The 56,912-nt window shown below is 52.3% G+C and carries 61 protein-coding genes and 1 tRNA gene (2 of these 62 cut by a window edge); 18 read left to right on the forward strand and 44 right to left on the reverse strand.

Annotation, left to right across the window (positions count from 1 at the left end; all coding sequences use genetic code 11):
• A protein-coding gene (locus INP77_RS06085) for a peptide chain release factor 3 (protein WP_194748120.1) crosses the window boundary here: on the forward strand, positions 1-725 show its final stretch. Its footprint begins 850 nt before the window's first position; 725 of the gene's 1,575 nt are visible here — the last part of the coding sequence; its start codon lies beyond the left edge, outside the window; the stop codon is at positions 723-725.
• 70 nt (positions 726-795) lie between these two features.
• Here the strand turns inward: INP77_RS06085 and INP77_RS06090 are convergent, their stop codons facing one another.
• From INP77_RS06090 to INP77_RS06100, 3 genes are read right to left on the reverse strand one after another with little or no spacing between them, the layout of a single operon-like run.
• A complete protein-coding gene (locus INP77_RS06090; protein ID WP_194748122.1) occupies positions 796-3,846 on the reverse strand; it encodes an efflux RND transporter permease subunit in 3,051 nt (1,016 codons plus the stop codon).
• Positions 3,847-5,049, reverse strand: a complete 1,203-nt coding sequence (locus tag INP77_RS06095; RefSeq protein ID WP_194748124.1) for an efflux RND transporter periplasmic adaptor subunit — start codon at positions 5,047-5,049, stop codon at positions 3,847-3,849. It lies immediately after the preceding gene.
• A 7-nt stretch (positions 5,050-5,056) separates the two neighbouring features.
• On the reverse strand, positions 5,057-6,616 hold the full coding sequence (locus tag INP77_RS06100; protein WP_194748126.1) for a TolC family protein: 1,560 nt from the start codon (positions 6,614-6,616) through the stop codon (positions 5,057-5,059).
• 366 nt (positions 6,617-6,982) lie between these two features.
• On the opposite strand from INP77_RS06100, the gene INP77_RS06105 reads away from it, so the two are divergent.
• Positions 6,983-7,363: a YchJ family protein gene (locus INP77_RS06105; protein ID WP_194748128.1), complete on the forward strand. Its 381-nt coding sequence runs from the start codon at positions 6,983-6,985 to the stop codon at positions 7,361-7,363.
• A gap of 31 nt (positions 7,364-7,394) precedes the next feature.
• On the opposite strand, the gene INP77_RS06110 is transcribed toward INP77_RS06105, so the two are convergent.
• The 5 genes from INP77_RS06110 to prfB all read right to left on the reverse strand — a co-directional run bounded on the left by INP77_RS06110 (position 7,395) and on the right by prfB (position 13,681).
• Positions 7,395-7,697: an EF-hand domain-containing protein gene (locus INP77_RS06110; RefSeq protein ID WP_194748130.1), complete on the reverse strand. Its 303-nt coding sequence runs from the start codon at positions 7,695-7,697 to the stop codon at positions 7,395-7,397.
• A gap of 133 nt (positions 7,698-7,830) precedes the next feature.
• On the reverse strand, positions 7,831-10,608 hold the full coding sequence (locus INP77_RS06115) for an ATP-binding protein (RefSeq protein ID WP_194748132.1): 2,778 nt from the start codon (positions 10,606-10,608) through the stop codon (positions 7,831-7,833).
• A gap of 32 nt (positions 10,609-10,640) precedes the next feature.
• Complete coding sequence (locus tag INP77_RS06120) at positions 10,641-11,300, reverse strand: hypothetical protein (protein WP_194748134.1); 660 nt, start codon at positions 11,298-11,300, stop codon at positions 10,641-10,643.
• 4 nt (positions 11,301-11,304) lie between these two features.
• The gene (locus tag INP77_RS06125) at positions 11,305-12,573 is read right to left on the reverse strand and encodes a hypothetical protein (RefSeq protein ID WP_194748136.1); all 1,269 of its coding nucleotides are present in this window, start codon (positions 12,571-12,573) and stop codon (positions 11,305-11,307) included.
• Between the two features lie 3 nt (positions 12,574-12,576).
• Positions 12,577-13,681 (reverse strand): peptide chain release factor 2 gene (prfB, locus tag INP77_RS06130; RefSeq protein ID WP_194748464.1). Its coding sequence is split into 2 segments (ribosomal slippage): positions 12,577-13,599 and positions 13,601-13,681, totalling 1,104 coding nucleotides; the frame shifts between segments, so codons are not numbered across the junction.
• 169 nt (positions 13,682-13,850) lie between these two features.
• On the opposite strand from prfB, the gene INP77_RS06135 reads away from it, so the two are divergent.
• The 6 genes from INP77_RS06135 to pstB all read left to right on the forward strand — a co-directional run bounded on the left by INP77_RS06135 (position 13,851) and on the right by pstB (position 19,518).
• Entirely contained in the window at positions 13,851-14,507 is a 657-nt protein-coding gene (locus INP77_RS06135) for a DUF47 domain-containing protein (RefSeq protein WP_194748138.1), read from the forward strand.
• 9 nt (positions 14,508-14,516) lie between these two features.
• Entirely contained in the window at positions 14,517-15,518 is a 1,002-nt protein-coding gene (locus tag INP77_RS06140; protein WP_194748140.1) for an inorganic phosphate transporter, read from the forward strand.
• Between the two features lie 124 nt (positions 15,519-15,642).
• Complete coding sequence (locus INP77_RS06145; protein ID WP_194748142.1) at positions 15,643-16,638, forward strand: PstS family phosphate ABC transporter substrate-binding protein; 996 nt, start codon at positions 15,643-15,645, stop codon at positions 16,636-16,638.
• Between the two features lie 108 nt (positions 16,639-16,746).
• Positions 16,747-17,673, forward strand: coding sequence for a phosphate ABC transporter permease subunit PstC (gene pstC / locus INP77_RS06150; RefSeq protein WP_194748465.1), 927 nt, complete (start codon positions 16,747-16,749; stop codon positions 17,671-17,673).
• 101 nt (positions 17,674-17,774) lie between these two features.
• The gene (gene pstA / locus INP77_RS06155; protein ID WP_194748144.1) at positions 17,775-18,713 is read left to right on the forward strand and encodes a phosphate ABC transporter permease PstA; all 939 of its coding nucleotides are present in this window, start codon (positions 17,775-17,777) and stop codon (positions 18,711-18,713) included.
• A 25-nt stretch (positions 18,714-18,738) separates the two neighbouring features.
• Complete coding sequence (gene pstB, locus INP77_RS06160) at positions 18,739-19,518, forward strand: phosphate ABC transporter ATP-binding protein PstB (RefSeq protein WP_194748145.1); 780 nt, start codon at positions 18,739-18,741, stop codon at positions 19,516-19,518.
• Between the two features lie 105 nt (positions 19,519-19,623).
• Here the strand turns inward: pstB and INP77_RS06165 are convergent, their stop codons facing one another.
• The 3 genes from INP77_RS06165 to INP77_RS06175 all read right to left on the reverse strand — a co-directional run bounded on the left by INP77_RS06165 (position 19,624) and on the right by INP77_RS06175 (position 22,173).
• Entirely contained in the window at positions 19,624-20,346 is a 723-nt protein-coding gene (locus INP77_RS06165; RefSeq protein ID WP_228518754.1) for an MgtC/SapB family protein, read from the reverse strand.
• Positions 20,347-20,477: 131 nt separating this feature from the next.
• Positions 20,478-20,846, reverse strand: coding sequence for a putative quinol monooxygenase (locus tag INP77_RS06170; protein ID WP_194748146.1), 369 nt, complete (start codon positions 20,844-20,846; stop codon positions 20,478-20,480).
• 127 nt (positions 20,847-20,973) lie between these two features.
• Positions 20,974-22,173, reverse strand: coding sequence for a glycosyltransferase (locus INP77_RS06175; protein WP_194748147.1), 1,200 nt, complete (start codon positions 22,171-22,173; stop codon positions 20,974-20,976).
• Between the two features lie 146 nt (positions 22,174-22,319).
• Between INP77_RS06175 and INP77_RS06180 the strand changes: the two genes are divergently transcribed.
• Complete coding sequence (locus INP77_RS06180) at positions 22,320-23,192, forward strand: zinc dependent phospholipase C family protein (protein WP_194748148.1); 873 nt, start codon at positions 22,320-22,322, stop codon at positions 23,190-23,192.
• 109 nt (positions 23,193-23,301) lie between these two features.
• Positions 23,302-24,459: a metallophosphoesterase gene (locus tag INP77_RS06185; protein WP_194748149.1), complete on the forward strand. Its 1,158-nt coding sequence runs from the start codon at positions 23,302-23,304 to the stop codon at positions 24,457-24,459.
• Here INP77_RS06185 and INP77_RS06190 read toward each other — a convergent pair.
• The 6 genes from INP77_RS06190 to INP77_RS06215 are packed head-to-tail and all read right to left on the reverse strand — an operon-like array spanning position 24,456 to position 29,783.
• Positions 24,456-25,415: a VWA domain-containing protein gene (locus INP77_RS06190; RefSeq protein ID WP_194748150.1), complete on the reverse strand. Its 960-nt coding sequence runs from the start codon at positions 25,413-25,415 to the stop codon at positions 24,456-24,458. The genes INP77_RS06185 and INP77_RS06190 overlap by 4 nt on opposite strands.
• Positions 25,415-25,951, reverse strand: a complete 537-nt coding sequence (locus tag INP77_RS06195) for a hypothetical protein (RefSeq protein WP_194748151.1) — start codon at positions 25,949-25,951, stop codon at positions 25,415-25,417. The genes INP77_RS06190 and INP77_RS06195 overlap by 1 nt, the downstream gene beginning before the upstream one ends.
• Positions 25,948-26,916, reverse strand: a complete 969-nt coding sequence (locus tag INP77_RS06200; RefSeq protein WP_194748152.1) for a VWA domain-containing protein — start codon at positions 26,914-26,916, stop codon at positions 25,948-25,950. Before INP77_RS06200 ends, INP77_RS06195 begins: the two co-directional genes overlap by 4 nt.
• Complete coding sequence (locus INP77_RS06205; protein ID WP_194748153.1) at positions 26,916-27,845, reverse strand: hypothetical protein; 930 nt, start codon at positions 27,843-27,845, stop codon at positions 26,916-26,918. The genes INP77_RS06200 and INP77_RS06205 overlap by 1 nt, the downstream gene beginning before the upstream one ends.
• A gap of 21 nt (positions 27,846-27,866) precedes the next feature.
• Positions 27,867-28,727 (reverse strand): DUF58 domain-containing protein, encoded by an 861-nt coding sequence (locus INP77_RS06210; RefSeq protein WP_194748154.1) that lies wholly within the window; start codon positions 28,725-28,727, stop codon positions 27,867-27,869.
• A gap of 9 nt (positions 28,728-28,736) precedes the next feature.
• Positions 28,737-29,783, reverse strand: a complete 1,047-nt coding sequence (locus INP77_RS06215; protein ID WP_194748155.1) for a MoxR family ATPase — start codon at positions 29,781-29,783, stop codon at positions 28,737-28,739.
• Positions 29,784-29,966: 183 nt separating this feature from the next.
• Here INP77_RS06215 and INP77_RS06220 point away from each other — a divergent pair, with 183 nt between their 5' ends.
• A complete protein-coding gene (locus INP77_RS06220) occupies positions 29,967-30,740 on the forward strand; it encodes a hypothetical protein (protein ID WP_275355770.1) in 774 nt (257 codons plus the stop codon).
• Positions 30,741-30,779: 39 nt separating this feature from the next.
• Positions 30,780-31,334: a TetR/AcrR family transcriptional regulator gene (locus INP77_RS06225; RefSeq protein WP_194748156.1), complete on the forward strand. Its 555-nt coding sequence runs from the start codon at positions 30,780-30,782 to the stop codon at positions 31,332-31,334.
• Between the two features lie 6 nt (positions 31,335-31,340).
• Here INP77_RS06225 and INP77_RS06230 read toward each other — a convergent pair whose 3' ends face one another.
• Positions 31,341-31,592, reverse strand: a complete 252-nt coding sequence (locus INP77_RS06230) for a hypothetical protein (RefSeq protein ID WP_194748157.1) — start codon at positions 31,590-31,592, stop codon at positions 31,341-31,343.
• Here INP77_RS06230 and INP77_RS06235 point away from each other — a divergent pair.
• The 5 genes from INP77_RS06235 (at position 31,591) to INP77_RS06255 (ending at position 34,532) form a co-directional block, all read left to right on the forward strand.
• Positions 31,591-31,866 carry a hypothetical protein gene (locus INP77_RS06235; protein WP_194748158.1) on the forward strand — a complete coding sequence of 92 codons (276 nt, stop codon included), beginning with the start codon at positions 31,591-31,593 and terminating at the stop codon, positions 31,864-31,866. The two genes, INP77_RS06230 and INP77_RS06235, sit on opposite strands and share 2 nt — an antisense overlap.
• Before the next feature lie 352 nt (positions 31,867-32,218).
• Positions 32,219-32,557, forward strand: coding sequence for a helix-turn-helix transcriptional regulator (locus INP77_RS06240; RefSeq protein WP_194748159.1), 339 nt, complete (start codon positions 32,219-32,221; stop codon positions 32,555-32,557).
• Positions 32,554-33,012, forward strand: a complete 459-nt coding sequence (locus tag INP77_RS06245) for an ArsI/CadI family heavy metal resistance metalloenzyme (protein WP_194748160.1) — start codon at positions 32,554-32,556, stop codon at positions 33,010-33,012. The genes INP77_RS06240 and INP77_RS06245 overlap by 4 nt, the downstream gene beginning before the upstream one ends.
• A 4-nt stretch (positions 33,013-33,016) precedes the next feature.
• On the forward strand, positions 33,017-34,057 hold the full coding sequence (gene arsB, locus INP77_RS06250) for an ACR3 family arsenite efflux transporter (RefSeq protein WP_228518755.1): 1,041 nt from the start codon (positions 33,017-33,019) through the stop codon (positions 34,055-34,057).
• Position 34,058: 1 nt separating this feature from the next.
• Positions 34,059-34,532, forward strand: coding sequence for an arsenate reductase ArsC (locus INP77_RS06255; protein WP_194748468.1), 474 nt, complete (start codon positions 34,059-34,061; stop codon positions 34,530-34,532).
• Positions 34,533-34,558: 26 nt separating this feature from the next.
• Here INP77_RS06255 and infA read toward each other — a convergent pair whose 3' ends face one another.
• From infA to INP77_RS06270, 3 genes are all read right to left on the reverse strand, one after another.
• The gene (gene infA, locus INP77_RS06260) at positions 34,559-34,795 is read right to left on the reverse strand and encodes a translation initiation factor IF-1 (RefSeq protein ID WP_018985695.1); all 237 of its coding nucleotides are present in this window, start codon (positions 34,793-34,795) and stop codon (positions 34,559-34,561) included.
• A gap of 101 nt (positions 34,796-34,896) precedes the next feature.
• Complete coding sequence (locus INP77_RS06265; RefSeq protein WP_018985697.1) at positions 34,897-35,103, reverse strand: cold-shock protein; 207 nt, start codon at positions 35,101-35,103, stop codon at positions 34,897-34,899.
• A gap of 259 nt (positions 35,104-35,362) precedes the next feature.
• Positions 35,363-36,289, reverse strand: a complete 927-nt coding sequence (locus INP77_RS06270) for a LysR family transcriptional regulator (RefSeq protein WP_194748162.1) — start codon at positions 36,287-36,289, stop codon at positions 35,363-35,365.
• Between the two features lie 118 nt (positions 36,290-36,407).
• Here INP77_RS06270 and INP77_RS06275 point away from each other — a divergent pair, with 118 nt between their 5' ends.
• The gene (locus INP77_RS06275) at positions 36,408-36,662 is read left to right on the forward strand and encodes a DUF2798 domain-containing protein (RefSeq protein WP_194748163.1); all 255 of its coding nucleotides are present in this window, start codon (positions 36,408-36,410) and stop codon (positions 36,660-36,662) included.
• A gap of 75 nt (positions 36,663-36,737) precedes the next feature.
• On the opposite strand, the gene INP77_RS06280 is transcribed toward INP77_RS06275, so the two are convergent.
• The 23 genes from INP77_RS06280 to INP77_RS06390 all read right to left on the reverse strand — a co-directional run.
• Positions 36,738-37,271, reverse strand: a complete 534-nt coding sequence (locus INP77_RS06280; protein WP_194748164.1) for a phosphatase PAP2 family protein — start codon at positions 37,269-37,271, stop codon at positions 36,738-36,740.
• Positions 37,272-37,431: 160 nt separating this feature from the next.
• The gene (locus INP77_RS06285) at positions 37,432-37,713 is read right to left on the reverse strand and encodes a DUF2818 family protein (RefSeq protein WP_194748165.1); all 282 of its coding nucleotides are present in this window, start codon (positions 37,711-37,713) and stop codon (positions 37,432-37,434) included.
• A 1-nt stretch (position 37,714) separates the two neighbouring features.
• Positions 37,715-39,160, reverse strand: coding sequence for an NADH-quinone oxidoreductase subunit NuoN (gene nuoN, locus INP77_RS06290; protein WP_194748166.1), 1,446 nt, complete (start codon positions 39,158-39,160; stop codon positions 37,715-37,717).
• Positions 39,161-39,177: 17 nt separating this feature from the next.
• Positions 39,178-40,686, reverse strand: a complete 1,509-nt coding sequence (locus INP77_RS06295; protein WP_194748167.1) for an NADH-quinone oxidoreductase subunit M — start codon at positions 40,684-40,686, stop codon at positions 39,178-39,180.
• On the reverse strand, positions 40,686-42,758 hold the full coding sequence (gene nuoL / locus INP77_RS06300) for an NADH-quinone oxidoreductase subunit L (RefSeq protein WP_194748168.1): 2,073 nt from the start codon (positions 42,756-42,758) through the stop codon (positions 40,686-40,688). Before nuoL ends, INP77_RS06295 begins: the two co-directional genes overlap by 1 nt.
• Positions 42,759-42,763: 5 nt before the next feature.
• Positions 42,764-43,069: an NADH-quinone oxidoreductase subunit NuoK gene (gene nuoK, locus INP77_RS06305; RefSeq protein ID WP_194748169.1), complete on the reverse strand. Its 306-nt coding sequence runs from the start codon at positions 43,067-43,069 to the stop codon at positions 42,764-42,766.
• Positions 43,070-43,071: 2 nt separating this feature from the next.
• Complete coding sequence (locus INP77_RS06310; RefSeq protein WP_194748170.1) at positions 43,072-43,695, reverse strand: NADH-quinone oxidoreductase subunit J; 624 nt, start codon at positions 43,693-43,695, stop codon at positions 43,072-43,074.
• A 19-nt stretch (positions 43,696-43,714) separates the two neighbouring features.
• Complete coding sequence (nuoI, locus tag INP77_RS06315; protein ID WP_228518756.1) at positions 43,715-44,206, reverse strand: NADH-quinone oxidoreductase subunit NuoI; 492 nt, start codon at positions 44,204-44,206, stop codon at positions 43,715-43,717.
• Between the two features lie 39 nt (positions 44,207-44,245).
• On the reverse strand, positions 44,246-45,274 hold the full coding sequence (gene nuoH, locus INP77_RS06320) for an NADH-quinone oxidoreductase subunit NuoH (RefSeq protein ID WP_194748171.1): 1,029 nt from the start codon (positions 45,272-45,274) through the stop codon (positions 44,246-44,248).
• A 1-nt stretch (position 45,275) separates the two neighbouring features.
• A complete protein-coding gene (gene nuoG, locus INP77_RS06325) occupies positions 45,276-47,708 on the reverse strand; it encodes an NADH-quinone oxidoreductase subunit NuoG (RefSeq protein WP_194748172.1) in 2,433 nt (810 codons plus the stop codon).
• A 26-nt stretch (positions 47,709-47,734) separates the two neighbouring features.
• Positions 47,735-49,069, reverse strand: a complete 1,335-nt coding sequence (gene nuoF, locus INP77_RS06330; RefSeq protein ID WP_194748173.1) for an NADH-quinone oxidoreductase subunit NuoF — start codon at positions 49,067-49,069, stop codon at positions 47,735-47,737.
• A 10-nt stretch (positions 49,070-49,079) separates the two neighbouring features.
• On the reverse strand, positions 49,080-49,559 hold the full coding sequence (gene nuoE / locus INP77_RS06335) for an NADH-quinone oxidoreductase subunit NuoE (RefSeq protein ID WP_194748174.1): 480 nt from the start codon (positions 49,557-49,559) through the stop codon (positions 49,080-49,082).
• Positions 49,560-49,606: 47 nt separating this feature from the next.
• Complete coding sequence (locus INP77_RS06340) at positions 49,607-50,860, reverse strand: NADH-quinone oxidoreductase subunit D (protein ID WP_194748175.1); 1,254 nt, start codon at positions 50,858-50,860, stop codon at positions 49,607-49,609.
• 116 nt (positions 50,861-50,976) lie between these two features.
• Positions 50,977-51,573, reverse strand: a complete 597-nt coding sequence (locus INP77_RS06345; protein ID WP_194748176.1) for an NADH-quinone oxidoreductase subunit C — start codon at positions 51,571-51,573, stop codon at positions 50,977-50,979.
• Positions 51,574-51,616: 43 nt separating this feature from the next.
• Complete coding sequence (locus tag INP77_RS06350) at positions 51,617-52,096, reverse strand: NADH-quinone oxidoreductase subunit B family protein (RefSeq protein ID WP_018985714.1); 480 nt, start codon at positions 52,094-52,096, stop codon at positions 51,617-51,619.
• Positions 52,097-52,102: 6 nt separating this feature from the next.
• Positions 52,103-52,480, reverse strand: a complete 378-nt coding sequence (locus INP77_RS06355) for an NADH-quinone oxidoreductase subunit A (protein WP_228518757.1) — start codon at positions 52,478-52,480, stop codon at positions 52,103-52,105.
• A gap of 92 nt (positions 52,481-52,572) precedes the next feature.
• Positions 52,573-52,657 (reverse strand) — tRNA-Leu (locus INP77_RS06360).
• Between the two features lie 6 nt (positions 52,658-52,663).
• On the reverse strand, positions 52,664-53,008 hold the full coding sequence (secG, locus tag INP77_RS06365) for a preprotein translocase subunit SecG (protein ID WP_194748177.1): 345 nt from the start codon (positions 53,006-53,008) through the stop codon (positions 52,664-52,666).
• Between the two features lie 52 nt (positions 53,009-53,060).
• The gene (tpiA, locus tag INP77_RS06370) at positions 53,061-53,870 is read right to left on the reverse strand and encodes a triose-phosphate isomerase (protein ID WP_194748178.1); all 810 of its coding nucleotides are present in this window, start codon (positions 53,868-53,870) and stop codon (positions 53,061-53,063) included.
• Positions 53,871-54,039: 169 nt separating this feature from the next.
• Entirely contained in the window at positions 54,040-55,119 is a 1,080-nt protein-coding gene (locus tag INP77_RS06375; RefSeq protein WP_194748179.1) for an alkene reductase, read from the reverse strand.
• A 67-nt stretch (positions 55,120-55,186) separates the two neighbouring features.
• Entirely contained in the window at positions 55,187-55,759 is a 573-nt protein-coding gene (locus tag INP77_RS06380) for a YceI family protein (protein ID WP_194748180.1), read from the reverse strand.
• Between the two features lie 53 nt (positions 55,760-55,812).
• Positions 55,813-56,385, reverse strand: coding sequence for a flavodoxin family protein (locus INP77_RS06385; protein ID WP_194748181.1), 573 nt, complete (start codon positions 56,383-56,385; stop codon positions 55,813-55,815).
• Between the two features lie 30 nt (positions 56,386-56,415).
• On the reverse strand, positions 56,416-56,912 hold the 3' portion of the coding sequence (locus INP77_RS06390) for a pirin family protein (RefSeq protein WP_194748182.1). 214 nt of this gene lie beyond the right edge of the window; only the last 497 of its 711 coding nucleotides appear in the window; the start codon falls outside the window, past its right edge — the gene reads right to left on this strand; it ends in the stop codon at positions 56,416-56,418.

Raw genomic sequence — 56,912 nt, forward strand, 5'->3', positions numbered from 1 at the left:
TCGCCGCCAACGAAGACAAGTTTGCCGGCTTTGTCTTCAAAATTCAGGCCAATATGGATCCCAAACACCGTGACCGCATTGCCTTCTTGCGCGTGTGCTCTGGCCGCTTTGAACGCGGCATGAAAATCAAGCAAGTCGCCACTGGCAAGATGCTCAACGTTAACAACGCCATCACCTTTATGGCGCAAGACCGCACCATCATGGATGAAGCCTATTCTGGTGACATTATTGGTATTCCCAACCACGGCACCATCAAACTGGGCGATACCTTTACCGAAAATGAGGCTCTCAAGTTCATTGGCATTCCGTCATTTGCGCCTGAATTTTTCCGGCGTGCACGGATTAAAAATCCGATGAAAATGAAGCAGTTACAAATCGGCCTCAAACAGTTATCCGAAGAAGGCGCGGCGCAATTATTCCGTCCGCTGCTGTCGAATGACCTGATTTTGGGCGCAGTGGGGATGCTGCAGTTTGACGTGGTGGCACACCGTCTGGAGCATGAATACGGCGTCGATATGGTATTTGAGCCCTATGACTGCTATACCGCGCGCTGGCTCAAAGGCTCGGATGCAGACTTGAAAGCCATTACAGATAAATATGGCTTTAACGTGGGCCTGGATAGCGCGGATGATTATGTCTACCTGGCACCCAACCGCGTCAACCTGCAAATGGCGCAGGAACGCTACCCGGATATCCAGTTTATGGAAACGCGCGAAATCGCCTAGCGAATCGCTTTATTATCCGTATAGCCTCTGTCCTCGCCCCGTTAAGCACCGCTTGCGGGGCGTTTTTCTTCTACTCGTGCGCAGTGTTTAGACGACTTTTGACGCGTTGCTCAAGGTCATCCATCAGCGTATAAATCAGCGGTACGACAATCAGGCTTAACAAGGTGGAGGTCACCAGCCCCCCTATCAGCGCATAAGCCATGGGCGTACGGAATCCAGTCCCCGCCCCGGCGCCTATGATCACTGGCAGCATGCCCGCAATCATGGCAATCGTGGTCATGATAATCGGTCGGCTACGCTGCTGGCAGGCGGCAATGATCGCCTCAACTCTGGACAAGCCTGCGGAGCGGCATTCAATGATGGCGTCGACAATGAGGATGCCATTTTTGCCGACGATGCCCATCAACATGAGGATGCCGATCACTGCAGGCAGAGAAAGCGCCTGATGGGTGAGTGCCAGCGCCAATAGCGCGCCACAGATGGATAAAGGCAAGGCCATCATGATGGTGAAGGGCTGCAAGAGCTTTCTGAACAGCAGTACCAACACCATCCACACCAGGAACAAGCCGCTCAGCATGGCCATGCTAAAGGTACTGAACATTTCACTCAGCATTTCGGAATCGCCAGTTTCACTGAGGCTGATGCCCGCAGGCAACTGCTGCAGGGTCGGCAATTGCCGCACCGTCTGCATCGCATCGCCCAAGGAAATACCATTCAGGTCGGCAGAAATGACGATTTGCGGCATACGGTCATAGCGCGTGATGCTGGCATAGTCATGCATCAATGACAAATTGGCCACAGCATCCAGCGCGACAATCTGCTGGGTATTGGTCGTCACCGGCAGCTGACGCAAGAATGCCAGCGCAGACTGTTCAGGCACTCTGACAGCACAGCGGACCGGGACGGACTGATTATCCAGCAACACATGTGCCAGTTGCTCTTCACTGCCGCCTTTCAAGGCGATCTGCAGCTCCTCGGCAATCGCACTGGTGGTGACGCCCAGGCGCGCTGCTTCATGCGGCTTGGGCGTCACCACCAGATTGCTTTTCATGGCCGGCACCGTGGACAACACGTTAGAAAACGCCGGCAGTTTGCGCATGTCATGTTCCAGTGCCAACGCAGTGCGGTACAAACGTTGCGAGTCATGCCCGGTTAATACCAGACCAAAAGCCTTGCTGCCATTTTCATTTAAGGCACTCAGTCTCATATTGGGTACGCGGCGCAACTCATATAACGCTTGCAGCTTGAACTGATCGACACTGATGTTGCGCTGTGACCGCGCCACCAGCTTGACTATCATGGTCGCGCGATTGACTTGTCCTGCAACCATGGTCTCGGCGTCACGTCCACCAATCCAGGAATAGACGCTGCTGACCTCAGGCTTGCTTAGCAAGGCTTCAGTCACCTGCTCAATCGCAGCATCGGTTTGTTTTAACTGTGCTTCCGCAGGCAGCTCCACCTGCAACATGAAAAAGGCTTTATCTTCTTGCGGCATAAAGTCTGCTGGCAAGATCAGTAACAGACTGGCCGAAAGCAGCAGTAACACCCCTACCAGCAACAGGCTAATCCGTCTATGCTTGAGCGACTGTTCCAACCATCCTTGATAAAAGTGATACCAGCGGCCTTGCTGTGCCACTGGCGGAGTCGACTTTAGAAAGTAGGCGGCCATCACCGGTGTGATGAAACGTGCGACCAATAAGGAGAAAAAAGTCGCCGTTGCAACCGTGATGCCAAATTGAATGAAATACTGGCCAACCAGCCCGCCCATAAAACTGACCGGGACAAACACGGCAATAATGGCAAAACTGGTGGCAATCACGGCCAGGCCAATTTCATCCGCCGCGCGCATGGCGGCTGGATAAGGCGCTTGGCCGTTTTCCATATGGCGGATAATGTTTTCAATCTCGACAATCGCATCATCGACCAAGACCCCCGACACTAGTGACAGGGCGAGCATGCTGACCAAGTTCAAGGAAAACCCCAGCCAGTGCATGACAATAAACGTTGGGATTACAGAGAGAGGAATGGCAATAGCGGCAATCAGGGTGGCACGGGTGGAGCGCAAAAAGGCGTACACCACCAAACCTGCCAACAACACGCCTTCCAAAAAGGACATCATGGCAGAAAAGTACGTTTTTTTGGTAAAGTCGATCTGCGTCTGCACCCGCTCGGCCTGGATATGCGGCTGCGTCTGTTGCCAGCGCTGTATGGCCTGCTCAATCGCCTCTGCGACTTTTAATTCATCTGCTTTCGCCGTTCTGTAAATGGCAATGCCGATGGCCGGCTGACGATTAAGCCGCGTTAATTGCTGGGCAGGTTTGAAGGTATCAAGTAAATTGCCGAGGCTGGACAAGGTGACATAGTGATGCTCTCCCACAGCTATTTCCAGATGCGCCAGGGCATCCACAGATTGCGGATCCCCTTGCACGCGTAGCGATGTCTGTTTGCTGCCCAGGCTAAACTGCCCAGCCGGAGCCTGCGCAATATAGGCCTGTATTTGCTTATTCACCGTGGCGGCACTGACTCCGAGTGCATATAGCTTCTCCGGTAACAGCTCAATGTGAATTTCGCGGTCATAGCCGCCCTGACGTTCAATTTTCTCCACGCCCTCCACCGCCATTAAAGCGCTGACCAGGCCTTTGTCTACCTGTTGCGTCAGCGAGGGCAGTGAAAGCGTGCCGGATTGAAAGGCATAGGTCATTAATGGCGTATTGTCATCTTCGGACTGCTGGATCAGGGGTTCTCCCACATCGCTGGACCATTGACGGCGTAGGCTGGCAACTTTCTCGCGCACCAGTGACAACACAGTACGGATATTGGTGCCATATCGAAACTCAATCTGCGTGACCGAGACGCCGTTTTCGATATAGGACGTGACATGCTTGATATTCGGGATATTGGCCACAGCATTTTCTACCGGGATGGTCACCTGTCGCTCAATGGTTGAGGAGGAGGCGCCCGGCAATGCAATGGATACCGAGACGACTGGAATTCTGACCGTGGGCATGCCGTTCACCGGCAAACGATGGAAACAATCCGCGCCCCAAACAAGCAGGATGAAGGTCGCCAAGGCAATCAGCAAAGGGTTGGCGATCGCCCAGGAAGAAAGCTTTAATTTCACTTAGTGTACTGCCGCAATGACGTTGACTGGTTCACCTTCGCGGATAAACCCGGCAAATTTATCAATGAGGCGCATGCCAGGGCTAACCCCGGACAGGATCTCCACTTCCCCATCCAAACGCTGCCCAATAGTAACGGCAATGCGCTTGGCATGTCCTTGCTCGACGCTGTAGACATAATACTGGTCGCCTTCTATGGCAATGGCGCTATCTGGCACACGGATGGCATTGCGTTGCGGCAGGGTGACCAGCACGGTAGCGGCTTGTCCTGGGCTCAGCCCCGGGGCCTTGGAAAAAGCAACCTTGAGATGCAACATCTGGTTTTCATCATGCACCATGATGCCTTTTTTACGGATATGGCCAGCATAGCTTCGTTCTGCATCCTTGATTTTCACCTGCACTGGCATGCCATGCGTTAAGGACGCAGCCACCTCAGCGCTGGTTTCGATGTCGACCTCGAGCGTGCCATCTTTGGCCAGTAAAAACTGGGATTGATTGGTTTGACTGAGCAATTGGCCAACGACCGCATTTCTTTGAATCACCAGCCCTGACACCGGCGCCACCAACTCTGCCTGTTTGATTTTGAGATCCGCTTCATCCACCTGCGCATTGGCTGACAACAGATCGGATAAGGCCATCCTTAAACGGTTGCGGGCCGTGTTAAGCTTGCTCTCTGCGGCCTGTTCGGTCTGGATACGTTGCTCCAGTAACTCTTTTGAAATCAGCCCATCCTCTGCGACTTTTTCACCGCGGACGCGTTCAGTCCGCGCCTGGTCAAGCGTTTTCTTGGCATCATCGAGCGCCGCTTCCGCTTCACTAAACGCCACAATCGCCCGCTGCTTGCTGGCAAGCGATTGTACCCGTTGCACTTTGGCCAATTGGGTATCCACCACCGCCAGTTGCTGACCGGCCTTGACGTGATCGCCCTCGTCAACTAACACTTTGGTAATCCGGCCTTGCATCATGTCCGCGTACACCGGCACCTGCTCCTGCGCAACCACTTTACCAAACAACTCCAATGTCGAATTGAGCGGTTTGTTTTCCACGGTGATGGCTGTCACCGTCAGTCCTGCATTGCTGGGTCTGGCAGATTCTGAGTGCGTGCTAAAGTGCCAGACCATCAAGATCGAGGTCAGCACCACAATGGCTAAAGCCATACGTGTGCGCAAAAACAGGGGCAATTGATCGATGAGCCGATTGTTCATTCGTACCTTATTGTGTATTTTCCGTAGCCTGTTGATCAGGATTCAGACTGACAGTCCCGGAGAGCGCTTTATTTGCAAAAGCATACCCCCTCATCCAGGCCTGTTTGGCGTCTATATATTGTAATAAGGTCTGCTGGTTTCGCATATCCTGCTTGAATACATCCATCTTGCTCAGATAGCCGACATCCACCGCACGTTGTAACTTGGCAGACTGTGCCTGCCACCGGCTCAAAGCTTGCTCTTCCGCCAGTAGCTGTGCTCGGCTTTCATTAAAATTCACCAGCGCATTTTCAGTTTCTTCAATTGCCAGTAATACAGCCTCCTTGTAAGCCAGCAATGCCTCCCGCAGTTGCGACTCACGCTGATTTACCACTTCCCGTCTTAACCCCCAATCCAGCAGGGGGATATTGATAGAAGGGGCAATATAGGTCAATGATCCAGTGTGCCTCAAGCTTTCACCCGTCACCCGCCCTGCAACCATCAGAGCGCCCTCAATAGATAATTTTGGATACAGGTCAGATTTGGCGATACCCAACGCCCCGGTTGCTTTCAATACCTGTGACTCTGCCATCTTGATATCTGGACGCTGGCGGATAATTTCTGCAGGGACGCGCATTGGTAACGAGATGGATTGCACATCCTCGGCAAGCTTGCCAGCCGGACGTGACTGTAATTCTGTCAACCAAGCCTCAGCTGGTTCCGCCTGGCCACAGAGCACAGCCAGTCTTTGCAAGGCCATTTCCTGGTTAAGGCGGTTTTGCCTGCGCATGCGCTGGGCACCCTGAACTTCCGTCATAAACGACTCAGCAGTTTCTGGAGAAGTAAACCCACCGCTCACGCCTTTATTCGACAGTGTCCGCAAGTTGGCATATCCCGCTTCGGCGAGTGCCAACTGCTTTTCACGCTGGACAGCGGCTTCCAGCTCAGCGTAAACGCGGACCAATTCAGCCGCTAATGACAATTGCCTGCTGGAGACGTCCGCCTCTGCAATTTTTAAATCAGCCTGCGTGATTTGCCGCTGACCGGCGCCCTGGCCAAAGATAGGCAACTCCCAAATCAGGTCAAAGCCAGCCAGAAATGCCCCAGAAGCGGCATGGCGCGATTGACCGGAGGAGCTATTGCCCACTGCAAGCATGCGCGAAAGGCTATTCGGACCAGCATATAAACTGAGCTGCGGTTTTTCGGTCGCCAGCTCATGTGCCTGCAAAGAACGGGCATAGCTGATCCGCTCACTGGCTTGCTGTAGCGTAAGATTTTGCTTGAGGGCGGTTTGCATGAGCTGGTTTAGCAGCGGATCCTTGAATGCAAGCCACCACGCTGTTTCGGCCGCTGACAGTTGCGTGGCCGATGTGGTGTGCGCCTGACGCCACTGAGCCGGTGCTGGCGTATCCAGCGCAGGCATCTCTGTATGAAGGCACGCACTCAAGCTGACCGCCACCAGCACACTCACCGTCGTTGTGCGCATGCCTGAGACTAGCGTTGAAACTCTAGCCGGCCTGGCCATCTGCCAGCGTGCCAGAAGTCGCACCAGTCGAGCTGACTGACGGATCAAACGCACGCTGTGCATCAGTGCATCCAGCCCCATTACACAACGACCCTCAAGGATAACCAGACAGAGCCAAGCCGCGTATACCTCACGTGCTTCATCCAATCAATCCGTTTTTTGTGCATAAATAACCAAAGGGATGTTCAAGGATGCTTAAGAACAGGGGCAACCAGCGGGGATAGATTGAAAGCGTGTCCATGCAGAGGATTGCAGCGACATAAACATGGTCGGCGGTTTGCGGGGAGAAAATTAAAAATATGCATAGGACACCTGAGTGGGCGATAGTTTAGAATCTTCTCTCAAACGAGTAAACAGATTTAAACATTTTAAAACAGCATTCAGTGCTGATCACGGCTGAATGTATTTTACTTACCGGGATACCCAAATTTGAAACATGCCTGCCCTTGTTACAGCGGAAATGCTTATGCAGCCTGCTGCCAGCCTTTACACCAAGGCTTACCCGCCCCCGATGCCGAGCGCCTGATGCGCTCTCGCTACAGCGCTTATGCCCTCAGATTGCCTGACTATATTTTACAAACCTGGCACACTGAGACACGGCCGAGTAGCCTGACACAAGCAGATTTGCAGGGAATTAAATGGTTAAAACTCGAGGTGCTTGCGCATCACCAACAGGATGCCACCCATGCTGAAGTCACTTTTGTGGCGACTTATCAAAGTGGTCAGCAAAAGAAGACGACCATGACTGAACACAGCCGTTTTGAATATCTAGACGGGCGCTGGCTGTATTGCGGCCAGGTAGAGGCTTAAAAACGGCTGCTATGCGCCTGATACAAACAGATTAGTGCGCAGGACCGTAATCACTGACCAATCGGGCAAACAGAGGACTGACCGGTGCCTGCCTGGACTGCAGTTGCGTCTGACTCAACCAGTCGATAATCGCCAGATTGAGTTCATAAGGGGAAATGCGGTCATCCCCATCCTGGTCCAACCTGTGGAGCAGACTGCGCACCTCTGCTTGACTGAGGTCTTTCAACGCGCGCTGCAAGGCACGCTGATCCAAAAAGCCGCAGTGTTCCAAATCGATGCGCGAAAAGATGTTTTGTGTGATTTGCGCACTCACAGTACAAAGAATACTCGCCATGTCGCCACCTCCTGCTTGATGTCATCATCACCAGGCCATTGTAAGCGCGGCATAACGGCAACGGTGTATCGTAATGTAGCGGTTTGTATCGAATGGCGATTGTCCGGCCCGGGCATGACCGGACAATCGGAGACTAATGCTCGCGCACCAGCACGCCAACCCGCGGCGCCCAGCCGGCATTCGCCTGCTTCTTGGCGGTGACCAGCGTCAACATCGAAGGGTCATACACATCGACGTTATGGGTCACCGGCGTCGTGAGCAGGTATTGTGCCTTGGTCGCCTGCAGGAACCTGGCCACGCGCTTGATGTTGAAAATATCCAGGTGTGCAAACGGCTCGTCAATAAAGACAAACCCACCTGGCCGGGTTTCTTCCATCATCAGCGCCACCAGCAAAATCAGTGACTTCATGACCTGCTGACCGCCAGAAGCATCCCCATCATTCATGCCAGACAAGCCTTTGTCGTCAAAGCCAAACCGCACTTCGAGCCCAGCTTGTGACAAGGTCAGATCATCTGCCTCCAGCGCGACCGGCGCACAATCGACGTCGACATCGGCCATTTTGGCCAGCTCTTTAAGGTTTTTGCTGTACTTGCTCACCGAGTAACGCAAGCGGCCAATATAGGCTTCACGGGCATGTTCGGTTTGCGTTTGTGCAGCGCGGTTGTCACGTTCGCGGCTTTCAACATCCTCTTTTTGCGTCAGGTAATCCGCCTGCATCTTGTCGCGCATGGCGATTACATAAGGGTCGGTCTCCCAACTTTGCGTTTCCAGTCGCTTGGCTATCTGTTCAATTTGAATATCCACCAAGCGTGGGCTCTCCCACTTTTCGAGCAACTGCTTGTTGGCCGCAGTTTCCTGCCAATCTGCGGGCAATTTCTGCTGGTCGTGACGGATACGCTCCAACCGACGCTCTTGTTCAGCCCAGCCTTCCCGGTTTTCTTTATCGACAATGTCTTTTTGCAACTGGGCAATCTTGTTGCGTATGCTTTCCTGAGCACGGATAGACTCGCGGATACGTTCCTCCAGCTGTGTATTCAGTTGCGACACTTCATACAACTTCTCGCCGACCGCCTGCCGTTGTGCCTTGACGTCCGCATACTGCCGCTCAACGCTGGCAAACTGCTCGGCACGTGCCGCCAGTTGTGCGGCTGCATCGACCCCGGCCAGCGCATTTTTGAGGGTTTGAATCTGCTGCCGCAACGGATGCAGTTCATCCTGCAAGGCATTGATCTCGGTTTCGATCTGTTGCAGGTTATGGCGCAAGCTGTCCAGCCTGGCTTTACCAAACCTGGGTTCATTCGGGGCCGCATGCCGGCCACCACGACGCTCACGCAAGTAGCCCTGACGTGTCACCCAGTCCTCACCGCGTGGCAAGGCAACGCCGGCGGCAGTATCCTCCACCCGTTGCGTGCGTTCCAGCATCGCCAGCATCCAGGGCGCCACCGGTTGTTTGAGTTTAATCACTTCCAGCAAGGAGCCTTTGGGCGGCAAACCGGCCAACTGTCTTTCCGGCACAATCAGGTGACGATACTTCAGACTTTCACCCAGCGCAAAGGCCGTCTCGGCCTGTTTTTCACTGTGCAGCATGATGACATGCGCAAACGGTGCCAATACCGCCTCAACGGCTGTTTGCCAACCGGCATCCGTCACTTCCAGAATATCGGCCAGTGTGTCATGCGCAATATTGGCCTTACTCAGCGCCTGCCTGAACTCCGTCACTTCGTGTGGATCTGCCCGGCGCCCGCTGCTCAGGTTTTCCAGGGTATGTTGCCATTGCTGCTGCTGTTGCTGCTTGGCCCATAACCGGTTTTGCAAGGCACTACGCTGCTGCTCAAGCTGCCCCAGCTCGGTCGTTGCTTGCACCACGTCGGCACTCAATGCCGCTTGTGCTTCAAGCTGCTTCTTCTGCTCGAGGACCGCTTCCAGCTTGCCCTCTTCCTTGTTGAGCTGGTTAACCTGCTGGCTCAAGTCGGCTTCATGCAGACGCGTGGCTTGCTGCTGGCTCTGCAAATGCTCGGCCTGGGTTTTGTGATAGTCCAGTTCACTGGTCTTGGCCGACAGGTCTGCCTGCAGACCTTCACGCTCTTTACGGTTGGCATCCAGACTTCGGGCTGCACGCTCCGCTTCTTCCTGCAACTGGTAAAACTCCAGCCGGGGTTTCACCTCTTCCACCAGCAAGGCCTGCTCCTGGGTCAGCTGCTGCCATTCCAGATAGCGGTTCACACGCTGCTCCTGGGTTTGCAGGCTGTGTTCCAGCGCCTTCAGGTTATTTTGTGTGTATTGCAACTCCTGTTCGGTGGCCCGCTGATGCTGCCTGGCCTCCTGATAGCGGGTCAGAATCTCTTTGTCACCAAACACATCAAACACCAAATCGAGCAACTCGCGTGGCTTGTATTCGCATAACTTGTCGGTCTGGCCTTGCTCGAGTGACAGCACACGGGCAATGGCGGGCGACAATCCGGCCTCATGCAGCAGACGCTGATAATCGCGCACCCCAAATTCCTGGCCCTGTTGCGCCATGTCCTTGAGTGCCACTTCACCATCGGCCACCCAGTAATGCCGTACCCAGTCACCGCCTTTTTTCTCGATATGGCAAGCCAGTGTGATTTTGTCCTGCATGAACGGAATGCCGAATGGGCGCTTGCTGCTCCCGACAGGGCGACTGTTGTCTACCACGCCCAGCAACCAGCAAAAATCTTCGCCGTTGCGACGCACATAGCGCTTGTAATCCCGTTTCCCTGAACCAGAGCCTGAGCATTCCAGCGCCAGCAAGGTACGCATGGCATCCAGCAGCGTGGTTTTGCCCGAGCCATTGGGCCCGACAATGGTAATAATGGAAGCATCCAGCGGCACCACAAAACGTTGCCAGTAATCCCAATGTACGACTTCCAGTCGATTTAGCCTGAACATCTTATTGATCGTCTTTCTGTGTGTTCATTGATTTAAGAAGTTGCCTGACCCGCGCCAGCGCTCTGCGCCTGCTCGCGGATCAGATCACCCAGGGCGCCCTGGATGATGCGCGGGGCCATTTCGGCATAGTCAAACACCAGGTCGAGTAAAGGACCTTCATAAATAATCTTGTTACGGCGTTCGATGAGTCCCAGGCGCGATAACTGTGGCAAGGCAAAATTACTGATACGGCCTTTGCCGCCTAGCAACTTGCCAAAATCCTCAAGCAACACGTTTTCGGGAATGCCCCGTGACAACTCCTCTGATGGCTCGGCTTTAACCAGCGTGCCAAACAACTCGCCTTGTGACTCCAGTGCGGCTTCCCGCCCCAACTGACGTTCGCGCTTGGGCAGGATAATCAAGGCCCACAGCACCACGGTCAAGGCTAATGTATCTTTGGGCAACCCAATATTGTTACTCAGCCATTGCTGACCATCATCCATCACGGCACGCTCTGCGTCCTGGTGCAGCCCCACCGCCACGTGGCTGGCGTAAGGGTTGTCCAGCAAGCGCAAACCGCAGGCCTTGAGGTTGTTTTCGAGCGAGACCCGAAAATCCAGGTCGAACAGCACGCGTCTGATGACTTCATCAGAACGTGGTAAATAACGATGAGCAATCAGTCTGGCGGCCAGTTGTTCGCTTGTTTGTTGCATGCGGTTAACCCTCCTTGGCTGGCGTATGTTTAATTAATTGACCGGCGGTCATGGCGGCCACCTCGTTTCGATGTACGGCTTGCAGTGGCGCATCCAGTGCGTGCGTTAGGCGGAACGGTTGTTCTGCCAGCGCATTCAAGTCGGCATCCTCATGTTTTTCACCTAAAAAGGTCAGCAGGGAATAGCGGTAAGACGCCTGGGCAAAGCCACCACCAACGACCACGTCTGGCAATGCGCTATCGTCCTCGAGTTGTGCCAGCACACGCGTAAGGTCGGTGAGTTGTGGCGGGTAAGAAAAGGCTTCGGTTTGCGCAGGGGTGACTTCCACATCCGGGGGCATGACAGAGACTTTAGGCACTGCCACTTCACGTTCGAGCACGTCATCGGCAATATCCAGCATCACGTCGGGCAGCACAAACAGCGGTTCTGGTGTCACCGCCATCCGCGCGCCCATTTGCGCCAGCGACTCAACGCTGCGTTGCTGCAACCAGGCGGATAACTCGGTGGAGCTCAGGCCGCCTTGCGACAGCATGACCCGCTGCCTGGCCACTTTGGCCAGTTCACGCTGAAAGACCGAGGCCATATTGAGTAAACGCGACTGCTGGCTGGCAATTTTATGCACAATTTGCCAACCGGCATCATCCATGCCGTTTTCTGAAATGGTATTGATCAGTGCCGTGGCTTTTTCAATCCAGGGTTGCGCCTTGCTCAATCTGGCCTGCGCCGACTTCAGCCTGAACTCGGAACCTGAGGCAATCGCTTCCTGGAAAAAATGTTCGTATTCGGTGAGTTTGGCCAGCACGTGACTCAGGTGCTCGGCACTGAGTTCACCGACAGCACTGCCGCCCGCCGCCTGCGACATCAGGTAGCCCAACTCGTCATCGGCCTCGCCAAACCGCAACAAGCCACTGATGGCTGACAACACCATGCGGCCCGCGGCAGAAATCTGGTACACGCGGCGGTCTGCGTCCCATTGCAGCAAGTCGTGGCTGCGCAAGCGGTGCAACACGGTTTCCAGCTTGGTGGCATCAATAAAAGAAAGATGATTTTGCAGCTGGGCTGGCGTCCACTCCGGCAACTCTGCCCGGGCTGCAATTTCACGCATCACGGCGAGGCGAATCATGACTTCATCGCGGCCGCCGCGGAACAGCCCGATCAGCACATCGATGATGTGTGAGGACTGCAACAGGGGAAACAATGCATCAATATCCTGAACATAGACTCCCGGTTTGAGGAACTCCTCAAACGCGTTTACATCACTGACTTCTGACATCTATTACAGGCCCTGCTTCAAGCTTTCCATGATAAACGGATCGAGATCGCCATCGAGCACGCCTTGCGTATTGCCGATTTCAACATTGGTACGCAAGTCTTTGATCCGGCCTTGATCCAGCACATAGCTACGGATCTGGTGACCCCAACCAATATCGGTTTTGGCATCTTCCAGCGCCTGCTTTTCTTCATTACGCTTGCTGAGTTCCAGGTTATACAAGGCGCCTTTCAGCATATTCATCGCTTCTTCTTTGTTTCTATGCTGTGAACGGTCATTCTGGCATTGCACGACCACCCCCGTTGGCAAGTGGGTAATCCGCACGGCAGAATCAGTTTTGTTAATATGCTGACCACCGGCACCACTGGCGCGGTAAGTATCAATGCGCAAATCTGCAGGATTGATTTCAATTTCAATCGAATCGTCCACTTCCGGGAAGATCTGCACGCTGGCAAAGCTGGTATGTCGCTTGGAGTTGGCATCGAAGGGCGACTTACGGACCAGGCGATGCACGCCGCTTTCAGTGCGCAAGGTGCCAAACGCATAATCCCCAGTCACTTTAATCGAGGCGCCTTTAATCCCCGCAATGTCGCCTTCAGACTCCTCAAGCACCTCGACTTTGAAACCTTTGCGCTCTACGTAACGCAAGTACATACGCAGTAACATGCCGGCCCAGTCCTGTGCTTCAGTGCCACCGCTGCCGGACTGAAACTCAATAAAGCAATTGTTGGCATCCATCGGCTGCGAGAACATGCGCTTGAATTCCATCTCGGCAACGATTTTTTCTATCTTCTGGGCATCAGCCTCCACACTCAGCAATGTGTCGTCATCCCCTTCTTCACGTGCCATGTCAAACAATTCACGGCTATCGGACAATGACTGAGACACATCATCCAGCGTCATGACCACGCTTTCAAGCATGCGTTTTTCCTTGCCCAGATTTTGCGCTTTTTCGGCGTTATCCCAGACTTTAGGATCCTCGAGCAGGCCGTTAACTTCGGCTAAGCGTTGCTGCTTGTTCTCGTAGTCAAAGATACCCCCGAAGCGCTTCGTGGCGTTGGGTCAGGTCGCTCAGTGCATTGGCAATACTATTAAGGTGTTCGGCTTCCATTTTCTGTGAGTATAAAAATGTAAAAACCAGCATTATAACGCAGCTATGCCTTGGTTCAGGCGTAACTTACGCTGCCCACAGTCAGACGGCCCCATATTTTTGTCACAATGATTGTCACAAAATAGTAAAATTACTGTCACAAAACTTTTGAACGTATAGGGAGTCCTCAATGGCGAATGCCACTTTCGGCCGCATCATGGCCGCGATCAGCCCCAGAAACGATAACTATTTTGTCCTGTTTAACCGTTTGGCTGATTGTGCAGTCCGTGGCTCCAAAGTCCTTGCGCTGATGGCGGCCGTTGTTGATCAGGCAGGCTTTGAAACGCATTTTGCCGAAATCCGCAAAATCGAATCCGAGGCAGATGAATACACCAAGGAAATTCTGCTTTCACTGCATAAAACCTTTATTACCCCGTTTGACCGCCGCGAAATCCGTGAACTGGCGATGGCGCTAGATGACATCATTGACTTTATGGAAGCGATTCCGCAAAGCGCCGAGATTTATGGTCACAGCAAGTTCACCCCCGAAATGGTCGCCCTGGCACAGATCTTATTAAGGGCAGCAGAAAAGGTAAGGGATGCGGTGCATATGCTGTCAGACATGAAAAATGCCGAACGCATTCTGCGCACCTGTGAAGAGATCAGCCAGATCGAAGGCGAAGCCGATCACATCATGCGCTCAGGCATGCACAGGCTGTTTGCCGAAGACAGTGACGCACGCAGTTTGATCCGCTCACAAAAACTGTACGACCTGTTTGAAGAAGCAGTCGACAGCTGCGAAGACGTCGCTGACGTGATTCACGGTGTCGTGCTAGAACGCATCTAGGACACGACCATGGATCATGTGATTGTGGTCATGGCAGTGCTGGTCATCGTGGCGCTGATCTTTGACTTTATGAACGGCTTTCACGATGCCGCCAATTCGATTGCGCTCATGGTGTCTACCCGCTTACTGACGCCACAGGCAGCCGTCATCTGGGCCGCGTTCTTTAATTTTGTTGCCTTTCTGTTTTTTGGGCTGCATGTGGCCGACACGGTTGGCAAAGGCATCATAGACCCAAACATCGTCAACAATACCGTAGTGTTTGGTGCCTTGTTCGGGGCGATTGCCTGGAATGTCATTACCTGGTGGTTCGGCATCCCCTCCTCGTCCTCCCACGCGCTGATCGGCGGTCTGATTGGCGCAGGCATGGCCCACTCCGGCACCCAAGGCGTCATTTTCGGCAGTAAGCTCATCAGCACCGGCATTGCCATTATCTTGTCGCCGTTATTTGGCATGTTGCTGGCGCTGTTGCTCTCTATCGGCATCATGTGGGCGTTCCAGAAATCCTCGCCCTATAAAATCGAAAGCCGCTTTAACAAGCTGCAATTTATCTCGTCTTCTTTATTCAGCCTTGGCCATGGCGCCAACGATGCGCAAAAAACCATGGGCATCATTACCGTGCTGCTGTTTGCCAATGGCTATCTGCAAGGTGACTTTCATGTGCCCTTCTGGGTGGTGATTGCCTGTCAGCTGGCCATGGGGCTGGGCACACTGTTTGGGGGCTGGCGCATAGTGCGCACCATGGGCATGGGTATCACCAAAATCCGCCCCACTGGCGGCTTTGCGGCCCAGACCTCAGGCTCGATTGCGCTGTTCCTGGCCACCAGCCTGGGCATCCCGGTGTCGACCACGCACACCATTACCGGCGCCATTGTCGGCGTCGGCCTCTCGCGCCGCATGACCGCGGTGCGCTGGGGCCTGGCGTCACGCATTGTCTGGGCGTGGGTGCTGACGATTCCCTGTGCCGCCATCATGGCAGCCATCGCCTACCATATTGGTGAAAGTGTGCTGTAAGCCTGACGTAAGCTAAAAAGGACCTGCCCAAGGTCTTTTTTGGCTTTTGTCACATTTCTGTCATATTAAGTTTTTATGATTCCGTCATCACATACAAACCACACTCAAATACAGGAGTCCTTAGATGAAAACCCGTTTGTTCCGCAATACCATGATAGCCGCACTGGTCGCACAGGCCTTTACCTTCGCGCACACCGCAGCGGCTGCGGACAAAATCATCAAAATTGATGGTTCCAGCACGGTTTACCCAATCACCGAAGCCGTTGCCGAAGAGTTTCAACGCAGCAAAGGCGTGAAAGTCACTGTTGGCGAATCTGGCACTGGTGGCGGCTTCAAAAAATTCTGCCGCGGCGAAACCGATATTTCCGATGCTTCCCGCCCGATCTCACAAAAAGAAATCGACGCCTGTAAAGAAGGTGGCGTTCAATTCATCGAACTGCCTATCGCTTATGATGCACTGACTGTGGTTGTGAACAGCAAAAACGACTGGGTGAAACAAATCACCGTCGCCGAACTGAAAAAAATCTGGGAACCAGGTTCCAAAGTGAAAAACTGGAAAGAAGTGAACGCCACTTACCCAGACAAAGCCATCAACCTGTACGGTCCAGGCACGGCTTCCGGTACGTTTGACTACTTTACCGAAGCAGTTAACGGCAAGGCAAAAGCTAGCCGCACAGATTACACACCGTCAGAAGACGACAACGTACTGGTGCAAGGCGTTGCCGGTAACGTGGGTGGCATGGCCTACTTCGGCATGGCCTATTATCAGGAAAACACTGACAAGCTGAAAGCGGTGCCAGTGGTTGCCAAAGAAGGGGCTAAACCAGTGTTGCCTTCTGAAACGACTGTGATGGACGGGACTTATCAGCCATTGTCACGTCCACTGTTCATTTACGTGAACGCGACAGCTGCTGCGTTTAAACCAGAAGTGAAAGCCTTTGTGAATTACTACCTGGAAAATGCGCCACTGCTGGTGAAAGAAGTCAAATACGTGCCACTGCCAAAAGAAGATTACGAAGCAGTGAAAACACACTTCAAAGCCATGAAACCAGGCACAGGGTTTAACGGCACAGCAGAAGTCGGTATCAAAATTACTGATTTGTTGTCCCGAATCAAGTAATGATGACAAAGGGGCTTAAATGCCCCTTTTTTACTGACAAGCCGGCCTGAACAACCGATTATCCGCTAAAATCCACCCCTGACAGATCACACTATGGCGACTCAAGCAATGCAAGTACCTGCGCAACTGACTATCAGCCCACGACTGGCGAAGAACATTCGCCGTAACGTCAAAGAACGTATTATTGAATTCATCCTGATGACCGCCGCGCTGGTCGCAGTGGCAACCACGTTTGCAATTGTGGGGGTTTTGCTGTTTGAATCATTGAGTTTTTTTAAAACAGTGTCTGTCGTCGATTTTTTAACCGATAGCCAATGGACGCCACTGTTTGAAGATGCTCACTACGGCATCATGCCGCTGGTTTCCGGCACTTTGACCACCTCCGCGATTGCGCTGGCCGTTGCTGTGCCAATTGGCACCGTTTCGGCAATTTTCCTGTCCGAATTTGCTTCACATAAAACCCGTGAAACCATCAAGCCGATTCTGGAATTGCTGGTGGGTGTGCCTACCGTTGTCTTTGGTTACTTTGCCTTGTTTTTTGTCACCCCCATGCTGCAAGCCATTTACCCTCAGCTACCTAGTTTTAACATGCTGGGCGCCGGCATCGTCATGGGCGTCATGATTATTCCTTACATTGCTTCCATGTCCGAAGATGCCATGCGCGCCGTGCCCATGAGCATGCGTGAAGGTTCTTATGCCATGGGTGCAACTCGTTTCCAGACCGCGATTAAAGTGGTCACACCCGCCGCAGTCTCAGGCATTGTGGCGGCCTATATTCTGGCGATTTCTCGTGCAGTGGGTGAAACCATGGTGGTTGCCATTGCAGCAGGCCAACAGCCTAACCTGACCTTTAATCCGCTAGACAGCGCTGCCACGATTACCGCCTACATCGTACAGGTGGCCATGGGTGACTTGCCGCATGGCAGCATAGGCTACCAGAGTATTTTTGCCGCCGGCCTGGTACTCATGATCATGACACTGTCTTTCAATATCGTGGGTCACTGGGTACGCAAGAAATACCGCGAGAATTACTAAACAAAGACTCGTAAAGTCTGCCCGTTGTCTTATTACTGAAATATCACCACCATACACTGCCGGTAACCCTTGCTTACCGGCACTTGCGGAAGTTATACCAAATGGAACATAAAGCCTCAGTCCTCGAAAATCTGGCCGAAGTCCGCGCCATGATTAAACGTCATAAGCGTAATGACGCCCTGTTTGCTGCCATCGGCCTGATCTGCCTCATGCTGGGCCTGATTACGCTGATGCTGCTGTTCTGGCAACTGATTGCGGATGGCTATCCAAAATTCAATCTGGACTTTTTGACTGAATTCCCGTCACGCCGTGCGGCCAGAGCCGGCCTGCTGTCTGCCTGGGTAGGTTCTTTGCTCGTCATGTCCGTCACTTTCCTGACCGCAGTCCCTGTCGGGGTTGCTGCTGGCCTTTATCTCGAAGAATATGCGCCGAAAAACTGGTTTACTGACCTGATTGAAATTAACGTGTCCAACCTGGCCGGTGTGCCTTCGATTATCTACGGCCTGCTGGCGCTGGGTCTGTTTGTCTACATGCTGGACTTTGGTCAAAGCATCCTGACCGCAGGTCTCACCCTGGGGTTGCTGATTTTACCGATTGTCATCGTCTCAACCCGAGAAGCGATCCGCTCTATCCCGCTGTCTATCCGTGAAGCGGCCTACGGCGTTGGCGCAACCAAATGGCAAGTCGTCTATGACCACGTATTTAAATACTCTTATGGCGGCATTCTGACCGGTATTATTATTGGCATGGCACGTGCACTGGGTGAAACAGCCCCCATCATTACCATTGGTGCGCTAACCTTTATTGCCTTCTTGCCACCCAGCCCGATCACGCTGGAGCCGCCTTTCCTGAATTTCGAATGGTTATCTTCAGGCTTTACTGTGATGCCGATTCAAATGTTTAACTGGTTGTCCCGCCCTGACCATGCGTTCCATGTCAATGCGGCAGCCACCGGGGCGCTGATCATCATCGTCACGCTGTTAATGAATGGTACAGCCATCTGGTTGCGCTATAAAATCCGTAAAAATATTAAATGGTAATGCCACACAAGAATTAGGAAACTTCATGGCCACTGTCACTACTGCAATTAAAGCCGAAGCACGCGATTTAAACTTTTTTTATAGCAACGGCGCACGCGCACTCAAAGGCATCTCCATGCCTTTGTACGAGAACAAAATCACCGCGCTGATTGGCCCTTCAGGCTGCGGAAAGTCCACTTTCCTGCGCTGCTTCAACCGTATGCATGATTTGTATCCTGGCAACAAATACCAGGGCCAAATCGTGATGCATCCAGACAACACCAATGTGCTGGATTCAGGCGTAGACCCCATTGAAGTGCGTATGCGCATCAGCATGGTGTTTCAGAAGCCTAACCCCTTCCCAAAATCCATCTATGAAAACGTGGCTTATGGCCTGCGTGTGCGTGGTGAAAACAACAAACGTATTATGGATGACAAGGTTGAAGAAGCTTTGAAAGGCGCGGCGTTGTGGAACGAAGTCAAAGACCGCTTGCATGACCTCGCTTTTAACCTGTCTGGTGGTCAGCAACAACGGTTATGTATCGCCCGTGCCTTGGCCACTGATCCAGAAATCATGCTGTTTGACGAGCCCACCTCTGCGCTGGACCCGATCGCAACAGCCAACATTGAAGAACTGATGGTCGAACTGCGCAGCAAACTGACTATTCTGGTGGTGACGCACAACATGCAGCAGGCAGCTCGTGTGTCCGACTACACCGCTTACATGTATCTGGGTGAGTTGATCGAGTACGATGACACTGACAAGATCTTCACCAACCCCAGCCGCAAGGAAACCGAAGACTACATCACCGGCAAGTTTGGTTAATTGCCCGTGCTATAAAAAACGCCGCAGATTGCGGCGTTTTTTATGCGCGTTAATCATGCGCTTTCACAACACGTGATGCGCATTGAGCCGCCTTCAGCCCAATAGCTAATCCAGCATGCTTGGGCTCCAGAACGCTTGTGATACATAGGGTGAGGTCAACAATTGCTGAATCACCGCTTCCAGCTCGGCTTCACGGATGGCACTGGCCAGCAACATGGCCTCAATTTCAACACAATCGTTGCCAAATGCATGCATCTGCAAATGCTTGGTCGGATATTTGGCTTGCTCCAGCGTGCTTTCAAGCAAGCTCATCGCCTCTTTCTGATAACGGCGCGCAGCAATCACATACACCGTCGTTGTCGCCTCCACATGCAAGGTATTGATGGGTTTGCGGTTGATCTGATTGACGACCGGGCGTAACAAGGTATTGGTCGCCAGCACAAACAAGGTACCCAAGAAGGCTTCCAGCAACAGGTCAGCACCGGCACACGCCCCCACGGCCGCAGAACCCCATAGCGTAGCCGCCGTATTCAAGCCTCGCACATTGCCCTCTTCACGCATGATCACGCCCGCGCCCAGAAACCCGATACCGGAGACCACATAGGCCACCACATGCACCGCGCCATCATGCGACATGAGCCGATTGGCCATATCCACAAAAATGGCGGCGCCAATGGCCACCAGCACATTGGTGCGCAAACCGGCGGTGCGTTGGCGGTATTGCCGCTCAAAGCCGATAATAGCCCCGCAAACAAAAGCCGTCGACAAGCTCAACAATGAGTCTAGCAACGACACCAGATTAATATTTTGCATCGCTTGCAACGTCATGCGACATCCCTTTTCCTAACAACACTCTTGTCAAAACAACGCTTAGTCTGCGTGAAGACCGTCCAATAAAAAGCGCCACGAAACTCGTGGCGCTTTGATCAGACGCTCAACCAGGATCAGATGATCGTGATTCAGGCGGTACGACGCAACCCTGGTTCAAGGACAAAAAAGTCAGGATTCAACGCTGCCAGCGGCTGTTTCAGTTTTTCAATCTCGGCGGCAGGCGCGTGCACTTCGAGACGGATAATTTTGGCCAGTTTCAGTGCCTCGGCTAAGGGGGCGGCCACATTCTCAAGATGTGCGAGCAATGATTCAGCGTCCCGGTAGCCTTCACGGCAATGCGCGATATTACCATTGAACGAAAAAGCATAGTGCAGGCAACCCGGTTCCTGTCGTGTTTTTTCCACGAATGTTGCGCCCAGTGCTTTGAATGCTGCCAGATGTTCGGCTTGTACCTCAAAATAAGGCACCAGCGTACAGCATTGATCGGTTGTAAACATGTTTGATTCTCCTGATGTGTTTTATATTGAGTTTGTTAAACACAAACTTGCACACATCTTGGCTGGGCAATGCCCGAGCGTCAAGCGTCAATCTTCCCGATCGCAGACAAAGGCGCGCGTCCGCGTATTAAGCCGTTGCGGAAGCGGCCAGACTCAAATGCGAGAGCACCAGGCGCTGGTAGCACTCAATCAACTTGGTCGCCTGCGCATCGCTGGACCAGACTTGCTCCACATAGCGCTTGCCTTGTTTCCCGATGCGTTCGCGCAATTGGCGATCAATAAGCAAGGTTTGGACTTGTTCGGCGAAATGCAGTTCGTCATCTTTGGCAATCAGGGCGCCCTGCTCCTGACGCAGGATAGAAGCCGTGCCCAACTCGGCAATCGCGACCACGGGCGTGGCCTGCGCCATGGCTTCAAGCAGCACCAGGCCTTGTGTCTCGCTCTTGGAGGCAAACACAAAAATATCAGCCGCCTGATAGGCCGCATTGAGCCCAATGGCACGGTCCAGGTAGCCCAGGAACATGACATGCTGTTGCAAGCCCTTGTCGCGGCTCATTTTCTTCAGCATGGCTTCTGCCGGGCCTTCACCTGTGATCACCAGCAAGACTTCAGGATGATCCTGAATCACCAGAGAAAGCATTTCGAGCAGGAACTGGATATTTTTTTCATGTGCAACCCGGCCAACAAACAGCAACAACGGACGCTGAGCGGGAATGCCATACTTCTCACGGAAAGCGGCACCATCACCGGGAATAAAACGTGAGGCATCCAGCCCGGTCGGGATCACCGTAATCGGTGTCGTCACCCCGTATTGTTGCAACACATCACGCATTTGCGCCGAAGGCGATACCACGGTATCCACCTGCTGGCATTGCTTGCGCGAGACCGATTGTGCAATCCGCACCGCCAGACTGCGAGGCACCCAGGGCAAATAGTGGTGCATGTAGTCCTCAAAAAAGGTGTGGTAGGTCTCTACCGCAGGCACCTGCAATTGTTTGGCAATTTTAAGCCCCGCATAATGCGCAATAAACGGCGTATGAATATGGACCAGGTCGTAGTCACCCGTATGCAAATGCCCGGCATAGTCCATCAAGGCAGACCATTTCATCAAATAATCTTCAGGATCAAACACGATTTTGCGGGCATCGATGCGCGTAATCCACTGCTCGTCTTCTGTTTGAGACTGCTCAATCGCCACCGGATATTTGGGCGCAATCAGATGCACCACATGGCCTTGCTGGCGCAAGCTTTGCGCAAATGTGCGGATGCTGGTGGATACGCCATTGACGCGTGGAAAGTAGACATCTGAAATCATTAATATTTTCATGACAAATGCTGTATTGCACAGATTCCATATTAAAAACTTTACAGAGTCTAACAACGCTTCATGATGGTTTTATGACCAAAATCACTTTCATATCAATGTCATACAGACTTCATGCAACTGTCACTTAGCAGGCGCAAAGTGCGCCCATGTTACTGAGAGCCTTACTGATCACCTGTTGCCTGTTATTCGCCCTGCCTGGTGAAGCGCATGCATGGGGATTGTATTCGCATGTGGCTTACACTCACCAGTGGTTACAAAGCCTGCCGCTACAAACACTGCCCTTGCTTCCTTTGTCCTGGCTCAGCGTGATCCAGCGTTACCCTTCGCTGGTGATGGCTGGCGCCTGCCTGCCCGACCTGGCTGTGGTTTCGCGCTCGTTCAACCATAGCCATGGCTGGGGCATCGGCCAACAGCTCCTGCAAAGCAAAAATGAGCGCCAGCGTGCATTGGGCGTGGGCTATAACCTGCATCTGCTCACAGACGTAGTGGCCCACCAGCACTTTGTGCCGACGTTTGAGGCCAAGTGGCAACACCACAGCCTGCTCACGCACGCCGCGGCCGAGTGGGCCATGGATGCCTATTTGCACCAGCCCGAGATTCCGACCCCAGGCAAACTGTTGCGCATACACCGCAATACCATTGTCGACACCCTGAGCCAGGGCCTGCATTGTGATGCCAGCATCGTCCAGCGCGCCGTCAGCCGCCTGGCCAGTGCCGACCAGGCCTTGCGTTTTTCTCGCATCCCGAATTACCTGTTACAACGTTATCGCAGGCTGGATAACGAGTTTGAACACAAACTAGCCTATTACCGCAGCCAGGTCTCGCTCGCCCTGCACGACATGCCGCAGCTGCTCAATGGCCACTTTCCGTCTTTGCATGCCGAACATATTCACCTGAGCATGGAGCAGCTGGATGACTGGCGCCGCAAATGCCTGCAAGATGCCCGTTTAAGGCCTACGAGGGCGATCCAGGCCTTTGAGCAATATCAGCACCAATGGTTTAACCAGCCTGATTGCTGACGCCACGCAATCAGGCCGCTCAAGCGGTCATCCACACCGCATGGCTTGAAACTTAACGTTTAAACGCCATCTAAGCTAAGACCTCCTCATAAAAGATTCCAGCTCAACCATGCCTCCCCTGCGTTTTTTAATCATCACCACAACCCTGGTCGGGTTACTGCATTACTACATTGGCAGCCGCTTGTTGTCTGGCCTGGACTGGCCAAGCACAGTGTTATGGCTGGGATGGCTGGCACTGGCACTCTCCGCCTTGCTACAACCTGTCGCTTTCCTGGCACGGGGCTTACGTAGCGAAGCCCTCCGAGACCGAGTGAGCTGGATCGCCATGACGGTGATGGGGCTATTTTCGTCTTTACTTGTATTCACTGTGCTGCGGGATGGATTGCTGTTGGCCTTCGCCGGCTTACATGCGACAGGAGTCGTTAAGGTGGACTTTTTATGGCTGGAACGGCAAACCGCGTTCGCTACCTTGCTGATTGCCTGCATTATCAGCCTGATTGGGTTTTTTCACGCACGTAAACTGGCTCGCGTCATCCATGTCAGCGTGCCGTTACGCAACTTGCCGGCCGCCCTGCATGGCTTCAAGATTGCACAAATCAGTGATATTCATGTCGGCCCGACCATCAAGCAGCCCTATTTGTCACGCATCGTTGAAGCGGTGAATGCGCTGGAAGCGGATTTGATCGCGATTACCGGCGACCTGGTGGATGGGCGTGTGCATGAACTGGCGGAACACACGCGCCCACTGACGCAGCTATCAGCGCGCCATGGCAGCTTTTTTGTCACCGGCAATCATGAGTATTACTCCGGCGCCCTGGCCTGGATTCATGAACTGGAACGTCTTGGTATACGCGTTTTGCTCAATGAGCATGTGCAACTGCTGCACGGAGAAGCCACCTTGGTGGTGGCGGGTGTGACAGACTATACGGCTGGCAGCTTTTACGAGGATCACCACAGCGACCCTCAGGCCGCCATTGCCGGTGCGCCTGCCGCGGCGCCTAAAATCCTGCTCGCGCATCAGCCACGCTCTGCCGAAGCCGCCCAGGCGGCCGGCTTTGATTTGCAGCTATCCGGGCATACACATGGTGGTCAGTTCTGGCCCTGGAAATACTTTGTGCCCTTGCAACAACCCTATGTTGCCGGGCTTCACCGCCTGCAAGACTTATGGATTTATGTCAGTCGCGGCACCGGCTATTGGGGACCCCCCAACCGCTTTGGTTCCCCTTCTGAAATTACCTGCCTGACCTTGATGCCAGCACAGGATTAACTGCGCGCCCCTGCCGTTCGCCGCATGCGCAAATCGGGCACATAAGTCGCCAGTATCAGCACCAGGGCAGACAGCAAATAAAAGCTGCGTAAAGGGTAATCGGTGACAAAGCTGGCGGTGGCTGGCTTGGCCGCCAATGCCTGGTAAAAAGCTGGCTGGTCTACGCCTTTGACATAACTACCTTTAAACTCGGCCGCCAGTGATTTTAAATAGTCTTCCTCCAACTGCGACAACATGCGGTCATACTCGGCGTAAGCCACAGGAGGGTCTGGCTCATCCTGGCTGGGGTCGGCATAAGTCACGCCAACAGCCCCCGCGTTATTGTTGTCGCTCACCGGCCAGTCACCGACGCGTTTATTGGCAGAGTTATATCGCGGAATCGCCACTTTTTCTGCGCCGCCAACGCCGACAAAGGTGAAAAACTCCCCAATCTGTACCCCGCTCAAATCCTGTTTGATCGTCACATTGACGCGCGGCGCTTCATCGCCATCGGTGAAAAACAGCATCTGCGCCGGTTGATTGAGCGCATCATAGACATGGGTCGCCGCATGCACGGCAAAGCTCAGGCGACTGTTGCCTTTCCAGGCCATGCGCCATTCCAGGTGGTCGATGCCGTCGGTAATCACATCCAGGTTTTTGCATACCTCCAGCGGCGTTTGCAGCATGGCGATATTATCCGAGGCAAAAATGCCCAGGCTAAAGTATGTGCCACAAGGTGATCGCTGCACCAACTGCTTCATTAAATGCTGGCTATAGGCCAGGCGACTTACAGTCTGCTCATTCAGCCGCTCATCCTCTGCATTCATGCTTTGTGACACATCGGCAATCATCAAATAATGCTGCACCTGCTGCTTGAGCTGGACCTCAGGCTTGAGCAGCGCCAAGCCGAGCAGGCCCAGGGCCAAACCGTAGCAGACCGGCTCATAATGTTTGCTTAACCACGCCCATCCACGCATCAGGGTAATCCTATCGGTAAGTTACTGAGTTCCATATGCGATTGCTCCTTGCTACCGGCTTGCATGCCACGTGCCATGACCGAATGCAGCAGCGACAAGTTGAATTTTGCCGTCTGGTCATCCGGTTGCAAACGCAAGGCCTGCTCATAAGCAATTTTGGCCTGGCTAAACGCATAGCGGGCTTCATCCTGAAACGAGCCATCTTCGTTGACCGTGCGTACGAGGCCGGACAAAAACAGGTTGTTGCCGATATTAAAGTGGATATGCGGCAGTGCATTGGCAGGTGGCGATGCCTCAAGGGCTTGGCCGTAGGTTTGCACCGCATGTTTATAGTCGCCATGCTGGCCCTGGTCATATGCCGCAGTAAATTTCTGCAGATAAGCCTGGCCGCCCGTTTTAATCACCTCGCCAGCGGCGATCTGGGCGTTGAGTACGCGTGTAGCGTGTAATTGCCAGCCAAAATACAGTGTTCCTGCCAGGCCTGCCAGCGTCAGGCCCAGCCAGAGTGTATTGGCATGTTTGCGATAGATGCTCATTCGTATACCTTTATCTGTTTAATCAACAACAGGGCCAGCCCCAGCAATAACGCTACGATGATCAAATCCCTGGCGTAATCATGGCCCGGAATCATGATGTCGTACTGAATCAGGTTCTTTTCCTTGGCGTCAATCTCACGCAAGGCGGATTCAAGTGCGGTGGCGTTATCCGCTTCAAACGCCTTGTATTTGATATTGAGCGACTGAAAAAAACGGTCCAGCGCAATCGCCTCGGGCAGATGGTCATCGTCATAGCTGTTTTGCGTAAAAATGCTGATGTCGTCCGGCTCACGCAACACAATCCAGTACAAATTGAGCTTTTTACCCACCAGCTGTTTGCGGATCTGGTATTTGACGCGCGGGCTTAACTTACCGGCGCCGTCGGACAGCAGCACAATGGCGCGTGAGCCGGTACTGGGAATCTGCTCGAACAAGGTCACGGCATGCGTAATACCTGCCCCGATATTGGTCTGGTTGATGGCGGGCCCCGTCGCTGCCTGGATCGCAGCGTGAATACCGTCGCGGTTGGTGGTGATTTTCATGCCATACAACGCTGAATTGGTAAACCCCACCACCCCCATCATGTCATCAGGCCGTGAGTCAATAAAGGCGGTAATCAGCCGTCTGGCCGCCGCAGACTTGATTTCAGCGGCGCGCCCGCCCACGCTTTGCCCGGCAAACGGATGGTCCATACTGACGCTGCGGTCAATCACAAACACGCTTTGCGCGCCCTTGCCGATTTTCTTTTCCTGATGACTATCGCCCTGCAATCCGGCCAGGGCCAGCACCAGACACAATAGCATCAGACTCGTTGCGACCTTGACCAGCAGATGAATGCGCTCGGAGAACGGATCGTCCGGCACCATCTCCAGCCACGAATACGTTTGCGCATGGCGGCTGGTCAGCAAAAACGGGACGGCAATCACCGGCAACAGGAGTAAAAACCAGGGACTCAGGCTGTGCATCAGACGCCCCGCTCACAACTGCGCAACTGACGTGTCAACATCTTGCATTGCTGCAGATAATCGGCTGCCGCAGGCAGCTGGTTACCATAAAGCAGCGTATTGGATTGCGCATAAAACTGCTGAATCTGGTCGGTATACGCCGCAAATGCAGGCTGTTTGGCGACAAACATAGGGACCTGACTGGCCAGCATCTGCTGGCCAAAATGCTGGTTAAAGGCTTGCTGCATCGCCAGTGCCGCCCGGCTTGCCCCCTCCTGGGTGGCGGGCAAGCGTTGCAGGCGACGATAGGCCTGAGCGAACGGGCCATTCAGCATAGGCAACCAGGCCCAGCTGGCATTGCGGTATAGCAAAATGAAACTGCCCAGCAAAGCCAGCCCCCCACTGACCAGCAAGCCTAGGCTTAAGGGGTGTGTGTCCAGTAAGGCTGCGCGGTGCTGGCCCAGCAAGGTAGGTTTGGCCGGTTGCATCCGGTCAGGCAGTTGCGCCATCAGCCAAAAGCGCCAGGAGGGTAGCGTCACGCTGGCGCCACTCGTAAACACAATCTGTTCGGGCGGTAAGGCTAATTGCACGGGCTGGGCGCTGCTGGCAAACACCTGATACTCAAACGTCAGCGTATACACCATTTTGTCCGCTTGTCTGGCATGCGTCTCTTGCACCTGCCTTAACTCGATACCGTTACGCTGCACGCCCTTGATTGGGAGCTTGTCTGGCTGCAGTTGCAGCGACTCAGGGACAGACAGCGTGATGCGCCGTTGCAGGACATCGCCAATCTGAATGCCTGCATAGTGCGCAGGATTTTGCAGATGCAACACCTGGATGGCCTGGGCTGCAGAGGAGGCGACCGCTTGAGGGGCAGCCGCATCCTCTTTGGCCAGGGATTCGGCCTTGACTGGTGCTATCCAGATCAAGCCGGTTAAGCAAACTATCAAAAATGGATTCATCGCCACACGCTATTGAATAAGTTGTTCAAAATAATCGGAAAGCATCGCCGCTTCAAACGCGCCTGTGACATACAACGGGCGAATCTCAAACCTGGCGAATAATTGATCCAGCGCTTGCTTGCGCTGCTCAAACTGCGCCACAAAGCGGGCACGCAAAGCGGGCCGGAAAAAAATAGTTTTTTGCTGCCCGGTCTCGGGATCTTGCAAATTGCCAAAGCCCAACCGTGGCAAGCGCTCATATTCCTGTGGATCCCATAACACCAGCGGAATCACCTGATGGTTAGACAGACTGTTCAGACTTTGCTCAATCAGCGACAAGGGCAGGTGAAAATCCGAGATCCAGAACACCAGTCCTTTTTGCTGCCCCAGCCAGGCCGTCGCCTCTACAATCCCTTGTCCATCCTGAGGCCCCGCCTCAACTTCTGTCAGTTGCGCAATGGTGTCAAAGGATTGTTGCGCGTGGTGCCCGGGTGCCAGGCTAAGCTCTGGCAGCACACGATGCTGGTAGCAGACCATGCCGAACAAATCGCTGTTTTCATGGGCAGAGCAGGCAACCGCAGCCGCTATCGCCTGCAAGGTTTCATATTTGCTGACGTGCCCCTTGAACTGCATGGAACTGGACAAATCACACAAGGCATACAGCGGCGTGGAAGCCTCTTGCTTGAAAACCCGGATCTGGATCTGTTCATAAGGGTCACGCAAGGTTTGCCGCAAATCCAGCCGTCTGGCATCTGGATAATCCACCAGCGAGACATGCTTGCTGAACTCATCACCAATGCCGCGCTGAACCCCCTGATGCGCTCCGCTATGCACACTGGCTGAACGCCACGGCACCTGGTAAAAAAAGGACTGTACTTTATCGGGTATCATGGTCTGGCATCATGCGGCTTTGGCCCGTTCCGGGACGCTGACCGTGGCAAGAATCTGCTGGGTCAGCTCACGGGACAGTTGCGTACGGCGGCTCTCGAACATCGGATTCAATACCAGGCGGTGCGCGATGATTTCATGAAAGACGGCATGGATATCCTCTGGATACAAATGCTCGCGCTGCATGAGCCAGGCATGCACACGCGCGGCCTTGAGCAGCATCCCCATGCCGCGCGGGCTGGCGCCGGTATGAATCAGGCGGTTAACATCCACACTCTCCAGACGCACGCCGAACGCTGCCGGGGATTGCGTCGCCTGCCATAAATCCAGCGCATACTCCTGTAACACGTCACTGGCCTGAATATGGCTTTGCAGCACATCTGAAAACGCATTCAGCTGGTCATAGGCCAGCACGCCGGACTGGACTTGCTGCGTGAGGCGCTCTGCATGCTGGAATTTGACATCAAACATCAGTGCCTTGCGCAAATTGCGATCGTCTGGAATATCAATCGGGATTTCCATCATGAACCGATCGCGCGCAGCGGAAGGAATCTCGAAGGTTTCATTTTTCTCGACCTGGTTACGGTCCGCAAATACCAGCATATGCGGCAAGCGGTATTCTTTTTTGAAGGCGGTGACATGACGCTCGGCCATGACCCGCAACATCAAGGCATGAACTTGCGGGCGGGCACGGTTGATTTCGTTGAAGAAAAAGACCGACAGTTGCTCACCGGCGCGCAGCAATGGCCCCTCTTCGACCTTGGGGCGACCATCTTCACCGAGAAAAGTATGGTAAATGAGGTCATTGGGCATCAGGTCTACCGTGCCCTCAATCCGCTCATAAGCGCCGCCCAGACCGCGCGCAATCGATTGCAGCAAGGTGGTTTTACCCACCCCCACGCCGCCTTCGAGCAAGACATGACCGCGGGCAAAAATGGCAATATTAATGGCGCGGATGGCCTGGTCCTGACCCACCATCACTTTTTTCACTTCATGCTCCAGCGTCAGCGCATGATCGCGCCAGTCCGCCAGTTGGCTTGCTACAGATGCAGATGTCATTGTCTATCCCTTGTTAAGCAATGCAGCCAGGGCTATGATGCCAATCGGGCCGCTGAAAAGATGAATGAACCCCTGCTTGCATTTTAGCCAGTCACACGATAATATGCAGACAGGTCTGTTCACTTTTTTTCCAGTCTACTTCAGCCAACAAAAAAAAAGCAAGCGAATTTTAGGGGTCACCGGGTGAATTTTTTAGCGATTGTGAATCAGACCAGGCAGTCCATGACGCGCAGGGGCATGACCTATGCCAGCCAGGCGCTGTGGCGCTTGGGGCTGCGGCAATGGGCAAAACATGCCCCGTTTTACCAGTTGCGTGATGCACTGATGGATTGGAACCAGCAACGCATTCAACGCAGCGGCAAGGCGGTTGCGTTGAATGCGCAGGATATTGCGGCATTACGGCAATTACTGGAGCAGGCGCAACAGCAATCCAGTGCAGCCCTGCCAGCCGCCCTGCTCGACCAGTGGTTTTTCCTGGCCGTTGGCGCGATACAGGTGCATACACAAACTGGGTCAGCGCGTGCATGGCAATTGTTTGAGCAGTCTGTGCATAGCCAATTGGGCAGCACAACATGGCAGCGCAGCTGGTCATTTGGTGCACTGGTCAGCCTCTGCGTGATCTGGATGAGCTTGAGTACGGCCCCACACAAGCCTGTCACAGAAGAGGCCTCCCCATTAGAGACCGCAGTCAGCCACGCTGGCGGCGGCACGGCAGACCCGGTGACATTGAGTTTACTCAACCTGGCCTACCAGAAAATGCAAAGTGGCAGTTGCCAGTTACCGCAGGCAGCGATGTTACCAGAAGCCCAGCGTCAGGCCTTTTTGATGTTTGTGACTGAAGGCAAGGTGGATGTGGAGCAAGTGGAGCATTTAAGACAAGCCCTGGGCTATGTCAGCTGCTTGTATCCGCAAGAGTTGATGCGTCCGCAAGGACGGGATCGTTTACCAAGAGAATAAAAATACTAGCCCTGAATCGGGAAAAAAGGGATATACCAGATGAACATGCGAGATAAAATTCTGAACATTGCAAGCACGCTGTTTGACAGCCGCGGCATCCAGGCTTCTGGCGTGGATACCATTATCCTCGAAGCCGGGGTTGCCAAGGCGACGCTGTACAAACACTTTCCGAGCAAGAATCTGCTGATTACCGCCTATTTGCGTGACAAATCGGACAAATTTTACGCCTGGCTCACCGCTCAACTCACCTCTCGCAAGGCAGAGTCGCTGGAGTTATTGCTGTTATTGTGTGAATTGATGGAGCAATGGATCAGCCAGCCCGCGTTTCGCGGCCTGCCCTTTCACATTGCCGCCGTCGAATTTCCTGAGCAAGATCATCCGATCAATCAATACTCAGTGGTGCTATCCAAGGAGTTGCAAGGCTTTTTATGCAAGATTGCCCGCGACGCAGGCGCCAAAGACCCGGAAGCGCTCGGCCAGCAGTTGACCATTCTGTTTGAAGGCGCCGCCCTGGTGGAGCGCCTCACACCCAATACCGGCGCCGCCAACCGTGCCAAACTGGCGGCCATGACCTTGGTACGCAATGCCGTTTAACCACGCTCAGTCGTTGTTTGGGTCGGCATGAAGTCTTGCGTCAATTACCGGCTCATGCTGCTGGCTATCGACGCAAGCGCCTTCTGACTCGCCATGCACGGCTTTTAGGGTCATGCCTTGATGGACAGTCATTACCAGCTTGGCCAGTAAGCTCACCTCTACACTAGCTGCAATTTCTCCCGCTTGTACCGCAATCGAAAAGCGCTTGCCTAATTTCTGCTCCATGGTCATGCGATAACCATTCAAAAAGGCTTTCATGGCTTCGGCTTCGGTGCTGCAAGCCAGTGCGCCTTTGTATAACCAGATACCCGGCAGGATGGTGGGTTTTAGCCAGCATATTGGCGGCTTGCGTAGGGATGTGCTCTATCACCTGTCGTGCGGTCGGCTGACTCAGCGCCGCTACCAGAAAGGCGGCAGGCCCCTGCAGGTATCGCTCGACGGCCTTCTGGTACAACGCTTTCTTGCAAGCATAGGCCGTGCCTTGTTCATCTGCATCGCTTCCATCAGCGTACTCTTACGGCCATATTCATAAATATATTGGCAGAGATGCCAGCAAGGGGGGAGCACTCAGGAGGCCACACTGAAAAAAGCGTCTACTTAGAATATATACATGCCGATACCGAACTGCCCACCTTACCGCAAACCTTGGCTACCGTTATTTTTACAGCCAATGTCATTCGAACTGACACTAGAAAACTGCAAATTCTGTCAGCATTTTGTTGATCACAGCTTGGCTGCAACGCTTAACCCAATGGCTCTTGCCCTCGCCTGAATAAACACACCCGCCCTGCCTTGCAGGGCTTTTTCTTCGCTGCAATCCCTGCTGTATTTTTTCAGCAGACACAGCACTTGATATATTTCCATATTTGTGGAAATATAGAAACATGAATAAAGAACAAGCGCTCACTGCACTGTCTGCCATTGCCCAATCAGCACGACTGGACATTTTTAGATGTCTGGTCCAGGCAGGGCCGGAAGGCTTGGCGGCCGGCGTGCTGTCAGACGCATTACAGATTGCGAACAGCACGCTGTCTTTTCATTTGAAGGCGCTGACCCATGCCAACCTGATTTGCGCCCGCCAGGAAAGCCGTTTTATTTATTACACGGCCAACTATGCACAGATGAATGGCTTGCTGGCTTATCTCACCGAAAACTGCTGTGGTGGCAATAGCGCCTGTTGCCCTGAGCTGCAATGTTTACCAACCTCCAAGGAAACCCGATGAAACGTATGCACCTGCATGTCCGCGTGACCGATCTGCCACAGAGCATCCGCTTTTATTCGACGCTATTTGGGATTGGTCCTAGCGTTGAAAAGGCAGACTATGCCAAATGGATGCTTGAAGATCCGCGCGTGAATTTTGCCATCAGTGCCCGCGGCCAGGCACCGGGGCTGGATCACGTTGGCATCCAAGTAGAAACCGCCGCAGAACTGGAAGTGATTCAGGCACGATTGCAAGCGGCAGACATGGCGGTGTTATCACAAACCGACACTACTTGTTGTTATGCCAAATCGGATAAACATTGGGTGCAGGACCCCTCTGGCCTGGCCTGGGAAAGCTATTTGACGCTGGAAAGTGCACCTACATTTAACGATGCTGGGAAAACAACTGCTTCAGCCCCCTGCTGCACCCCGATGGCACAGCCAGTCAGTATTCAAATCAAAAAGAAGGATGTTTAAGCCGATGACAAATCAAGCTTCAGGTATTGGAAATTTTGAGCGCCATCTGACCTGGTGGGTACTGGCGTGCATTATCACAGGCATAGCACTGGGCAAACTTGCCCCAGATTTTTTTCAAGCGCTGGGAGCGTTGAAATGGGCAGAGGTGAACTTGCCCGTGGCCGCCCTGATCTGGCTCATGATTATCCCCATGCTGCTCAAGGTGGATTTTGGCGCCATGCGCGAGGTATTGGGCCATGCCAAAGGCATCACGGTCACCCTGGTGATTAACTGGCTGGTGAAGCCGTTTTCCATGGCCTTGCTCGCCTGGCTGTTCATTCGTCACCTGTTTGCCGACTGGTTACTCGCCAAGCAAATTGACAGTTATATTGCCGGGCTGATTTTACTGGCTGCCGCACCCTGTACAGCGATGGTATTTGTCTGGAGCAATTTATGTCAGGGTGAGCCCAAATTCACCTTGTCGCAGGTGGCCATCAATGATGCCATCATGCTGATCGCGTTTGCCCCCCTGGTCGCACTCTTGCTGGGGCTATCCAGCATTATCATCCCCTGGCAAACCTTGCTGGTGTCAGTGAGCCTGTTTATCGTTGTGCCACTGATATTGAGTCAACTGCTACGGCATTGGCTGCTGGCAAAAGGGCCTCATCGATTCGCAGGCACCCTTCAAACCATCCACCCCTTTTCCATGTCAGCGTTATTGTTGACGCTGGTGTTGCTGTTTGCTTTTCAAGGCGGGCAAATCCTGTCGCAACCGTTGGTGATTGCCTTGCTGGCGGTGCCGATTTTGATCCAGGTCTATTTCAACGCCCTGCTGGCCTACTGGCTGAATAAACAATTCAAGGTCGCCCATTGTGTGGCGGGCCCCTCTGCACTGATTGGCGCGTCTAACTTTTTTGAACTTGCTGTGGCGACAGCGATTGCTTTGTTCGGGTTTGACTCGGGCGCCGCACTTGCAACAGTGGTCGGTGTGTTGATAGAAGTGCCAGTCATGCTGTCTATCGTCGCCATCGTAAACCGTTCTAAACATTGGTATGAAAGTGTGTAATATGCGCATCCTGTTTTTATGTACCGGCAACTCCTGCCGCTCCATCATTGCCGAAGCCACCTTTAATCACCTTGCGCCAGCAGGCATGCGGGCACAAAGTGCCGGCAGCCATCCTACGGGTAAGGTGCATCCTCGCTCAATTGCCCTCCTGCAGGCCAAAGGCATTGCCACAACAGGCTATTTCAGCAAGTCCTGGGACGAGATTGGGGAAACACCTGACATTGTCATCACCGTCTGCAGCAACGCAGCCGGTGAAACCTGCCCTGCCTATCTAGGCAATGTGCTCCGTGCACATTGGGGGGTGGATGATCCAGCCAAGGCGACTGGCACCGAGGCTGAGATTGCGGCCAGCTTTGAGCAAGCCTACCGGATTCTGCGCACGCGTATTGAAGCCTTCCTCAAGTTGGAAAGCACAATATATCAGGACAGAGTAGCGCTACAGGCCGTCTTGCAGCAGATAGGTCAACTCAGTTAAGTAGCGCGTATGCTAGGTGGCAGCGCTTAGAAAGGTTTACGCGGCTCAAGGTGGCGGAAAATAATCCGGCCTTTGTCCATGTCATAAGGGGACATTTCAATGGTGATTTTATCGCCAGCCAAAATACGGATTTTGTGTTTGCGCATTTTGCCGCCGGTATAAGCGATCAACTCGTGACCATTATCCAACTTCACCCGATAACGGGCATCAGGCAAAATTTCCGTCACTGCACCCTGCATTTCGATTAATTCTTCTTTAGCCATCGCTATCCCCCTAAAAAGTAAGTCGTTTCAAAATAAAAAAGCCCGGAAACTCCGGGCTTTTCTCGGAGGCTGCATACACAGCCTTGCCGAAAACCATTGAATTACTCAATGATTTGAATGTTTGCCGCTTGTTTGCCTTTAGGGCCTGTTGCCACTTCAAAGCTCACGCGTTGGTTTTCTTTGAGTGTTTTGAAGCCAGCAGATTGAATTGCAGAGAAGTGCGCGAACAAATCTTCGCCGCCGTTATCCGGAGTAATAAAACCAAAACCTTTAGAGTCGTTAAACCATTTAACAGAACCTGTCACCATAATAAATCCTTGTACAAAAAATAAAAATGCGGGCGGTTGCCCATTAAAACGAGGATCAAGATGGCGAGAAGTAACGATAGAACCAAAAGATAGAACCGGGGAACAACAACACTACTTGAACTTCGTGAGTTGGTACTATGCACGTAATATCAAATATTAGCAACAAGTATTTGACAAATTGAAAGATGCCGCGACAATCTTCGTCAAAAACAGCATGTTGCCTTGATCAAGGCACAGGCTTTGCGTGCCGCATTGGGCCTCATTCCCAAGACTGCGGGATCGCGCTCACCAGATAATCCATAAATGCGCGTACCTTGTTGGTCATGGCGTACTTGTCGCGATAACAGGCATAAAACTCTAAGGGGACGCTCTCGGCTGCCATCGCCTCCGGCTGTTGGGCGGAAGGCTGAAACAGCGGGATCAGCGTACCCTTTTTAATTGCGTGATTGACGACGAATGCAGCCAGGCGCGCAATTCCCGCCCCCGCCAAAGCAAGTTGAAAAATGGAGTCGATATCATTGCAAACGATGCTAGGGATGATTTCAGGCTCGTATAACATGCCATTGCGGTTAAAACTCCAGTTCAACAAGCGTCCATCCACCGGGATGCGGAACAACAGGCAATCATGTTGCGATAAGTCTTCTGGGGTCTGAGGCAGGCCTTTGCGTTGCAGATAGTCCGGTGCAGCACAAAACAGTACGGGGACGCTCGCGATTTTCCTGGCAATCAGTCCAGGCTCTAGCTGCTGTTTGAAACGGATGCTGATATCGATATCCTCTGCCACATGATCCAGGCTACGATCAGACAGAATCAGCTCCAGAGACACTTGCGGGAAACGGCGGCTAAATGCCGGGATCAACGGCATTAAGACATGACGGCCAAAAGCCACCGAGGAACCAATCCGTAAGCGCCCCTGCGGTTGCCCGTGAAACTCGGTAATGGCCGATTGTGCCCTGGCCAGCACGTCTACCAGATGCTGGACCTCTGCATAATAAAGCGCACCACTTTCTGTCAGCGCCAGCTTGCGCGTGGTTCGCATCAACAAGCGCGTCCCCAATGACTTTTCCAGACGCTGGATATTCTGGCTGGCCGCTGCCGCCGTAATGCCTTGCAACCGCGCACCCGCCGCAATACTGCCGGCCTGTACCGCTTTTACAAAGCTTTCTATGCTTCTTAAGGTATCCATAAACTATCGAATAGCATGATTGATTCGATAGTTTAACTTTATAGTGATTAAATCTTCAAGCCTCTACCCGACAACTGTGTGAGCTTTTATAGTGTCACCACACATTAGGAGAACCACCATGAATCAAACCAGAACGACTTTCCGCAAGATCCCCAAGCAATTTACGCCTTATGTCTTTGCCTTTTTTATGGCAGGCATCATGGCCTTTTTGATGTCTATGGTCATTGTAGCTGCCAACAGTGGCTTACAGGCCGGTTATGTGGCGCGTGTCATCCATGCTTATACACTTGCGATGCCTGTCGCTTTCTGTTGTGTGCTGATTGTGCGGCCTATTGTCATGCATTTGGTGAATCAGTTGGTCGAAACCCATTGATGGCGTGAGCTGCCACAAACAAAAACGGATACCAAGGTATCCGTTTTTACGCATGCTAACGCATGTGTATGGCGATTAAAACAGCGGCGCGTACAAAGCGACCAGCGTGTACCCAATCAAGCCCCCTGCCAAGACGTCACTCGGATAATGCAAGCCCAGCACGACACGTGAGATGCCAACTAACATGACAAACGGATAAACGACAGGAAACAGTTGCGGGTAATAATGCACGGCCACCATGCCAAACGCCACCGCGTGCAAGGTATGCCCTGATGGAAAACTGAAGTAATCCAGCGGTGTGCCACTCAACAAGACATCCTGACGCACCTGAAAGGGTCGTGGACGGCTGGTGCGATGTTTCAACCATTTATAGACCAGTGTACCGCTCAGTCCTACGGTCAACATATGCAGGCAGACGTAAAGACCGTGCTGGCCTTGGCTGATGGCAATCACCAGCATGAGCAAATACCAGAACATACCATCGCCCATACGCGAAATGGCGCGAAACAGGTTGCGTATCAGGCGATATTGTCCGGTATGGCTGACTTTGACACACAGTCGGCTATCGACCGACTGCACCCATCCCAGTGTTTGTTGTAGTTTCAGCATCGCAGGTCCTTTCCGGGGCTTCCCCCGACTATGCTTGTTGGGTAAGCCTAGTCTGAACCGGATGCTTTAAATTAGCGTGAAAGATTGATGAATTAAATATGACGGGTGCTTATGCGATGAGCGCATGCCAAGGAGTAGCCCTTGTACATTCACGCAGGCTTTATTTCCAGAGTACCCGATAGACAAAGCCCGGGAATGAAAACACCAGAAACAGGCATAGCGTGACACTGTAGAACTCCCAGCCTTGCGGCCAGACTTGTCCCATCACATAACGCTCAACCAGGTAGCCAATCAGCAGCGTGATGAAATAGGCAGGCAACATGGCGGCAAAACGCTGCCATAGCTGCTGAATATTGCCGACCAAACCCAGCCACTTATCCGAAATCCAGGCCAGGTTTGCCAAAAACAACATGAGCAACAAAAAAATGAGTTTGGTAGCCATCTTATTGCAGACTCATCAGCAAGCTATGCCCGCAGACGCCTAATAGAATTTCAGGGAACAAGCCCAAGCCCAGTAACGCCAGGGTATGCACACTGAGGATAAAGCGCATATCGATCGGTGCGGACAGCGGTGTATGGTCTTCCGGTGCATCAAAATACATTTTACGCACGATGTTGAGATAGTAGAACGCACCAATAGTCGCCATCAGCACGGCAAACACCACCTGCCAGGTGAAGCCAGCCTGCCAGGCGGCCTGCAATACGGTGAATTTGGCATAAAAACCAATGGTAGGCGGAATACCGGCCATGCTGAACATAATGATCAACATGAGGAAAGCAAACCATGGATGGCGCTGGTTAAGCCCTTTGAGATCGTTGATCTCTTCGGCTTCAAAGCCCTGACGGCTCAATACCAGAATGATACCGAAGCCGGCAATTGACATCAGGACATAGGCACTGATGTAAAAGAAGCTGGAAGCAAAGCCATTGGCATTGGCACTCATCATGCCGAACAGAATGAACCCAACATGCGAAATCGTGGAATATGCCAACATACGCTTGAGGTTGGTCTGCACAATCGCGCTAAAGTTACCGATGATGATGGACAACACCGCCATTAACATCAGCATATCCTGCCAGTCCATGGCCAGCGGATGCAGACCTTGCACCAACAGACGCACGGTCATCGCATAAGCCGCCAGTTTTGGCACGGAGCCAATTAACAGTGTCATCGGAGTTGGCGACCCCTGATAGACATCGGGCACCCACATCTGGAACGGGACAGCGCCAAACTTGAAGGCAATACCGGCAACCAGAAACACCAAGCCCATGATCAGCACAGGGCTCTTGGGCTGCTGACTAATGCTGTTGGCAATATCACTGACATCCAGGCTGCCAGTCATGCCATACAGCATACTCATGCCATATAGCAGCATCCCTGAAGCGAGTGCACCTAACACAAAATATTTCATGGCCGACTCGGACGCTCTTGGATTATCGCGATCAAAGGCTACCAGAGAGTAGAGGCACAGTGACAGCAATTCCAGGCCCATATAAATGGTCAGCAGGTTGTGGCCTGACACCATGATCATCATACCGAGCAAGCCGAACAGGACCATGGCATAAAACTCACCACGATAGAGGTTACGGTCTTGCAGGTATTTGCGGGTATATACCAGGATCAACGAGGTGCCCAGATACATCATCATTTTGATGACGTCTGACAAGGTATCGTCGATAAACATGTGCGAGAAGGCAAAGCCCACCGCTGGGGTATGCGTTTTAAAAGTAAAGAAGGCGGCCGCAAGCAAGGTCAGCTGACTTAATCCATAAATCATGAAGCGGTTTTGTGGCAGGATGAACAAATCCAGCAACAAAATAAACATGGCCATGCCCAATACAACCATTTCCGGCAACAGGGCGAGCAAGTCAAATTGCATATTATCCATTTTTTAAAATCCTGCTTTTAATAGCCTGTGACGGGCAATTTGGAAATCGCCATATGTTTCAGGAACTCTGTGCTGGTTGCCTGCATCACTTCGGTCAGTGCTTGTGGATAGACGCCGAAACCAATCACCAAGATGGCCAGAATACCCAAGATCAGGAACTCACGTTTGCTGAGGTCGCTCAGTTCGGCCACGTGATGATTTGTCACATTGCCAAAGAACACACGCTTGGTCATCCACAGCGTATAGGCGGCACCAAATATCAAGGTCGTCGCGGCAAAGAAAGCCACCCAGAAATTGAATTTGACTGCGGCCAGAATCACCATAAACTCGCCCACAAAGCCGGAGGTGCCAGGCAAGCCACTGTTGGCCATGGCAAACAACACGGCAAAGGCGGCAAACACAGGCATCTTGTTAACCACGCCACCATACGCGGAAATTTCACGGCTATGGACGCGGTCGTATAACACACCTACGCTCAGGAACATCGCAGAAGAAATAAAGCCATGTGAAATCATTTGCACCAAGGCCCCCTCAAGCGCCAACTGGCTAAACATGAAGAAGCCCAAAGTGACAAAGCCCATGTGCGAGATCGAAGAATAAGCAATCAGCTTCTTCATGTCTTTTTGCACCAGCGCGACCAGTGCGATGTAGACCACTGCAATCAGCGACAGCGCGACCATGGCTGAAGTGAAGTAATGGGCTGCATCCGGAGCAATCGGCATGGCAAATCGCAGAAAGCTGTAGCCGCCAAGTTTCAGTGCAATGGCCGCCAGCACCACAGAACCACCCGTAGGTGCTTCAACGTGCGCATCCGGCAACCAGGTATGCACTGGCCACATCGGGATTTTCACCGCAAACGCCATGAAGAAGGCAATGAAAATATAGATTTGCGCTTGCAGGCTGAGCGGTAACAAATAGTAATCAGCCAACTCGAAACTGCCAGTCTGGTGATACAGGTAAATAAAAGCGACCAGCATCAACAAGGAGCCCAGCAAGGTATACAGGAAAAACTTGATGGTAGCGTAGACGCGGTTAGGCCCGCCCCAGATGCCAATCACCAGGAACATCGGAATCAGCATCGCTTCCCAGAAGACGTAATACAGAATCGCATCAAGCGCGGTGAACACACCAATCATGATCCCGCTCATGATCAGGAAGGCCGCCATGTACTGTGCCACATGTTTGGTAATCACTTCCCAACCTGCCAGTACCACAATCACCGTGGTAAAACTGGTTAACAGCACCAACGGCATTGAAAAGCCGTCCACCCCCAGGTGGTAATGCATATTGAAGGCCGGTACCCAGGGCAGCAATTCTTCAAACTGGAAGAAGCCGTCGTGAATATCAAACTGCGTGTACAGCGGCACAGTCACCAGAAAACTGACCAGGCTACCTACCAATGCCAGCCATCGAGTCAATGTGGCCTTTTGGTCACCGCCTAGCAACAACACCAGCACGCCAGACAATACCGGCAGCCAGACGGCCAGACTTAACCAGGAAATACTTGTGAGGTCGGCTTGCATCATTAGTTAATTTTGATAAAGAAAGTCATAAGAAGGAATACGCCAATAATCATGGCAAAGGCGTAGTGATAAATTAAACCGGATTGCAGCGTGCGTATTTTGGCAGAAATCTTGCCCATGGTATTGGCGGTGCCGTTGACCATGGCGCCATCAATCAACGTGATGTCACCAAACTTCCACAACAAGCCGCCCAGACAGCGTGAACCTCCGGCAAAAAACTTCTCGTTAAAGCTGTCAAAACCGTATTTGTTTTCAAGGATGTTGTAAATCACGATAAAGCGGGCTTTGATTGCAGCAGGGATATCCGGACGCTTCATATAGAAGAACCATGACAGTGCCACCCCGGAGGCCGCCAGGAAAAATGGCAGACTGGTAAAGCCATGAATCGCCATGCCTGCCGGACTATGCATGAACTCATGGTAGTGATGGGCGAGGTGCTCCATGGCAGGATGCGCTTCAGGATTCACAAAAATCACATTTTTGAAGAAATCACCGTACAGCATCGGTTCCAGTGCAATGTAACCAATCACCAGTGAGGGGATCGCCAGCAACGCCAATGGCAAGGTAACGACCCAGCCTGGCTCATGCGGATCATCGTTTGGTCCCAGGCCATGATGATGCTCTTCGTCATGTGCATGATCATCAGGATGCGCGTCGTCATGGTGTGCGTCTGCATGTGCGACATGTGCATGGTCATCATGTTTGGCATGGCGCCACTTTTCCTCACCGTGGAATACCAGGAAGTACAAACGGAATGAATAGAATGCGGTCACAAACACACCGACAATCACGGCAAAATAGGCAAAACCACTCCCAGGGATATGCGACAACTCAACCGCTTCGATGATGCTGTCCTTGGAATAAAACCCGGCAAAGAACGGCGTGCCAATCAAGGCCAGAGAACCGATCAATGAGGTGATCCAGGTGACCGGCAGGTATTTCTTGAGGTTACCCATGTTGCGGATATCCTGGTCGTGGTGCATACCCATAATCACAGAACCGGCACCCAGGAATAACAACGCCTTAAAGAACGCATGGGTCATCAGATGGAAAATGGCTACAGAATAGGCTGATGCACCCAATGCAACAGTCATATACCCGAGTTGCGACAAGGTCGAATAGGCCACCACGCGCTTGATATCGTTCTGGATAATACCCAGGAAGCCCATGAACAGCGCAGTGATCGCACCGATCACCATCACGGTTGATAAAGCAGTCGTAGACAACTCATACAATGGCGACATACGTGCAACCATAAAGATACCCGCAGTCACCATAGTGGCAGCGTGAATCAGCGCAGAAATTGGCGTTGGACCTTCCATGGAGTCTGGCAGCCAGACATGCAGCGGAACTTGTGCAGATTTACCCATGGCGCCGACAAACAATAACAGGCAAGTGACTGTCATCAGGGACCAGTTGCAACTACCAATCAAGTTAACTTGTGTATTGGCAAACTCAGGGGCGCGCTGAAACACGGTGGCGTAATCCAGGCTACCAAAGTAATACAGCACCATGCCTATACCCAACAGGAAACCGAAGTCCCCTACCCGGTTAACCAGAAAGGCTTTCAAATTGGCGTAAATGGCGGTGGGACGTGTAAACCAGAAACCAATCAGCAGATATGACACCAGACCGACCGCCTCCCAGCCAAAGAACAACTGCATGAAGTTGTTGCTCATGACCAGCATCAGCATGGAGAAGGTAAACAGCGAAATGTAGCTGAAGAAGCGACTATAGCCTGGGTCTTCTTCCATGTAGCCGATGGTATAAATATGCACCATGAGTGACACAAAAGTCACCACGACCATCATCATGGCACTCAGGTTATCAATCAGGAAGCCCACTTCAAAATGCACGTCACCCGAGTTGAGCCAGGTATACACCGCTTCGTTGAGCGTGAAGCCATTCAGGGTCTGGTTAAAAATGTAGGCAGACAAGGCAAATGCCGCGCCGACGCCAGCGATGGTCAACACATGTGCGGCCCAGCGTGGTAAGTAATTCCTAAAGAGGCCAACAGCGGCCGCAGCCAGCAAAGGCAACATCGGAATCAAGATCAGGATTTGTTTTATTGTCATCTCGCTTAACCTTTTAATTGATCCAGATCATCGACGTTGATGGTACGCAGGTTGCGGAACAATACGACCAGAATCGCGAGACCAATTGCAGACTCCGCTGCAGCCACCGTCAAGATGAAAAAGACGAATACCTGACCACCAATATCATTGAGGTAATGCGAAAAAGCCACAAAATTCAGGTTAACGGCCAACAGCATCAACTCAATTGCCATGAGCAAAATAATGACGTTTTTGCGGTTGAGGAAAATACCAATCACACTGATGGCAAACATCAGCGCCCCCAAAATCAGGTAGTGAGACAAACCGACCATGATTATTTACTCTCCTCTGCAGACGGTGCCGGTACTTCAACTTCAGCAGGCATAGAGATAATACGCAATCTGTCGTTACGCTTCACTTTGACCTGCTCGGCCGGATTCATGGATTTGTTGTCTTTACGTTCACGCAAGGTCAACACAATTGCGGCAATCATCGCCACCAGCAACACGACCGCCGCTAGTTCAAACGGGAGCAAGTAGTCGGTATACAATACCTTGCCCAACGCAGCCGTATTACTGAAGCCTGCCGGTGCAGACACCGCCTGACTGGGATTGAGGTTTTTGGCGGAAAGCACCATCACCATTTCGGCCATCATGACCACGCCAAAGGTCAACGCCAATGGCAGGTTAGACCAGAAGCCTTCACGCAATTTGTCGATATTGATGTCCAGCATCATCACCACAAACAGGAACAGCACCATCACCGCCCCCACGTACACCAGAATCAGGGCAATGGCGAGAAACTCAGCTTCAAGCAACAACCAGATGCCTGCCGCCGTAAAAAATGCCAGCACCAGAAACAGTGCAGCATGCACGGGGTTACGCGTAGTAATCACGCGGATGCCAGAGAACAGCAGAATCGCTGCCAGCACATAAAAAACAATATCGGTAAATAACATTTAGGATTCCTGTCCGCGCTTATCGATAAGCTTTATCCTGGGCGCGGTCTGCTGCAATTTGCGCCTCGTATTTGTCACCCACTTCGAGCAACATTTTTTTTGTATACAGCAGGTCGCCGCGCTGCTCGCCGTGGTAGTCAAAAATCCGTGTTTCCACGATGCTATCCACTGGGCAGGATTCTTCACAAAAACCGCAAAAAATGCACTTGGTCAGGTCAATGTCATAACGCGTGGTACGGCGGGTGCCATCATCACGCTGCTCGGATTCAATCGTAATCGCCATCGCCGGACAGACTGCTTCACACAGCTTGCAGGCAATGCAGCGCTCTTCACCGTTAGGGTAGCGACGCAACGCGTGCAAGCCACGAAAACGGTTGGACTGCGGTGTACGTTCTTCCGGGTATTGAATAGTAATTTTCTTGGCGAAGAAATAGCGTCCGGTCAGGGCCATGCCTTTAAGCATCTCCCATAACATCAAACTGCCTAATGTATTTTTAATTGCGTTCAACATGGTAAGGTTTCCAAATACGTTGTCCGTGCGATTGTCCAGTTAGTGGAATAAATAAGCCCACTGGGTTTGCATCATGCCACCGACCACAATAATCCAGACCAGCGTGATGGGAATAAATACTTTCCAACCCAAACGCATGATCTGGTCATAGCGATAACGTGGAAAGGTAGCGCGGAACCACAAGAACAGGAACAACAGGAAAGCGACTTTTGCCAGCAACCATACAATACTGTCAGGCAAGAACGGCACCGGTGATAACCAACCGCCCAAGAACATCAATGCGGCCAGCATGGACACCAGCATCATATTGGCATACTCAGCCAGGAAGAACACCGCAAAGGCCATGCCCGAGTACTCTACATGGAAACCTGCCACGATTTCAGATTCACCTTCGGCGACGTCAAACGGCGCACGGTTGGTTTCAGCCACCGCACTAATAAAATAGACGACGAACAGCGGGAACAACGGCAGGAAATACCAGTGCCAGAAGCCCCCTTCTTGCCCCATCACGATCTTGCCCAAATTCAGTGAGTTGGCACACATCAAGACACCGACCAGTGTAAACCCCATGGCAATCTCATACGAGACAATTTGTGCTGCGGAACGCAAGGACCCTAGAAACGCATATTTTGAGTTGGACGCCCACCCGGCGATAATCACGCCGTAGACAGCAACTGAGGTCATGGCCAGTATATAGAGTAAGCCTGCATCGACATTGGCCAACACCAGTGTGGCATCAAAAGGCACCACGGCCCAAGCTGCAAACGCCGGAGCAATTGCCAGTACTGGGCCAATAAAAAACAATGCTTTATTAGACGCAGTCGGCAGAATAATTTCTTTAAACAGCAATTTGAGGCCATCTGCCAATGGTTGCAACAAACCCCAGTAGCCCACACGGTTGGGACCGATACGCACCTGCATGTAACCAATCACTTTACGCTCGGCCAGTGTGAGGTAGGCAACGCCTATCATCAATGGCAGCACAATCGCCACAATTTTAATCAGTGTCCACACGACCAGTTGTACGTCTGTCCAGTAGGAACCAAATAATTCAGCAAAGAAATGCATGTTATGCCATCTCGGTCAGTTGTTTTTCGTAAATTGCCACTTGCTCGGCAGACGCTTTTTCAATGGTGATGTCCCCCATCAAATCGCCAAGACCCGCAGTGAGTGGATGCGCTGCAGCCACACGCACACAGCCTTTGGCAACGTGGTTATCCAGACGCGCTTTAAGCACAGCACTGCCTTTATCCTGACGGGCGACGACGATGTCGCCATCTTGCAAGCCAAGCTCTGCCAATTGGTCAGCATGCATCCGCGCCATCGGACGGATGTTGTATTTGGTTTTTTGCAAGGGCGCAGAACGGCGCACGATCGGGTCAGACTCGTATTGTGGAACTTCACCAATTCGCTGCAGGCCTTGTTTCTTGATATTCACCTGAATTTCTACCAGCTCTTTGAGGTTGTTGTTGAGACTGCGCCAGACCACGGCCGAGGGTTTCTCACCATTAAAGATGGCATTTTTCACTTCGTCGGAACTGTTGTATTCAAAGCCAGGCAAGTCCAGCGTATTTGCCAGCACACGCAGGACTTTCCAGCCTGGGCGCGCTTCGCCGAGAGGACGCGTCACGGCCTGGAAGCTCTGTACACGCCCTTCCATGCTCATAAAGCTGCCTGAGGTCTCGGTGAATGGCGTGATCGGTAACAGGATATCGGCGTTGTCGAGTGCTGCAGACTTGTACGCCGTCAAGGCAATCACGCACTCGGCTTTGGCGATGGCATCGGCTGCCAGTGCGGCATGCTGACAATCCAGCTCAGGCTCGATATTGAGCAATAGATACGCTTTGCGTGGGACTTCCAGCATAGCCCGTGCGTGCATGCCAGTGGCTGTAGGCATGACACCCATCAAATGCATGCCGGTGCTGTTTGCCGCTGGCGGTAAAATACCGCCTTTCGCACCACTGATGCCGCCAATGGCTTCAGCCATACTGTACATCTCGGTAAAACGGGGATCACTCAAGGCCATATTGCCTAGAAAAATACCAACCTTGGGTGCAATCAGGATCAAGTCGTCGCTGATACCCGCCAGGCACTCTGCAATTTTTTGCGTATTGGGACGCACCTGAATTTCTTCGAGTAACTTGTTCAGGGTGGGTGGCAAGCATAGCGACAGTTTTTGCAAGCCAGACATGGCTTTGAGGATCTGGCCCAACACATTCACCATGTCGTTCGGGCGCACAATGACTTTATGTGCAATGTCCATCAATGGATCGTTATCGAGCGGGCTGACAATACATAATTCAGCCCCTCTGGAAACGGCCTTGCGGATACGTTGTGCCAGCAAAGGATGTTCGTTGCGGATATTCGAACCAATCAGCAGGATGCGATCCAGCTCTTCGATTTCCTGAATATTGCAGCCCATCCATGGTGTGCCGGTACGTTTGCCATCCAGGCGGAAGTCTGTCTGACGCAGGCGGTAATCGACGTTGCCACAGCCCAGGCCATCTGCCAGCTGCTTGATCAGGTAGCCTTCTTCCATGGTGCTATTCGGAGAAACCAGCACGCCCAAGGCATCACCGCCATATTGTTTGGTAATGTCTTTGAGCTGACCCGCTGCAAATTCAATGGCTGTTTTCCAGTCAGTTTCCTGCCATTGCCCGTTGTGCTTGATCATGGGCACCTTGAGGCGGTCCGGACTGTTCAAACCCTCGTAGGAGAAACGGTCACGGTCAGACAGCCAGCACTCGTTAATCGACTCTTTTTCACGCGGTAACACACGCATGACTTTATGATCTTTGACGTGGACTTCAATGTGCGAGCCCAAGCCATCGTGCGGCGCAATCGAAGGTCTGCGCACCAGCTCCCAGCTGCGTGCAGAGTAACGGAAAGGCTTGCTGGTCAGCGCGCCCACCGGGCACAAATCAATAATATTGCCGCTGAGCTCAGAGTTCACAGACTGGTCAACATAAGCGGTAATCTCGGCATGCTCGCCACGATTGACCAAGCCCAGCTCCTGCATGCCGCCTACTTCTTTCAGGAAGCGCACACAGCGGGTACATTGGATACAACGGGTCATGTCAGTACTGACCAGCGGACCAATGTTTTTATTGAAGACCACACGTTTTTCTTCGATATAGCGTGAGCCAGATGCGCCATAAGCGACGGCAATATCCTGCAAGTCACATTCACCGCCTTGGTCGCAAATTGGGCAATCCAGCGGGTGGTTAATCAGCAAAAACTCCATCACGCTTTGCTGGGCTTCCACGGCAGACTTACTACGGGTGTAAATCTTCATACCGTCCGCCACCGGGGTGGCACAAGCAGGCAGCGGTTTGTTGAATTTTTCTACCTGCACCAGACACATACGACAGTTGGCGGCCACCGACAGCTTTTTGTGGTAACAAAAACGCGGGATGGCGATCCCTGCCGCATCGGCCGCATCAATAATGGTGCTGCCGTGTTCGACTTCTAGAGGTTTGCCGTCAATTTCGATGTTTAGCATGTGATTACCGTTAAGCTTAAAACCGTTTATTTACCATCTACCATGGATTTTCCATGCTGGATGTAATACTCAAATTCGGGACGGAAGTGCTTGATGAAACTCAACACAGGCGTTGCTGCAGCATCACCCAAAGCACAGATGGTTCGGCCAGAAATGTTGTTACTTAAATCAGTCAGCAAGTCGAGATCTTCCATCTTGCCTTTACCATCGACAATACGCTCGATAATGCGATACACCCAACCGGTGCCTTCGCGGCAAGGCGTGCATTGCCCACAGCTTTCTTCATAAAAGAAATAGCTCAAGCGCTTGAGTGTTTTCACCATGCAGGTGGTTTCGTCCATCACAATCATGGAACCCGCACCCAAGCTGGAGCCGGCTTTGCTCAAGCCATCATAGTCCATGGTGGCATTTTCAATGGCGCTCGCTGGCATGACCGCAGTGGAAGGGCCGCCAGGAATCACCGCTTTGAGTTTGCGACCTTTCCAAACACCACCGGCCATGGCCAGCAGGTCCTTAAAAGGTGTCCCCATTTTAATCTCGTAGTTACCTGGTTTTTCAACATGACCAGACACCGAGAATAACTTACTGCCGCCAGAATTAGGCACGCCTAAATCTGCAAATGCCTGCCCACCATGCTGCATGATCCAGGGGATAGAAGCATAGCTCTCGGTATTGTTGACGTTGGTCGGCTTGCCAAATACACCATAGCTGGCAGGAAAAGGTGGTTTGAAACGAGGCTGGCCTTTTTTGCCTTCAATCGACTCAATCAGGGCCGTTTCTTCGCCGCAAATATAAGCCCCGTAACCATGGACGGCATAGAGATCAAAGCTAAATTCGGTGCCGAACAGATTTTCACCTAGGTAGCCAGCTTCACGCGCTTCAGCTAACGCAGCCTCAAAAATCTCATAATCCTGCCAGATTTCACCGTGGATATAGTTATACCCCACGCGTGCACCCAGCGTGTAAGCGGCAATCGCCATGCCTTCGATTAACTGGTGCGGGTTATAACGGATAATGTCACGGTCTTTAAATGTGCCTGGCTCGCCTTCGTCTGTGTTGCAAACCAGATATTTGGTGCCGTCGTAATAACGCGGCATAAAGCTCCATTTGAGGCCGGTCGGAAAGCCTGCACCACCTCGACCACGCAAATTGGACACCTTGACCTGGCTGATGATATCCGGGGCCTTCACTTTTTCGGTCACCAAGCGCTTGAGCTGGGCATAGCCGCCTAATTTCTCATAAGTTGCCAGGGCGGCAGGATTGTCTTCGCTAAGTGTACGCAAAGTCACCAAAGTCTGGCCAGCCAAATCAGTTTTGATCACTGGTTTACTATTCAAGGAAGCATTTGAAGTCTTAGCCATATTCCGTATCCTAGCCCTTGTTTAGCTCGTTAATGAGGGCATCCACTTTTTCGGTGGTCAGAAATTCGTGCATTTCACTGTTATTCACATGCAGTAACGGTGCGCCACCGCAACAGCCCATACACTCGCCTTCTTTCAGGCAGAATTTACCATCCGCTGTAACTTCGTTGAAGCCCACACCCAACTTGTGCTGCAAGTGCTCGACAATCTCATCCGAGCCACGCAACATGCAAGAAATATTAGTACAGACCGTAATTTTGTATTTTCCGACTGGCTCGAGATCATACATATTGTAGAAGGTAGCGACTTCTAACGCCGCGATTTCCGGAATGCGCAAGTACTTGGCTACTTCGGAAATACTTTCCTTGGATAACCAGCCACGCTCCATCTGGACGATGCGTAATGCAGACATCACCGCTGCCTGACGCCTGTCAGCTGGATATTTGGACAGTTCGTATTCAATCTTTTCAATCGATTCTGCACTGAGCATGCTTTTACCTTACTATCTTTTCGATCCGCGCTATCACGTTGTTCGGATTATCTGTCGATCTCACCGAACACAATATCCTGTGTCCCAATGATGGCTACCAGGTCGGCAATCATGTGACCTTTGGTCATCTCATCCAATGCAGCCAAATGGGCAAAACCTGGCGCACGGATTTTCAGGCGGTAGGGTTTATTGGCACCATCTGACACCATATAAATCCCGAACTCGCCTTTGGGATGCTCAACCGCGGCATAGGCCTCCCCTGCGGGAACATGGAAACCCTCGGTAAATAACTTGAAGTGGTGGATCAAGTCTTCCATATTGGTTTTCATGCCTTCGCGGTTTGGCGGGGCAATCTTATTGTCATCTGTAATGACTGGCCCTGGGTTCTTGCGTAACCAGTCTATGCATTGTTTGATGATACGGTTGGATTGACGCATTTCTTCCACACGCACCAGATACCGGTCATAACAGTCGCCATTGACGCCAATCGGGATATCAAAGTCCATCTTGTCATAGACTTCATAAGGCTGTTTCTTGCGTAAATCCCAGGCAATGCCAGAGCCACGCAACATGGCACCGGTCATGCCCAATGCCAATGCTCGCTCCGGTGTCACCACGCCAATACCCACTGTCCGCTGTTTCCAGATACGGTTATCGGTTAACAGTGTTTCATATTCGTCGACATACGTCGGGAAGCGATTGGTAAAGTCTTCAATGAAATCCAGCATGGAACCCTGACGGTTTTCATTGAGCTTGTTAATTTCTTCTGCACTACGGAATTTGGTGGTTTCGTGTTGCGGCATTTTTTCCGGCAGGTCACGATATACGCCACCCGGGCGGTAATATGCCGCATGCATACGGGCGCCAGACACGGCCTCATACACATCAAACAAATCTTCACGCTCGCGGAACGCGTACAGGAAAACCGTCATGGCGCCGACGTCCAGCGCATGTGCACCCAGCCACAGCAAGTGGTTGAGAATACGGGTAATTTCGTCGAACATGACGCGGATATACTGCGCGCGCACTGGCACCTCAATGCCGAGCATTTTTTCAATCGCCATGACATAGGCGTGCTCATTGGCCATCATGGAGACATAATCCAGCCTGTCCATATAAGGCACACTTTGCAAATAAGTGCGGTTCTCAGCCAGTTTTTCAGTGGCACGGTGCAGCAGGCCAATGTGTGGATCGGCGCGCTGGATCACTTCACCATCCAGCTCCAGCACCAAACGCAACACACCGTGTGCCGCAGGGTGCTGCGGGCCGAAGTTCATCGTATAGTTCTTAATTTCAGCCATACTAACCATTCCTCAGCTTGCAAGATTCAGCCCAAAACAAGGCGGAATTGCACAGACTGTATGAGTCAATACGGCAAGCAATGACAACGCCGCATTGGATTGAAGCTTGCAAGTGATTAGCCATGGTGAGCACCTTCATCACGAATAACTCGCGGCACATTATTGCGCAACTCTACCGATACTGGCTGATAGATGACGCGCTGCTGAACAGGGTCATAACGCATTTCAACGTTACCAATCATGGGGAAATCTTTACGGAAAGGATGACCGACAAAACCGTAATCTGTCAGCAAACGACGCAAATCAGGGTGATTTTCAAACATGATGCCGTAGAGGTCAAAAGCTTCACGCTCAAACCAGTTGGCGACCGGCCAGATATCGACCAAGGTCGGAAACACAGGAAAGTCATCGTCAGCTGCAAACGCACGGATACGCACACGCTGATTCAAACTGACCGAAAGCAAATGCAGCACCACAGCAAAGCGCTGACCTTCCCAGCGGCCATCGCCATACTCCAGATAATCCACCCCACACAAGTCAATCAGTTGCTCAAATTTGAGCTCCGCATGGGTTTTCAATTTTTCAGCCACGGCCAGCAGGTGTTTCACATGGACTTCCACCGTGAGTTCACCCAACTGTTGCTCCAGCCTGACCACACCCTCACCCAAGGCCAACTTGAGCTGTGCAGACAAATGTTCGAGTTTTGCAGACATAGTTAATTTCTAGGGCTTAGTATGTTGTCAGAGCACGTCACCATCAGGTTCTGGCAATCGTATTGGTACGCTTGATTTTCTTTTGCAACTGGATAATGCCGTACAGCAAGGCCTCGGCAGTGGGAGGACACCCAGGCACATATACATCCACCGGCACAATCCGGTCACAGCCGCGCACGACTGCATAAGAGTAGTGATAGTAGCCGCCACCGTTAGCACAACTGCCCATGGAAATTACCCAGCGCGGCTCTGCCATCTGGTCATACACCTTGCGCAGCGCAGGGGCCATTTTGTTCACCAGCGTGCCCGCCACAATCATCACGTCAGACTGACGTGGGCTGGGCCTGAACACAATCCCGAAACGGTCCAGATCGTAACGCGAAGCGCCGGCATGCATCATTTCAACCGCACAGCAAGCCAGGCCGAACGTCATCGGCCACAATGAACCGGTACGGGTGTAATTAATCACCGTATCCAGCGTGGTGGTAACAAAGCCTTTTTCTAATACGCCTTCAATGCTCATTTTGCATCAATCCCATTCAAGGGCGCCCTTCATCCATTCAAAGATGAAGCCGACCACCAATACAAATAAAAACACCATCATTGCCCAGAAGCCAGCAGAGCCAATTTCTTGGATCACCACCGCCCATGGAAAAAGAAATGCAATTTCGAGATCAAACAGAATAAACAGAATGGCGACCAGATAGTACCGCACGTCAAACTTCATGCGCGCATCTTCAAAGGCTTCAAAGCCACATTCGTATGGAGAGTTTTTTTCCGCATCAGGTTTGTGCGGAGAGAGAATTTTACCGGCAAGCAACGGACCAAGACCAACGCCCAGCCCCACCAGGATAAACATCAAAATCGGGAAATAGTTTTCTAACACTGATTTGCCTTCATCGATCATGTTAACAAGTTATTTCAATGCAGCTAGCCGCCCATTAAAACACTCCCAAACCATCTATTCCCTGCCAGAGCAAAGTTGCAAGCAACTCTGTCTGGTGCCGTCGGCGAGACTCGAACTCGCACGACTTTCGTCACTACCCCCTCAAGATAGCGTGTCTACCAATTTCACCACGACGGCCAATGTTTAGTTAGGAATATCTTTGGGTGTATTTTCAACCGGCTTGACCACTTCTGCAGCCTCACCTTTGGCCGGAGTCTGTTGGGTCACTGTGGATTTAACCACACTGCCAGAACTTGCTTTATGGCTGGACATAAAGGCCAGCGTCAAGCTAGTTGCAAAAAACACTGAAATAAAAATCGATGTCAGCTTGCTCAGCAAATTAGAGGACCCAGACACGCCGAATAGACTGCCGGAGGCTCCACTGCCAAAAGCGGCGCCCATATCGGCACCCTTACCATGCTGCAATAAGACCAGGCCAATCACGGCAGCGGCTGCCAGCACATGAATGACGAGAATGACGTTTTCCATATTTCTTTAATCCATTAAGTAATAACGATTTGGCTTTTGGCTCTTTCGCTATCTAGATGACGCTATTTTCAGGGACGGCCTGACATATTTTTATAAATTGCTCTGCATCTAGCGAGCAACGACCGACCAGCGCGCCATCAATTTCCTTCTGATTCAACAATTGTACCGCATTTTGCGGGTTTACGCTGCCCCCGTAGAGGATTTTTAGCGTGTCCGCCGCCGTTTTATCGGAGGCGGCAACCGTCTCTCGAATAAACTGGTGCATGGCGACCGCCTGCTCCGAAGTGGCCGCCAGTCCGGTGCCAATCGCCCAGATCGGCTCATAAGAAACAATGCTGCCAGCAAAGGCCTCACCGCCAAATAAGCGGATGATGGTTTCCAGCTGCTTGCCAACCACACGCTCCATGACGCCCGCTTCACGCTCCAGCAGCGTTTCACCCACACATAAAATAGGTGTTAAGCCATGCCGTTTGGCCATCATGAATTTTTCAGCAATGTTTTCATCGGACTCACAATAAGCCGTGCTGCGCTCCGAGTGGCCAATAATCACATACCTGGCGCCAAAATCGGTCAGCATTTGCGCCCCTACTTCACCGGTGTAGGCACCTTCCTCATATTTCGCAACATTTTGTGCGCCCCAAGCGACAGAAGTTCCCGTCAACAGGGTTTGAATTTGCGCAAGATAGGGATAAGGCACGCAGACCACGACCTCCGCGCTTGTAAAACGGGCCAAGGCTGGCAGGTAGGCCTGAATCAATTGCTGGTTACGCATGAGATTGCCATGCATTTTCCAGTTGGCAACCACCAGTTTTCTTGAGGCGATGGATGTTGAAGTAGATGAAACAGTGCTGGTGCTAGACATGCAGAATTAAGCTCGCAGAGGCATGATGTGGATGCATATATAACGAGCCAGAGAGGCCCGCAAATATTCGGTTGTGCGGATTTTACGCTCGCACACCTCGAGCGGCAAGCATTACTGTGGCCAAGTAGAGCGTGTCTACCTCGTCAACACAAGGTAGACACGAGTACAATCAGGCACTTAAGAAAGGATAGTCGGTGTAGCCATGCTCGGTACCGCCGTAAAACGTTTTGGAGTCAGCCTCATTGAGTGGAACGTTTTTTGCAAACCGCTCAACCAGATCCGGGTTGGCAATAAACGGAACACCATAAGCGACTGCATCTGCATGGCCACTGGCAATCGCCGCATTCCCGCGCGTCTTGTCATAACTCAGGTTTGCGATATAACCGCCCTTAAACAATTTACGCATCGCCGCAAAATCAAATGGCTCAGCTTTTCCACCGCCATGAATGCCCCCTTCCACCACATGCAGATAGGCCAGCTTGAAGCGATTCAGGGCATCCGTGACATGATTGAATGTTTGCTGCGCCTGGCTATCATGCATATCATTAAATGGGTTCACCGGTGACAAGCGCACCCCCACTTTGTCTGCGCCTATTGTATCCACCACCGCCTGCACCACCTCGAGCAGTAATCGCATACGGTTTTCTACCGGCCCGCCATATTGATCCTGGCGCTGATTGCTACCGTCGCGCAAAAACTGGTCTAGCAGATAACCATTGGCCGCATGCACTTCTACACCATCAAAACCCGCTGCAATGGCACATTTTGTGGCATGAATATAATCCTGCACGATGCCAGCCAATTCGGACACCTCCAGTGCGCGCGGGGTCACGTAATCTTGTAAACCCTGGTAGGTAAATGCCTGGCCGGCAGGCTTAATTGCTGAAGGCGCCACTGGCAATGCCTGATTGGGTAACAGGCTGGGGTGTGAAATACGGCCTACATGCCACAACTGAATGACGATTTTTCCGCCCTTGGCATGCACAGCATCAGTCACTTTTTTCCAACCAGCCACCTGCGCATCAGTATAAATGCCTGGCAAAGCAGGATAGCCATGCGCCATTGGTGAGATCGGGGTCGCTTCGGTAATAATCAGCCCGGCAGTCGCCCGTTGCTCATAATAGGTGACATTCATTGCTTGCGGCACACCGCCCTCACCTGCACGGTTACGTGTCAGTGGGGCCATCGCCATACGGTTTTTGATCTCAATGCTGCCCAGTTTGCCCGGGGAAAACAAATCCAATGCCATACTCGCTCCTCATTCCCTGCATACAATAAAGACTGCGCGGACAAAACGTCCGCGCATGGATTTAAAATTATTTTGCTTTCACACCTTCAACCAACAAGGTGATTTCAATGTCGTCACCGACCGGCGCATTGGCGCCCGTCGCCCAGCCAAAGCCATAATCAGAAGCTTTGATGGTCAAATGCCCTTCAAAACCGGCGCGCTGGCCACCCCATGGATCGGCGCCATAGCCCAACACTTTCACGGGAATATCCACCAGTTTGGTCACGCCATGCATGGTCAGCTTACCCTGCATCACTGCCTGCGTCTGGTTGCTGGCCGTGATCTTGGTGCTCTCAAACAAAATCTGGGTATATTTGCCCACATCCAGATACTTATCCGCCTTGATATGTTCATCGCGTTTGCCAAACCCGGTATTTACACTGCTGACATTGATCGCAGCGCGTACGGTCGCCGTATTCAGATTGGTGGGATCCAGGGTAATGACGCCACTGACATCGTTAAAAGTCCCTGAAGTTTTGGAAACAACATGACGGATACTGAAATTGGCAAAACTGTGGGTGCCATCGATATTGTAGGTATCGGTCACCGCCCAAGCCTGAGTAGCCATCATCAAGCCGAGCGTCAAAATTAATTTTTTCACTGAGTTCTCCTTGTTAGATCGTGAATTAGGATAGGTTTTTAATGAGGCCGTGGTTAAGCGGCTTTCGCAAAACGTAACGCAACACTGGCCACACGCTCACCCAGGTGCTCTGCCGTGAGCAGGTCACTCTGAATCGGCGCCAAGTCAGGGCCCTGGTCAGCATTCGCCTGCGCCATGGCACCTAAAAAGCTGCCCAGACGGTTTAAGTCGTTGACCGAACCATTACTGTTATTGTTCCCCGGCAGCAAATCCTGGCCTACCCAAATCATGCCATGCTGCGCGGCAAACACGGCCAACTGGATCAAGGTGCTGAGCTTGTCGCCACTCTGGCTGGCAGAAGTGGTAAAGCCAGCTGCAATCTTGTCTTTCCAGTCACGGGTATACCAGGCCTTGGAGCTGGCATCCATAAAAGTTTTAAACTGGCCTGAAGCCGAGCCCATATAGGTTGGGCTGCCAAAGATAATGGCGTCGCTCGCCTTGAGCAGATCCCACTGCTGCTGCGCCTCATCCACAGTTAACAGATTGACGGTCACACCCGCAACCTTTTGCGCGCCACGGGCCACGGCTTTGGCTTGCTCAGCGGTATGACCATACCCACTGTGATAAACAATTGAAACTTGAGTCATGTCATTGCTCCTTTAAAAAATGTAAAACGATTATTCGACCATTTCAGGCAGATCAAACCATAATATTTCGCTGTCTTGCGCAGCATGTATCGAAAGAGAGACCGGTGCATCTACTTTGAGGGCATCCCCGGCCTGCAACTGTTTGCCATCGATCACCACTGCGCCGGATGCAATATGGAGGTAAGCACAACGCCCCGCACTGACCTCAACCGACAAAGCAGCCTCTGCTGTCAGTACCGTGGCATACAATGACAGATCCTGATGTACTTTTAATGACCCGGCGCGTGCATCAGACGAAGCAATCAAGGCCCAGCGGTTTTGCTTGTCAGCCAGCGGGATGGTTTTATCTTCATACGCCGGGGCCAAGCCTTGCGTATCAGGGGTGATCCAGATTTGTAGCAAATGGGCCGTGGTATGCGAGGAGGCATTCATCTCACTATGACGGATACCCGTCCCTGCGCTCATGCGCTGCACATCCCCCGCGCGAATCACTGCGCTGTGTCCCATGCTGTCAGTATGGCGCAACT

Source organism: Methylophilus sp. 13, assembly GCF_015354335.1.
Lineage (GTDB): Bacteria > Pseudomonadota > Gammaproteobacteria > Burkholderiales > Methylophilaceae > Methylophilus > Methylophilus glucosoxydans.

Coding starts and splice junctions, on each gene's coding strand:
- INP77_RS06240 (WP_194748159.1), top strand. CDS start 32,219: ATGAATAAAGAACAAGCGCTCACTGCACTGTCTGCCATTGCCCAATCA.
- INP77_RS06340 (WP_194748175.1), bottom strand. CDS start 50,860: ATGGCTGAAATTAAGAACTATACGATGAACTTCGGCCCGCAGCACCCT.
- INP77_RS06110 (WP_194748130.1), bottom strand. CDS start 7,697: ATGGCGAGTATTCTTTGTACTGTGAGTGCGCAAATCACACAAAACATC.
- pstB (WP_194748145.1), top strand. CDS start 18,739: ATGGCCACTGTCACTACTGCAATTAAAGCCGAAGCACGCGATTTAAAC.
- INP77_RS06115 (WP_194748132.1), bottom strand. CDS start 10,608: ATGTTCAGGCTAAATCGACTGGAAGTCGTACATTGGGATTACTGGCAA.
- INP77_RS06375 (WP_194748179.1), bottom strand. CDS start 55,119: ATGGCATTGGATTTGTTTTCCCCGGGCAAACTGGGCAGCATTGAGATC.
- INP77_RS06190 (WP_194748150.1), bottom strand. CDS start 25,415: ATGCGTGGATGGGCGTGGTTAAGCAAACATTATGAGCCGGTCTGCTAC.
- INP77_RS06215 (WP_194748155.1), bottom strand. CDS start 29,783: ATGACATCTGCATCTGTAGCAAGCCAACTGGCGGACTGGCGCGATCAT.
- nuoI (WP_228518756.1), bottom strand. CDS start 44,206: ATGTTGAACGCAATTAAAAATACATTAGGCAGTTTGATGTTATGGGAG.
- pstA (WP_194748144.1), top strand. CDS start 17,775: ATGGAACATAAAGCCTCAGTCCTCGAAAATCTGGCCGAAGTCCGCGCC.
- INP77_RS06180 (WP_194748148.1), top strand. CDS start 22,320: ATGTTACTGAGAGCCTTACTGATCACCTGTTGCCTGTTATTCGCCCTG.
- nuoG (WP_194748172.1), bottom strand. CDS start 47,708: ATGCTAAACATCGAAATTGACGGCAAACCTCTAGAAGTCGAACACGGC.
- INP77_RS06185 (WP_194748149.1), top strand. CDS start 23,302: ATGCCTCCCCTGCGTTTTTTAATCATCACCACAACCCTGGTCGGGTTA.
- INP77_RS06285 (WP_194748165.1), bottom strand. CDS start 37,713: ATGGCTACCAAACTCATTTTTTTGTTGCTCATGTTGTTTTTGGCAAAC.
- INP77_RS06280 (WP_194748164.1), bottom strand. CDS start 37,271: ATGCTGAAACTACAACAAACACTGGGATGGGTGCAGTCGGTCGATAGC.
- nuoH (WP_194748171.1), bottom strand. CDS start 45,274: ATGCATTTCTTTGCTGAATTATTTGGTTCCTACTGGACAGACGTACAA.
- INP77_RS06200 (WP_194748152.1), bottom strand. CDS start 26,916: ATGCACAGCCTGAGTCCCTGGTTTTTACTCCTGTTGCCGGTGATTGCC.
- INP77_RS06095 (WP_194748124.1), bottom strand. CDS start 5,049: ATGAACAATCGGCTCATCGATCAATTGCCCCTGTTTTTGCGCACACGT.
- infA (WP_018985695.1), bottom strand. CDS start 34,795: ATGGCTAAAGAAGAATTAATCGAAATGCAGGGTGCAGTGACGGAAATT.
- INP77_RS06210 (WP_194748154.1), bottom strand. CDS start 28,727: ATGATACCCGATAAAGTACAGTCCTTTTTTTACCAGGTGCCGTGGCGT.
- INP77_RS06385 (WP_194748181.1), bottom strand. CDS start 56,385: ATGACTCAAGTTTCAATTGTTTATCACAGTGGGTATGGTCATACCGCT.
- INP77_RS06140 (WP_194748140.1), top strand. CDS start 14,517: ATGGATCATGTGATTGTGGTCATGGCAGTGCTGGTCATCGTGGCGCTG.
- INP77_RS06245 (WP_194748160.1), top strand. CDS start 32,554: ATGAAACGTATGCACCTGCATGTCCGCGTGACCGATCTGCCACAGAGC.
- INP77_RS06350 (WP_018985714.1), bottom strand. CDS start 52,096: ATGAGCATTGAAGGCGTATTAGAAAAAGGCTTTGTTACCACCACGCTG.
- INP77_RS06225 (WP_194748156.1), top strand. CDS start 30,780: ATGAACATGCGAGATAAAATTCTGAACATTGCAAGCACGCTGTTTGAC.
- nuoE (WP_194748174.1), bottom strand. CDS start 49,559: ATGCTCAGTGCAGAATCGATTGAAAAGATTGAATACGAACTGTCCAAA.
- secG (WP_194748177.1), bottom strand. CDS start 53,008: ATGGAAAACGTCATTCTCGTCATTCATGTGCTGGCAGCCGCTGCCGTG.
- INP77_RS06235 (WP_194748158.1), top strand. CDS start 31,591: ATGGCTTCGGCTTCGGTGCTGCAAGCCAGTGCGCCTTTGTATAACCAG.
- INP77_RS06195 (WP_194748151.1), bottom strand. CDS start 25,951: ATGAGCATCTATCGCAAACATGCCAATACACTCTGGCTGGGCCTGACG.
- nuoN (WP_194748166.1), bottom strand. CDS start 39,160: ATGGATAATATGCAATTTGACTTGCTCGCCCTGTTGCCGGAAATGGTT.
- INP77_RS06170 (WP_194748146.1), bottom strand. CDS start 20,846: ATGTTTACAACCGATCAATGCTGTACGCTGGTGCCTTATTTTGAGGTA.
- INP77_RS06310 (WP_194748170.1), bottom strand. CDS start 43,695: ATGTTATTTACCGATATTGTTTTTTATGTGCTGGCAGCGATTCTGCTG.
- INP77_RS06275 (WP_194748163.1), top strand. CDS start 36,408: ATGAATCAAACCAGAACGACTTTCCGCAAGATCCCCAAGCAATTTACG.
- INP77_RS06255 (WP_194748468.1), top strand. CDS start 34,059: ATGCGCATCCTGTTTTTATGTACCGGCAACTCCTGCCGCTCCATCATT.
- INP77_RS06165 (WP_228518754.1), bottom strand. CDS start 20,346: ATGACGTTGCAAGCGATGCAAAATATTAATCTGGTGTCGTTGCTAGAC.
- INP77_RS06295 (WP_194748167.1), bottom strand. CDS start 40,686: ATGATGCAAGCCGACCTCACAAGTATTTCCTGGTTAAGTCTGGCCGTC.
- INP77_RS06145 (WP_194748142.1), top strand. CDS start 15,643: ATGAAAACCCGTTTGTTCCGCAATACCATGATAGCCGCACTGGTCGCA.
- INP77_RS06100 (WP_194748126.1), bottom strand. CDS start 6,616: ATGCACAGCGTGCGTTTGATCCGTCAGTCAGCTCGACTGGTGCGACTT.
- INP77_RS06345 (WP_194748176.1), bottom strand. CDS start 51,573: ATGTCTGCAAAACTCGAACATTTGTCTGCACAGCTCAAGTTGGCCTTG.
- nuoL (WP_194748168.1), bottom strand. CDS start 42,758: ATGACAATAAAACAAATCCTGATCTTGATTCCGATGTTGCCTTTGCTG.
- INP77_RS06230 (WP_194748157.1), bottom strand. CDS start 31,592: ATGAAAGCCTTTTTGAATGGTTATCGCATGACCATGGAGCAGAAATTA.
- INP77_RS06265 (WP_018985697.1), bottom strand. CDS start 35,103: ATGGTGACAGGTTCTGTTAAATGGTTTAACGACTCTAAAGGTTTTGGT.
- INP77_RS06175 (WP_194748147.1), bottom strand. CDS start 22,173: ATGAAAATATTAATGATTTCAGATGTCTACTTTCCACGCGTCAATGGC.
- nuoF (WP_194748173.1), bottom strand. CDS start 49,069: ATGGCTAAGACTTCAAATGCTTCCTTGAATAGTAAACCAGTGATCAAA.
- INP77_RS06120 (WP_194748134.1), bottom strand. CDS start 11,300: ATGCAACAAACAAGCGAACAACTGGCCGCCAGACTGATTGCTCATCGT.
- INP77_RS06135 (WP_194748138.1), top strand. CDS start 13,851: ATGGCGAATGCCACTTTCGGCCGCATCATGGCCGCGATCAGCCCCAGA.
- INP77_RS06270 (WP_194748162.1), bottom strand. CDS start 36,289: ATGGATACCTTAAGAAGCATAGAAAGCTTTGTAAAAGCGGTACAGGCC.
- arsB (WP_228518755.1), top strand. CDS start 33,017: ATGACAAATCAAGCTTCAGGTATTGGAAATTTTGAGCGCCATCTGACC.
- pstC (WP_194748465.1), top strand. CDS start 16,747: ATGCAAGTACCTGCGCAACTGACTATCAGCCCACGACTGGCGAAGAAC.
- tpiA (WP_194748178.1), bottom strand. CDS start 53,870: ATGTCTAGCACCAGCACTGTTTCATCTACTTCAACATCCATCGCCTCA.
- INP77_RS06125 (WP_194748136.1), bottom strand. CDS start 12,573: ATGTCAGAAGTCAGTGATGTAAACGCGTTTGAGGAGTTCCTCAAACCG.
- INP77_RS06355 (WP_228518757.1), bottom strand. CDS start 52,480: ATGATCGATGAAGGCAAATCAGTGTTAGAAAACTATTTCCCGATTTTG.
- nuoK (WP_194748169.1), bottom strand. CDS start 43,069: ATGGTCGGTTTGTCTCACTACCTGATTTTGGGGGCGCTGATGTTTGCC.